This is a genomic window from Cellulosimicrobium sp. CpK407, from assembly GCF_051844275.1.
Classification (GTDB): domain Bacteria; phylum Actinomycetota; class Actinomycetes; order Actinomycetales; family Cellulomonadaceae; genus Cellulosimicrobium; species Cellulosimicrobium cellulans_G.
The window spans coordinates 1-57,056 of the sequence record NZ_JBGNYC010000031.1 but is presented as its reverse complement, the minus strand read 5'-3'; the positions used below and the strand labels follow the sequence as shown (position 1 = coordinate 57,056).

At 74.4% G+C, this 57,056-nt stretch carries 51 protein-coding genes (1 of these 51 running past the window's edge); 23 read left to right on the top strand and 28 right to left on the bottom strand.

The genetic code is table 11. From position 1 onward, the window contains the following. Together ABWU78_RS14045 and ABWU78_RS14040 are read left to right on the top strand one after the other, a co-directional pair. On the top strand, positions 1–296 hold the 3' portion of the coding sequence (locus tag ABWU78_RS14045) for a DUF2277 domain-containing protein (RefSeq protein ID WP_375823497.1). Its footprint begins 28 nt before the window's first position; 296 of the gene's 324 nt are visible here — the last part of the coding sequence; its start codon lies off the left edge, out of view; it ends in the stop codon at positions 294–296. 88 nt (positions 297–384) lie between these two features. Then, entirely contained in the window at positions 385–702 is a 318-nt protein-coding gene (locus ABWU78_RS14040; protein WP_375825668.1) for a hypothetical protein, read from the top strand. A 7-nt stretch (positions 703–709) separates the two neighbouring features. Here ABWU78_RS14040 and ABWU78_RS14035 read toward each other — a convergent pair whose 3' ends face one another. Next, positions 710–925 carry a hypothetical protein gene (locus ABWU78_RS14035; protein WP_439158718.1) on the bottom strand — a complete coding sequence of 72 codons (216 nt, stop codon included), beginning with the start codon at positions 923–925 and terminating at the stop codon, positions 710–712. A gap of 205 nt (positions 926–1,130) precedes the next feature. On the opposite strand from ABWU78_RS14035, the gene glgX reads away from it, so the two are divergent. The 4 genes from glgX (at position 1,131) to ABWU78_RS14015 (ending at position 8,795) form a co-directional block, all read left to right on the top strand. Continuing rightward, positions 1,131–3,326: a glycogen debranching protein GlgX gene (gene glgX, locus ABWU78_RS14030; protein WP_439158717.1), complete on the top strand. Its 2,196-nt coding sequence runs from the start codon at positions 1,131–1,133 to the stop codon at positions 3,324–3,326. Further along, the gene (gene treY / locus ABWU78_RS14025; RefSeq protein ID WP_439158716.1) at positions 3,323–5,959 is read left to right on the top strand and encodes a malto-oligosyltrehalose synthase; all 2,637 of its coding nucleotides are present in this window, start codon (positions 3,323–3,325) and stop codon (positions 5,957–5,959) included. The genes glgX and treY overlap by 4 nt, the downstream gene beginning before the upstream one ends. Before the next feature lie 68 nt (positions 5,960–6,027). Continuing rightward, positions 6,028–7,860 carry a malto-oligosyltrehalose trehalohydrolase gene (gene treZ, locus ABWU78_RS14020; protein ID WP_439158720.1) on the top strand — a complete coding sequence of 611 codons (1,833 nt, stop codon included), beginning with the start codon at positions 6,028–6,030 and terminating at the stop codon, positions 7,858–7,860. A gap of 14 nt (positions 7,861–7,874) precedes the next feature. Next, the gene (locus ABWU78_RS14015) at positions 7,875–8,795 is read left to right on the top strand and encodes a PPK2 family polyphosphate kinase (RefSeq protein WP_439158715.1); all 921 of its coding nucleotides are present in this window, start codon (positions 7,875–7,877) and stop codon (positions 8,793–8,795) included. A gap of 37 nt (positions 8,796–8,832) precedes the next feature. Here the strand turns inward: ABWU78_RS14015 and zapE are convergent, their stop codons facing one another. Then, a complete protein-coding gene (gene zapE / locus ABWU78_RS14010; protein ID WP_308202238.1) occupies positions 8,833–9,960 on the bottom strand; it encodes a cell division protein ZapE in 1,128 nt (375 codons plus the stop codon). Between the two features lie 37 nt (positions 9,961–9,997). Here zapE and ABWU78_RS14005 point away from each other — a divergent pair, with 37 nt between their 5' ends. After that, the gene (locus tag ABWU78_RS14005) at positions 9,998–10,876 is read left to right on the top strand and encodes a dihydrofolate reductase family protein (RefSeq protein WP_439158714.1); all 879 of its coding nucleotides are present in this window, start codon (positions 9,998–10,000) and stop codon (positions 10,874–10,876) included. Positions 10,877–10,881: 5 nt separating this feature from the next. Then, on the top strand, positions 10,882–11,367 hold the full coding sequence (locus tag ABWU78_RS14000) for a hypothetical protein (RefSeq protein ID WP_253049193.1): 486 nt from the start codon (positions 10,882–10,884) through the stop codon (positions 11,365–11,367). A gap of 60 nt (positions 11,368–11,427) precedes the next feature. On the opposite strand, the gene ABWU78_RS13995 is transcribed toward ABWU78_RS14000, so the two are convergent. After that, the gene (locus tag ABWU78_RS13995) at positions 11,428–12,168 is read right to left on the bottom strand and encodes an aspartate/glutamate racemase family protein (RefSeq protein WP_353709367.1); all 741 of its coding nucleotides are present in this window, start codon (positions 12,166–12,168) and stop codon (positions 11,428–11,430) included. An 83-nt stretch (positions 12,169–12,251) separates the two neighbouring features. Here ABWU78_RS13995 and ABWU78_RS13990 point away from each other — a divergent pair, with 83 nt between their 5' ends. Next, on the top strand, positions 12,252–12,938 hold the full coding sequence (locus ABWU78_RS13990; protein ID WP_353709368.1) for an HAD family hydrolase: 687 nt from the start codon (positions 12,252–12,254) through the stop codon (positions 12,936–12,938). 48 nt (positions 12,939–12,986) lie between these two features. Next, entirely contained in the window at positions 12,987–14,219 is a 1,233-nt protein-coding gene (locus ABWU78_RS13985) for a carboxylate--amine ligase (protein ID WP_353709369.1), read from the top strand. Between the two features lie 93 nt (positions 14,220–14,312). Here ABWU78_RS13985 and ABWU78_RS13980 read toward each other — a convergent pair whose 3' ends face one another. Both ABWU78_RS13980 and gndA read right to left on the bottom strand, forming a co-directional pair. Continuing rightward, positions 14,313–15,482, bottom strand: a complete 1,170-nt coding sequence (locus ABWU78_RS13980) for a DegT/DnrJ/EryC1/StrS family aminotransferase (protein ID WP_353709370.1) — start codon at positions 15,480–15,482, stop codon at positions 14,313–14,315. Positions 15,483–15,684: 202 nt separating this feature from the next. After that, the gene (gene gndA, locus ABWU78_RS13975; RefSeq protein ID WP_353709371.1) at positions 15,685–17,121 is read right to left on the bottom strand and encodes an NADP-dependent phosphogluconate dehydrogenase; all 1,437 of its coding nucleotides are present in this window, start codon (positions 17,119–17,121) and stop codon (positions 15,685–15,687) included. 264 nt (positions 17,122–17,385) lie between these two features. Between gndA and ABWU78_RS13970 the strand changes: the two genes are divergently transcribed. The 6 genes from ABWU78_RS13970 (at position 17,386) to ABWU78_RS13945 (ending at position 24,697) form a co-directional block, all read left to right on the top strand. Further along, a complete protein-coding gene (locus tag ABWU78_RS13970) occupies positions 17,386–18,009 on the top strand; it encodes a DUF3000 domain-containing protein (RefSeq protein ID WP_308202237.1) in 624 nt (207 codons plus the stop codon). Next, positions 18,006–19,292: a ribonuclease D gene (locus ABWU78_RS13965; protein WP_353709372.1), complete on the top strand. Its 1,287-nt coding sequence runs from the start codon at positions 18,006–18,008 to the stop codon at positions 19,290–19,292. The genes ABWU78_RS13970 and ABWU78_RS13965 overlap by 4 nt, the downstream gene beginning before the upstream one ends. A gap of 21 nt (positions 19,293–19,313) precedes the next feature. Continuing rightward, positions 19,314–20,357 carry a lipid II:glycine glycyltransferase FemX gene (locus ABWU78_RS13960; protein ID WP_353709373.1) on the top strand — a complete coding sequence of 348 codons (1,044 nt, stop codon included), beginning with the start codon at positions 19,314–19,316 and terminating at the stop codon, positions 20,355–20,357. A gap of 190 nt (positions 20,358–20,547) precedes the next feature. Then, positions 20,548–21,843: a thiolase family protein gene (locus ABWU78_RS13955; protein ID WP_353709374.1), complete on the top strand. Its 1,296-nt coding sequence runs from the start codon at positions 20,548–20,550 to the stop codon at positions 21,841–21,843. Between the two features lie 2 nt (positions 21,844–21,845). Next, positions 21,846–24,008, top strand: coding sequence for a 3-hydroxyacyl-CoA dehydrogenase NAD-binding domain-containing protein (locus ABWU78_RS13950; RefSeq protein WP_353709375.1), 2,163 nt, complete (start codon positions 21,846–21,848; stop codon positions 24,006–24,008). Positions 24,009–24,124: 116 nt separating this feature from the next. Beyond that, positions 24,125–24,697, top strand: a complete 573-nt coding sequence (locus tag ABWU78_RS13945; RefSeq protein ID WP_253049169.1) for a hypothetical protein — start codon at positions 24,125–24,127, stop codon at positions 24,695–24,697. Between the two features lies 1 nt (position 24,698). Here ABWU78_RS13945 and ABWU78_RS13940 read toward each other — a convergent pair whose 3' ends face one another. The 6 genes from ABWU78_RS13940 to pflB form a co-directional block, all read right to left on the bottom strand. Continuing rightward, positions 24,699–25,469, bottom strand: coding sequence for a PIG-L deacetylase family protein (locus ABWU78_RS13940; protein ID WP_439158713.1), 771 nt, complete (start codon positions 25,467–25,469; stop codon positions 24,699–24,701). A 48-nt stretch (positions 25,470–25,517) separates the two neighbouring features. Then, positions 25,518–27,740 (bottom strand): DEAD/DEAH box helicase, encoded by a 2,223-nt coding sequence (locus tag ABWU78_RS13935; RefSeq protein ID WP_439158712.1) that lies wholly within the window; start codon positions 27,738–27,740, stop codon positions 25,518–25,520. After that, positions 27,737–28,126 carry a type II toxin-antitoxin system death-on-curing family toxin gene (locus ABWU78_RS13930; RefSeq protein WP_253049160.1) on the bottom strand — a complete coding sequence of 130 codons (390 nt, stop codon included), beginning with the start codon at positions 28,124–28,126 and terminating at the stop codon, positions 27,737–27,739. Before ABWU78_RS13930 ends, ABWU78_RS13935 begins: the two co-directional genes overlap by 4 nt. 1 nt (position 28,127) lies before the next feature. Beyond that, entirely contained in the window at positions 28,128–28,331 is a 204-nt protein-coding gene (locus tag ABWU78_RS13925; protein ID WP_087471916.1) for a ribbon-helix-helix protein, CopG family, read from the bottom strand. Between the two features lie 170 nt (positions 28,332–28,501). Next, positions 28,502–29,494, bottom strand: coding sequence for a pyruvate formate-lyase-activating protein (gene pflA / locus ABWU78_RS13920; protein ID WP_253049157.1), 993 nt, complete (start codon positions 29,492–29,494; stop codon positions 28,502–28,504). A 20-nt stretch (positions 29,495–29,514) separates the two neighbouring features. Next, entirely contained in the window at positions 29,515–31,827 is a 2,313-nt protein-coding gene (gene pflB / locus ABWU78_RS13915) for a formate C-acetyltransferase (RefSeq protein WP_253049155.1), read from the bottom strand. A 380-nt stretch (positions 31,828–32,207) separates the two neighbouring features. Between pflB and ABWU78_RS13910 the strand changes: the two genes are divergently transcribed. Further along, positions 32,208–33,305, top strand: coding sequence for a carboxylate-amine ligase (locus ABWU78_RS13910; protein WP_253049152.1), 1,098 nt, complete (start codon positions 32,208–32,210; stop codon positions 33,303–33,305). Positions 33,306–33,346: 41 nt separating this feature from the next. Here the strand turns inward: ABWU78_RS13910 and ABWU78_RS13905 are convergent, their stop codons facing one another. Beyond that, complete coding sequence (locus tag ABWU78_RS13905) at positions 33,347–34,009, bottom strand: HAD family hydrolase (protein ID WP_253049146.1); 663 nt, start codon at positions 34,007–34,009, stop codon at positions 33,347–33,349. Positions 34,010–34,079: 70 nt separating this feature from the next. Then, positions 34,080–35,993, bottom strand: a complete 1,914-nt coding sequence (gene dxs / locus ABWU78_RS13900) for a 1-deoxy-D-xylulose-5-phosphate synthase (protein WP_253049143.1) — start codon at positions 35,991–35,993, stop codon at positions 34,080–34,082. A gap of 203 nt (positions 35,994–36,196) precedes the next feature. On the opposite strand from dxs, the gene ABWU78_RS13895 reads away from it, so the two are divergent. Together ABWU78_RS13895 and ABWU78_RS13890 are read left to right on the top strand one after the other, a co-directional pair. Beyond that, complete coding sequence (locus tag ABWU78_RS13895; protein WP_253049140.1) at positions 36,197–37,648, top strand: GuaB1 family IMP dehydrogenase-related protein; 1,452 nt, start codon at positions 36,197–36,199, stop codon at positions 37,646–37,648. Continuing rightward, a complete protein-coding gene (locus ABWU78_RS13890; protein WP_253049137.1) occupies positions 37,645–38,352 on the top strand; it encodes an NUDIX hydrolase in 708 nt (235 codons plus the stop codon). The genes ABWU78_RS13895 and ABWU78_RS13890 overlap by 4 nt, the downstream gene beginning before the upstream one ends. An 18-nt stretch (positions 38,353–38,370) precedes the next feature. Here the strand turns inward: ABWU78_RS13890 and ABWU78_RS13885 are convergent, their stop codons facing one another. The 5 genes from ABWU78_RS13885 to ABWU78_RS13865 form a co-directional block, all read right to left on the bottom strand. Further along, positions 38,371–38,850 (bottom strand): DUF1801 domain-containing protein, encoded by a 480-nt coding sequence (locus ABWU78_RS13885; RefSeq protein WP_439158711.1) that lies wholly within the window; start codon positions 38,848–38,850, stop codon positions 38,371–38,373. Between the two features lie 219 nt (positions 38,851–39,069). Beyond that, on the bottom strand, positions 39,070–41,823 hold the full coding sequence (acnA, locus tag ABWU78_RS13880; RefSeq protein ID WP_253049132.1) for an aconitate hydratase AcnA: 2,754 nt from the start codon (positions 41,821–41,823) through the stop codon (positions 39,070–39,072). 233 nt (positions 41,824–42,056) lie between these two features. After that, on the bottom strand, positions 42,057–42,290 hold the full coding sequence (locus ABWU78_RS13875) for a hypothetical protein (protein WP_353709387.1): 234 nt from the start codon (positions 42,288–42,290) through the stop codon (positions 42,057–42,059). A 97-nt stretch (positions 42,291–42,387) separates the two neighbouring features. Next, positions 42,388–43,749: a class I SAM-dependent RNA methyltransferase gene (locus tag ABWU78_RS13870; protein WP_439158710.1), complete on the bottom strand. Its 1,362-nt coding sequence runs from the start codon at positions 43,747–43,749 to the stop codon at positions 42,388–42,390. 143 nt (positions 43,750–43,892) lie between these two features. After that, positions 43,893–45,896 carry an APC family permease gene (locus tag ABWU78_RS13865; RefSeq protein WP_253049123.1) on the bottom strand — a complete coding sequence of 668 codons (2,004 nt, stop codon included), beginning with the start codon at positions 45,894–45,896 and terminating at the stop codon, positions 43,893–43,895. Between the two features lie 94 nt (positions 45,897–45,990). Here ABWU78_RS13865 and ABWU78_RS13860 point away from each other — a divergent pair, with 94 nt between their 5' ends. Both ABWU78_RS13860 and ABWU78_RS13855 read left to right on the top strand, forming a co-directional pair. Continuing rightward, positions 45,991–46,644, top strand: coding sequence for a potassium channel family protein (locus ABWU78_RS13860; protein WP_087472929.1), 654 nt, complete (start codon positions 45,991–45,993; stop codon positions 46,642–46,644). Next, positions 46,644–47,372: a potassium channel family protein gene (locus tag ABWU78_RS13855; protein WP_253049121.1), complete on the top strand. Its 729-nt coding sequence runs from the start codon at positions 46,644–46,646 to the stop codon at positions 47,370–47,372. The genes ABWU78_RS13860 and ABWU78_RS13855 overlap by 1 nt, the downstream gene beginning before the upstream one ends. 27 nt (positions 47,373–47,399) lie before the next feature. Here ABWU78_RS13855 and ABWU78_RS13850 read toward each other — a convergent pair whose 3' ends face one another. The 4 genes from ABWU78_RS13850 to dut all read right to left on the bottom strand — a co-directional run bounded on the left by ABWU78_RS13850 (position 47,400) and on the right by dut (position 50,215). Then, on the bottom strand, positions 47,400–48,338 hold the full coding sequence (locus ABWU78_RS13850) for a DUF3159 domain-containing protein (RefSeq protein ID WP_439158709.1): 939 nt from the start codon (positions 48,336–48,338) through the stop codon (positions 47,400–47,402). Between the two features lie 114 nt (positions 48,339–48,452). Next, positions 48,453–48,827: an OB-fold nucleic acid binding domain-containing protein gene (locus tag ABWU78_RS13845; protein ID WP_087471902.1), complete on the bottom strand. Its 375-nt coding sequence runs from the start codon at positions 48,825–48,827 to the stop codon at positions 48,453–48,455. A 1-nt stretch (position 48,828) separates the two neighbouring features. Beyond that, complete coding sequence (locus ABWU78_RS13840; protein ID WP_353709392.1) at positions 48,829–49,578, bottom strand: DUF3710 domain-containing protein; 750 nt, start codon at positions 49,576–49,578, stop codon at positions 48,829–48,831. 160 nt (positions 49,579–49,738) lie between these two features. After that, the gene (dut, locus tag ABWU78_RS13835) at positions 49,739–50,215 is read right to left on the bottom strand and encodes a dUTP diphosphatase (protein WP_253049112.1); all 477 of its coding nucleotides are present in this window, start codon (positions 50,213–50,215) and stop codon (positions 49,739–49,741) included. 76 nt (positions 50,216–50,291) lie between these two features. Here dut and ABWU78_RS13830 point away from each other — a divergent pair, with 76 nt between their 5' ends. Beyond that, entirely contained in the window at positions 50,292–50,807 is a 516-nt protein-coding gene (locus tag ABWU78_RS13830; RefSeq protein ID WP_253049110.1) for a DUF3093 domain-containing protein, read from the top strand. Between the two features lie 83 nt (positions 50,808–50,890). Here ABWU78_RS13830 and ABWU78_RS13825 read toward each other — a convergent pair whose 3' ends face one another. The 3 genes from ABWU78_RS13825 to ABWU78_RS13815 all read right to left on the bottom strand — a co-directional run bounded on the left by ABWU78_RS13825 (position 50,891) and on the right by ABWU78_RS13815 (position 53,021). Further along, a complete protein-coding gene (locus ABWU78_RS13825) occupies positions 50,891–51,190 on the bottom strand; it encodes a DUF4193 domain-containing protein (protein ID WP_047234722.1) in 300 nt (99 codons plus the stop codon). Positions 51,191–51,512: 322 nt separating this feature from the next. Continuing rightward, positions 51,513–52,364, bottom strand: coding sequence for an inositol monophosphatase family protein (locus ABWU78_RS13820; RefSeq protein WP_253049106.1), 852 nt, complete (start codon positions 52,362–52,364; stop codon positions 51,513–51,515). A gap of 3 nt (positions 52,365–52,367) precedes the next feature. Then, a complete protein-coding gene (locus ABWU78_RS13815; RefSeq protein WP_253049103.1) occupies positions 52,368–53,021 on the bottom strand; it encodes a trimeric intracellular cation channel family protein in 654 nt (217 codons plus the stop codon). A 256-nt stretch (positions 53,022–53,277) separates the two neighbouring features. On the opposite strand from ABWU78_RS13815, the gene sepH reads away from it, so the two are divergent. After that, the gene (gene sepH / locus ABWU78_RS13810; protein WP_253049101.1) at positions 53,278–54,408 is read left to right on the top strand and encodes a septation protein SepH; all 1,131 of its coding nucleotides are present in this window, start codon (positions 53,278–53,280) and stop codon (positions 54,406–54,408) included. Between the two features lie 41 nt (positions 54,409–54,449). On the opposite strand, the gene ABWU78_RS13805 is transcribed toward sepH, so the two are convergent. The 3 genes from ABWU78_RS13805 to ABWU78_RS13795 all read right to left on the bottom strand — a co-directional run bounded on the left by ABWU78_RS13805 (position 54,450) and on the right by ABWU78_RS13795 (position 56,974). After that, positions 54,450–55,091, bottom strand: a complete 642-nt coding sequence (locus tag ABWU78_RS13805) for a thymidine kinase (RefSeq protein WP_253049096.1) — start codon at positions 55,089–55,091, stop codon at positions 54,450–54,452. A gap of 96 nt (positions 55,092–55,187) precedes the next feature. Continuing rightward, positions 55,188–56,384, bottom strand: coding sequence for an alkaline phosphatase family protein (locus tag ABWU78_RS13800; RefSeq protein ID WP_253049093.1), 1,197 nt, complete (start codon positions 56,382–56,384; stop codon positions 55,188–55,190). Further along, positions 56,381–56,974, bottom strand: coding sequence for a DUF5998 family protein (locus ABWU78_RS13795; protein WP_253049090.1), 594 nt, complete (start codon positions 56,972–56,974; stop codon positions 56,381–56,383). The genes ABWU78_RS13800 and ABWU78_RS13795 overlap by 4 nt, the downstream gene beginning before the upstream one ends. Positions 56,975–57,056 lie beyond the last annotated feature (82 nt).

Below are 57,056 nucleotides of genomic sequence, written 5' to 3'. Positions count from 1 at the left end.
GCCTCGAGCCGCCCGCCACCGACGAGGAGATCGAGGCGGCCGCGCGTCAGTTCGTCCGCAAGGTCACCGGGATCCAGCGCACGAGCGCGGCGACCGAGGAGCCGTTCGAGCGCGCGGTCGACGAGGTCACGGCGATCGTCGCGCGGCTGCTCGACGAGCTGCCGGAACGCCGCAACCCGCCGTCGACCGTCCCCCCGCTCCGTCGCGAGGAGGTCCGGGCGCGCATCGCCGCGCGTGAGGCGGCCGAGCGCGAGCACGAGCGGGCGCACGCCCTGGGGATCGCGCACACCCACTGAGCGGGAGCAGGTCCGGCGCCCGCACGGTCGGCGCGCGGCGACCGTGGCGCGCGCGGCAGCGCGACGAGGCCGTCTAGGCTCGGGACCTGTGAGTGCCGCACCCGCCCCGAACCCGTCGCCAGAGGCCACGCGCCCCGAACCCGTCAGCGCGAGCATGCGCCGCGCGAAGGCGGACGCGCGCTCGGCGCACGTGACGATCGGGCAGGTCCGCGAGGAGGGGGCCGGGCGGGTGACGATCGACTGCTCGTGCGGCATGTCGCTCACGAACGGCCCGGACTGGACCGTCGACGAGCACATCCGCCTCCACCGGGCGGAGGCGCGCTACCTCGCGCTGAGCGCGGTCGCCCCGGCCGGGATGCCGCGGCTCATCCCGGTCGACGCCGACCGGCTGCCGCGCGTGGACTGACCGGCGCTCAGAGCTCGTCGGGGTCGTCCCAGGACGTGCCCGACGACGCGCCGTCGATCGGCCGGCGCTCGTTCTCCGACAGCGACTGCGGGGCCTTGGTCGCGTCCCCACCGGTCAGCACGTCACCGACCGACTCCCCCTCCTCCTCACGGCGCGGGGACAGTCGTGCGGAGGCGACGTCCGACTCGTTGAGGTCGTCGCGGTGGTCTGCGTGGGTGCTCATGGCACGGGTCTACCAGGTCCGACGCCGCCATGCACGACCGTCCGCGGCGCGGCGCGGTCGGGGCCCGACGCGGTGAGACGGCCGCGGGACCCGACCCACGATCGGCGCGCGCTTGGCACACTATTTGTACACGTGTCCCCCGTCACGCGAGGTCGGGCGCCTCCTGCGACGACAGCGACCCGGGGGGCGTGGAATCCTCGAGGGCATGCAGACCTGGCCCGGCCACCCCTACCCGTTGGGCGCCACCTATGACGGGACGGGGACGAACTTCGCCCTGTTCTCCGAGGTTGCGGAGCGCGTGGAGCTCTGCCTCCTCGGCGACGACGGCACCGAGACGCGCGTCGACCTCGAGGAGGTCGACGCGCACGTCTGGCACGTCTACCTGCCCGGGAAGGGGCCCGGCACGCGCTACGGCTACCGGGTGCACGGGCCGTACGACCCGGCGAACGGTCACCGGTGCAACCCGGCCAAGCTGCTCCTCGACCCGTACGCGAAGGCGATCGAGGGACACGTCGACGGCGACGAGTCGCTGTTCTCCTACCGCTTCGCCGACGCCGGCGACGCGGCACCGGCGGACGAGGCACCCGAGGGCGCCGACGCGGACGACGCGCCCCCGCCCGCTCCCCCGCTCAACGACGACGACTCGGCCGGGCACACGATGGTCTCGGTCGTCATCAACCCGTACTTCGACTGGGGTCACGACCGCCCGCCGAACCGGGACTACCACGACAGCGTGATCTACGAGGCGCACGTCAAGGGCATGACGATGCTCCACCCGGACGTGCCGGACGACCTGCGCGGCACGTACGCCGGCATGGCCCACCCGGCCGTCGTCGAGCACCTCGTGACGCTCGGCGTCACGGCGGTCGAGCTCATGCCGGTGCACCAGTTCGTCAACGACCCCACGCTCGTCGAGAAGGGCCTGTCGAACTACTGGGGCTACAACACGATCGGCTTCTTCGCGCCCCACAACGGGTACGCGGCGTACGGCACGCGCGGGCAGCAGGTCATGGAGTTCAAGACCATGGTCAAGGCCCTGCACGAGGCGGGCATCGAGGTCATCCTCGACGTCGTCTACAACCACACCGCGGAGGGCAACCACCTCGGCCCGACGCTGAGCTTCCGCGGCATCGACAACAAGGCGTACTACCGCCTGGTCGACGGCGACGAGGCGCACTACTTCGACACCACGGGCACGGGCAACTCGCTGCTCATGCGCTCGCCGCACGTGCTCCAGCTCATCATGGACTCGCTGCGGTACTGGGTGACCGAGATGCACGTGGACGGGTTCCGCTTCGACCTCGCGGCGACCCTGGCCCGGCAGTTCCACGAGGTCGACCGCCTCTCGGCCTTCTTCGACATCGTCCAGCAGGACCCGGTGATCTCCCAGGTCAAGCTCATCGCCGAGCCGTGGGACCTCGGCGACGGCGGCTACCAGGTGGGCGGCTTCCCGCCGCTGTGGACCGAGTGGAACGGGCAGTACCGGGACACCGTGCGCGACTTCTGGCGCGGCGAGCCCTCCACGCTGCCCGAGCTCGCGAGCCGCCTCACCGGCTCGTCCGACCTCTACGAGCACAGCGGTCGCAAGCCCATCGCGTCGATCAACTTCGTCACCGCGCACGACGGCTTCACGCTCAACGACCTCGTGTCCTACGACGAGAAGCACAACGACGCGAACGGCGAGGACAACAACGACGGCGAGAGCCACAACCGGTCCTGGAACTGCGGGGCGGAAGGGCCGACCGACGACCCCGAGGTGCGGGCGCTCCGCGCGCGCCAGCGCCGCAACTTCCTCGCGACCCTCCTGCTCTCCCAGGGCGTGCCCATGCTCGCGCACGGCGACGAGATCGCGCGCACGCAGGGCGGCAACAACAACGGCTACTGCCAGGACAACGCGATCACGTGGATGGACTGGGGCGGCGAGGAGGGCCTCGACGACGAGCGGGCCGCGCTGCTCGACTTCGCCCGCCGCGTGGTGTGGCTGCGGCGCGACCACCCCGTGCTGCACCGGCGGCGCTTCTTCCTGGGCCGCGGCGGCTCCGGGACCGTCGACGACGAGCTGCCGGACATCGAGTGGCTCGACATCACCGGCTCGCGCATGGACCAGCAGGACTGGGACCACGCCTACGCGCGCACCGTCATGGTGTTCCTCAACGGCGACGCGATCCCCGAGAAGGACCGGCGCGGCGAGCCGATCGTCGACGACTCGTTCCTCCTGCTGCTCAACGCCCACTCCGACGCGCTCGAGTTCACCGTGCCGCCCGCGCGGTACGGCGAGGGCTGGGACGTCGTGCTGGACACCGACGGCACGGTGGACGTCGGCGACGCCCTGCGCCCGGGCGACACGGTCTCCGTGACGGGCCGCAGCGTCATCGTCCTGACCCGGCCCCCGCTGCGATGACGGCCGCGCCCGACGTCCGCGCGCCCGGCGCGCCGCCCCGCGTCCCCGTCTCGACGTACCGCCTGCAGCTCGGCCCCGGCCTCACGTTCGACGACGCCGCGCGCCAGGTGCCGTACCTCGCGGCCCTCGGGGTCACGCACCTCTACCTCTCCCCCGTGCTCCAGGCCGCGCCCGGCTCGACCCACGGCTACGACGTCGTCGACCACACGCGCGTGAGCACGGAGCTCGGCGGGCACGAGGGCCTGGGGCGCCTCGCCGCGAGCGCCCGGGCGGCGGGCCTGGGCCTGGTGCTCGACGTCGTGCCGAACCACATGGCGGTGCCGACGCCCGCGTGGCACAACCACGCGCTGTGGTCGGTCCTCGAGGACGGCGCCGACTCGCCGTACGCCCGGTGGTTCGACGTCGACTGGTCGGCGGGCGAGGGCGCGGTGCTCATGCCGGTCCTCGGCGCGCGCCTGGGCGACGTGCTCGCGGCGGGCGAGATCACGGTCGACGAGGTCGAGGTCCCCGGGTCGCCGGAGCCGCGGCCCGTGCTGCGGTACTACGACCACGTCTTCCCGGTGCGGGCGGGCACGGAGGACCTGCCGCTCACCGAGCTGGTGGAGCGTCAGCACTACCGCCTCGCGTACTGGCGCGTGGGCGACGAGGAGCTCAACTACCGGCGCTTCTTCGACGTCGGGTCGCTCGTCGCGGTCCGGGTCGAGGACGAGGAGGTGTTCGACGCGACGCACGCGCTCGTGCTCGGCCTCGTCACGGACGGCACGGTCGACGGCCTGCGCATCGACCACCCGGACGGCCTCGCCGACCCGGCGCAGTACCTCCGGCGTCTCGCCGACCGTACCGACGGCGCGTGGGTCGTCGTGGAGAAGATCCTCGCGGGCGAGGAGCAGGTGCCCCCGGACTGGGCGACGGTGGGGACCACGGGCTACGACGTCGCGTGGCGGCTGCAGCAGCTCTTCGTCGACCCCGGCGGCCGGTCCGGTCTGGACGCGGTGATGACCCGCCTCACGGGCGCCGTGCCGGGCGGGCTGGGGGCGCTCGTCGAGGAGGCGAAGCGCGAGGTCGTCGCGGGCCCGCTCTACGCGGAGCTGCACCGCCTGACCGACCTCGCGGCCGCCGTCTGCCACGACGACCCGCGCCTGCGCGACCACACGTGGCGCGGACTGCACCAGTGCCTGCGCGAGCTGCTCGTCGCGTTCGACCGGTACCGGGCCTACGTGGTGCCGGGCACCCCGCCACGGCACGAGGCGGTCCGTGCGGTCGAGGACGCCGCCGCGCGCGCCCGGGCCCGCCTCGACCCGCAGCGCGCGGAGACGCTCGACGTGGTGGTCGACCTCGTGCTGGGCCGGGAGGTCGGGAGCGCGGGTCGGCGCCGCGAGGCGCGCCGCGACGAGCTCGTGGTGCGGTTCCAGCAGGTCTGCGGCGCGGTGACGGCGAAGGGGGTGGAGGACACCGCGTTCTACCGGTGGACCGAGCTCGTGAGCCTGTGCGAGGTGGGGGGCGAGCCGGACCGGTTCAGCCTCGGCGTGCACGACTGGCACGCGTTCGCGCAGCGGTTCGCCGCGCTCACGCCGCACGCCCTCACGGCGGGGTCGACGCACGACACCAAGCGCGGTGAGGACACGCGCGCGGCGCTCGGGGTGCTGTCCGAGGACGCGGCGGGCTGGTCGCGGCTCGTCGACGAGGTCCGCGCGGCGACGGCCCCGTACCGCGGGGCGCTCGTGGACGGCCTCGCGGAGAGCCTGCTGTGGCAGACGGTCGCGGGGACGTGGCTGCCCGACGCGGGCGCCGGGGCCGACCCGGCCGACGGCGCGTCGGACGGCCCGTCCGGCGCGTCGATCGCGCCCGACCGCCTCGTCGACTACCTGCGCAAGGCGCTGCGCGAGGCGAAGGTCGCGACGTCGTGGACGAGCCCGGACGACGCCTACGAGGAGGCCGTCGCGGACCTCGCGCGGCGCGCGCTCGCCGACCCCGCGGTGACCGGCGCGTTCGCCCGGTGGTCCCGCGACCACCGCGAGGAGCTGCGCGCCGCGAGCCTCGGGATCACGCTCGTGCGGCTCACGGCGCCCGGCGTCGCGGACGTGTACCAGGGCGCGGAGTCGTACGCGCCGACCCTCGTGGACCCCGACAACCGCCGCCCGGTGGACGTCGGCGCGCTGACCGAGCGGCTCGAGCGGCTCGACGGCGGGGCCCCCGCACGCACGCTCGCGGACGAGAAGCTGCTCGTCACGGCGCGCGCGCTGCGGCTGCGCCGCGCCCTGGCCGGCGCGTTCGTCGGCGACGGCGCCGGGTACGCGCCCGTCGCGTCGTCGACGCCGTGCGCGCTCGCGTTCGCGCGCACCGCGCGGGGCCGCGGTGAGGCGGACGTCGCGCGCGTCGTGACCGTCGCCACGCGGCTGGCCGGCACGGTCGACCGGCTGGGCGGGTGGCGCGACCACGTCGTCGCGCTCCCCCCGGACACGGGGGCATGGGTCGACGTGCTCACCGGGCGGGAGCACGCGTCCGGCACGGTGCGCGTGGCCGACCTGCTCGCCGACCTGCCGGTCGCGCTCCTCGTCGACCAGGACGACGCCGCGGCCGTCGCCGTCGCGAGCCCGGGCGAGGCCCGGGAGCCCGCGGGGGACGCGCCGTGACGACCGACCCGACGAGCCAGGCGCCCGGGATCCCGCCTCCCCGCGTCCCCCCGCCTCGGTCGACCCCCATGCTCTCGGTGCCCGGGCCGCGGCCGGTCGTGTGGGCGCCGACGGCGCGCAGCGTCGAGCTGCTCCTGCCCGAGCCGGGCTCCGGGACGTTCGACGGCGCGCAGCGGCTCCCGCTGCGCCTCGTGGGCGCGCACGTGCCCGGGTGGTGGGGCTACGACCACGAGCTGCCGTGGGGCACGGACTACGGTTACGCGGTCGACGGCGGACCAGGCCGGCCCGACCCCCGCAGCCCGTGGCAGCCGTACGGCGTGCACGGTCCGAGCCGCACGTTCGACGCTACGTACGCCTGGACCGACGACGCGTGGACGGGCCGCGACGTGCGGGGCGAGGTCGTCTACGAGCTGCACGTGGGCACGTTCACGCCGCAGGGCACGCTCGACGCCGCGATCGACCGGCTCGACCACCTCGTCGACCTGGGCGTCGGCGCGGTCGAGCTCCTGCCGGTCGCGGCGTTCGGCGGCGAGCGGGGCTGGGGCTACGACGGCGTGCACCTGTACGCGGTGCACGAGCCGTACGGGGGCCCCCGCGCCCTGCAGCGGTTCGTGGACGCCGCCCACGCCCGGGGCCTCGCGGTCGTGCTCGACGTCGTCTACAACCACCTCGGGCCGTCGGGGAACTACCTGCCGGAGTTCGGCCCGTACTTCACCGACGCGCACACGACCCCCTGGGGCGCGGCGGTGAACCTCGACCGGCCGGGAAGCCGGGAGGTGCGCGAGTGGGTGATCGACAACGCCGAGCGGTGGTTCGTCGAGTTCCACGTCGACGCGCTGCGCCTCGACGCGGTGCACGCCCTCGTCGACCACTCCCCCACGCACCTGCTCGCGGAGCTCGCGCGACGCGTGGACCGCGTGGAGCAGGAGCTGGGGCGCCCGCTCACGCTCGTCGCCGAGTCGGACGAGAACGACCCGGCCACGGTCACGGGCGTCGAGCAGGGCGGTCGCGGCATGCGCGCCCAGTGGGCCGACGACGTCCACCACGCCGTGCACGCGCTCCTCACGGGCGAGCGGCAGGGCTACTACGTGGACTTCGGCTCCGTCGCGGTGCTGCGCAAGGCGCTCACGGGCGTGTTCGTGCACGACGGCACGTTCTCCACCTTCCGCGGTCGCACCTGGGGCCACCCCGTCCCGGCGGGGACCGACGGGCACGCGTTCGTCGTGAGCTCCCAGAACCACGACCAGGTCGGCAACCGCGCGTTCGGGGACCGGACGTCGGCCACGCTCGACGGCGGCGGGCTCGCCGTGGCCGCGGCGCTCGTCCTGGTCTCGCCCTTCACCCCGCTGCTCTTCATGGGCGAGGAGTGGGGCGCGTCGACGCCGTGGCAGTTCTTCACCGACCACGCCGAGCCGGAGCTCGCCGAGGCGGTCCGGCGCGGGCGGGCCGCGGAGTTCGCCGACCACGGGTGGGGCGACGGCGCGCCCGTGCCCGACCCGCAGGACCCGGCGACCCGCGACGCGAGCGTCCTCGACTGGTCCGAGCGCGACCGCGGCGAGCACGCGCGCCTGCTCGCCTGGTACCGGACGCTGGTGGCACTGCGGGCGCGGCCGGACGTCCGCTCGGGCGACCTCTCGGTCGTGCGTGTGCACGGCCCCGGGGGCGTGGACGACGACGCCTCGGGCGAGGAGACGGCGTCGGCGCCGCGCGGCGGTCCCGCGTTCGTCGTGGACCGTCGGACCGTCGCGGTCGCGGTCAACCTCGGCGAGGAGCGCCGTCGGCTCCGGCTCGCGCTCGGCGGCACGCCGCGCCTGCTCGCGGCGTGGGACCCGGAGACGACCGTGCACCGGCGCCACGTGGACCTGCCCGCGCGTTCGGTCGCCGTCCTGTCCTGGGTGTGACTACGCTCACGCCCATGTCGACGACGAAGAAGCCGAAGAAGAAGCACGGCAAGGGCGCTCGGTCCGGCTCAGGATCCGTGCCGGCGCTCGACGCCGACTGGGAGGTCGCCCCCACGAAGTCGTTGCGCGTGCCCGCCGGCTTCGACCTCGCGGCGTTCGACCGCGGGTCCACGCCGGGGTTCGCCGGCGACAAGGCGGCCGGCAAGGCGCTCGTCGCGCGGCACGCGGACGAGCTCTCCGAGCTGCAGGAGCGCCTGTTCGCCGAGGGCCGCTCGGGCGGGTCGCGCTCGGTCCTGCTCGTGCTGCAGGGCATGGACACCGCGGGCAAGGGCGGCATCGTGCGGCACGTCGTCGGGCTCGTCGACCCGCAGGGCGTCGCCCACCGGTCGTTCGGCGTCCCGACGCCCGAGGAGCGCGAGCACGACTACCTGTGGCGGATCCGCAGGGCGCTGCCCGCGCCCGGGTACATCGGCGTCTTCGACCGCTCGCACTACGAGGACGTGCTCGTCGCGCGCGTCGACGAGCTCGTGCCCCCGGTGGTCTGGGAGGCGCGGTACGACGAGATCAACCGGTTCGAGGAGGAGATCGTCGCGGCGGGCACGACCATCGTCAAGGTCGCGCTGCTCGTGTCCTACGAGGAGCAGCGGGCGCGGCTCATGGAGCGCCTCGAGCGGCCGGACAAGTACTGGAAGTACAACCCGAACGACGTCGACTCGCGCCAGAAGTGGCCCGCGTACCAGGAGGCCTACCAGGCCGTCCTCGACCGGACGAGCACCGAGGTCGCGCCGTGGCACGTCGTCCCGGCCGACCACAAGTGGTTCGCGCGCCTCGCGGTGAGCGAGCTCCTGCTCGACGCGCTGCGCCGCCTCGACCTCGGCTGGCCCCCGGCCGACTTCGACATCGAGGTCGAGAAGAAGCGCCTCGCCGCGACATGAGCCGCCCGGGCGGCGACGTGCCCGCTCGGGCCGGCCGTCAGGCGGAGGCGCGCGCGACCGCGCGGCCGTCCTCGGCGAGCGCGCCGAGGCGCGAGAGCGCGCGGTAGTACTTCTTGCGGTACCCGCCGCGCAGCATCTCCTCCGTGAACAGGCTCCGCTCCCCCGTGTAGTCGCCCGACCCGGCGAGCAGCACGGGCACGTCGCGATCGTAGAGGCGGTCGACGAGGACGACGAGGCGCAGGGCGGCGGACTGCTCGGTCACGGTGTGCACGCCGGTGAGCGCGACGACCTCGACGCCGTCGAGCAGCGCGCGGTAACGGCTGGGGTGCACGTGCGAGAGGTGCGCCAGCAGGTCGTCGAACGCGTCGAGCGTCGTGCCGGTGCGGCCCACGGCCGCGGCCCGCACCGCGTCCTCGGGCAGCGGGGCGGAGTCGGTGACGACCGCGCGGTGGCGGTAGTCCTCGCCGTCGACGCGCAGCACCTCGAACCGGGCCGCGAGCGCCTGGATCTCGCGCAGGAAGTCCTCCGCCGCGAAGCGGCCCTCGCCGAGCGCCTCGGGCAGCGTGTTCGACGTCGCCGCGAGCGCGACGCCGCGGTCGGCGAGCTCGCGCAGGAGGCGCGACATGAGCACGGTGTCGCCCGGGTCGTCGAGCTCGAACTCGTCGATGCACACGAGCTTCTTCGTCGCGAGCGCGTCCACCGTCGCCTGGAACCCGAGCGCGCCCACCAGGTTCGTGTACTCGACGAACGTGCCGTAGGCGCTCACGTCGAGGCCCACGGCGTGCGCGAGCGACGTGAGGAGGTGGGTCTTGCCGACGCCGAAGCCGCCGTCCATGTAGACCGCGGGCGCGGTCTGCTTCCGGGTGCCGAAGAGCCCCTTGCGCGCGGGCTTGGCGACGGCGGCCGCGACCTCCTCGAGCCGCGCGACGGTGCGCGCCTGGCTCGGGTACGCGGGGTTCGCGCGGTAGGTCGAGAAGCGGGCGTCGGCGAAGTGCCGCGGCGGCAGCAGGTCGGCCAGGAGTCGCGCGGGCGGGACGGACGGTCGAACGTCCGCGAGGGCGCGCGTGCGTCCGGGCGCGTCGGGAGTCGCGTCGGGGGCCGACGCGCGGGCGGTGCCGGGGAGGGCTGCCGGGGCCGAGGCGCCACCGGCGACGGGCGCAGTCACGAGGATCCAGCCTACGCCTGCGGCTAGCCTGGCCGCTGTGACCTCCACCACGGCGCCCTCCGACGAGCCCCCTGCGGCACCCGCGGGACGCACGGACCTGCCCCCGCTCGACGTGCTCCTGCCCGCCGCGGAGCACCTGCCGCCCGACCCGCGCGAGGAACGCCTCGCGGCGCTCTACGCGTACGGCCCGCCCGCGCGGGGGGCGCACGTCGTGCGCGCCAACATGGTCACGAGCGTCGACGGCGCGGCGTGGGGTCCGGACCACCGCTCGGGGTCGATCAACGACGACGCGGACTGGCGCGTCTTCCGGGTGCTGCGCGCGCTCGCCGACGTCGTGCTCGTCGGCGCAGGGACGGCCCGTGCCGAGGGGTACACCGCGCTCGACCGGCCGCGCAGGCTGCGGCACCTGCACGACGCGCCGCTCGAGCTCGCGATCGTGACGCGGACCGGCCGCGTCCCCGAGGCCCTCGCCCGCGGCGACCGGCCGCCCCTCGTGCTGACCGGCCCCGCCGGGGCGGCCACGGCGACGGGCGACGTGCCCGCGGACCGGGTGCTCGTCGTCGGGCAGGACACCGCGGGCACGCGGGACGGGCACGCGCCGGGAGCCGCCGTCGACCTCGCCGCGGGGCTCGCCGCGCTCGCCGAGCGCGGGCTGGCCCGCGTGCTCACCGAGGGCGGGCCGACGCTGCTGGGCGACCTGCTCGCGGCGGACCTCGTCGACGAGCTGTGCGTCACCACGACGCCGAGCGTCGTCGGGCAGGGCCCGGGCCGCATCGTGGCCGGGGCGGCGCCGTCGGGCACGACGGCGCTCCCGCCCCGGGGCGCCCGCCTCGCGCACCTGCTGCACAGCCCCGAGGACCGGCCCGGCTCCCCCGCCGGTACGACCGCCGCGCGCTGGCTCCTGCCGATAGGCTGACCCGCGTGACCGACACGATCCTCGTCCTGACCGAAGACACGCTGAACCCGGCCGACGTGCAGCACATCCTGTCGCTGCACGAGGGCGAGCAGCTCGCCTACCGGGTGCTCGTGCCCGCGGACACGGAGCGCAACGTGATCTCCGGGATCATCGACCACCTCAGCGTGGGCGAGCTCAAGGAGGCATGGGACGAGGTCCTCGGTCGCGAGCCCTCGCCGGTCCAGGCCACGGCGACGGCGGGCGAGCAGCTCGAGCGCAGCGTCGCGGAGCTGCGCGCGGCGGGCCGCGAGGCCGACGGCGCCGTCGTCGACGACGACCCGCTGCCCGCGCTGCACAAGGCCGTCGCCGCGGACGGCGTGCGCGAGATCGTCGTCGTGACCTACCCGCACGCGGTCGAGGACACGTTCCACACCGACTGGGCGTCCCGCGCGCGCGAGGAGCTCCACGTCCCGGTGCTGCACCTGTACTCGGGCACGAGCGAGCTCGGCTGACCCGGCTCCGAACCCCTCTGCCGAGGGAGAGACCCGGTCCGCCGAGGGAGAGAGGCCTGGTCAGCCCTCGCGCACGCGGTGCCCCGCGCGACGGATGGTCGCGCGGGCGAGCTGGTCGGTCGAGTCGAGGTAGAGCGGGTCGGCGAGCAGGTCGTGGTCGACGGCGACGACCGACAGCTCCGTGCAACCCAGCACGATCACCTGGGCACCCCGCTCGACGAGCCGCCCCGCGACGGCGCGGAACGTCTCGATGTCGACCGGCCGGCCGGCCTTGACCTGCTCGTAGATGATCTGCGAGACGAGCGCCTGGTCGGCCTCGTCCGGGACGAGCGCGTCGACGCCGTGACGCGCGAAGGCGTCCTGGTAGACGCCCGACGCCGCGGTCCCCGCCGTCGCGAGCAGCCCCACCGCGCGCAGGTCCGCGACCCGCGCCCGGGCGGCGTCGACCGTCGTGTCGATGATGGACACGAACGGGACGCTGATCGCGTCGAGCACCTGCTGGGTGAAGTAGTGCGCCGTGTTGCAGGGCATGACGAGGAAGTCCGCCCCGAAGCGCTCGAGCCGTCCCGCGTCGCGCGCGAGCACCGGACCCGGGTCCGCGTCCGAGCGGCCGAGGATGAACGCCGTGCGGTCGGGGATCGTCGCGTGGTTGAGCACGACGGCGTCCACGTGGTCCTGGTCGCGGTCCGCCTCCGTGAGCTCGACGAGGAGCTGGAGGAAGTACGCCGTGGCGAGGGGCCCGACCCCTCCGAGCACTCCGACGAGGGGCTGGGCGTGGTCCTGGTCCGGTCGCGACGTCACCCGTGGATCCTACGGCGACCCGCCCCACCGGCCGCCACGGTCACAGGTCCCGGCCTGACGACCCCGCCGCTAGGGTGGCGGCCATGACCGTACGCCACGTCCTGTTCGACGCCGACGGCGTGCTCCAGCACATCCCCGACGGCTGGTACGCGGCGGTCGAGCGCTACCTCGGGGACCGGACCCGGGAGTTCCTGCTCGAGACCTGGAGCGAGGAGCTGCCCATGCTCGTCGGCGAGGGCGACTATCTCCCTGTGCTGGCTGCCGGGCTCGAGCGCTACGGCGTGACGGAGCCGGCGGAGGACGTGTACCGCGCGATCTGGTTCGACGCGCTCGAGGTCGTGGACGCGTCGTTCGACCTCGTGCGGGCGCTGCGCGCGAGCGGCTACGGCGTGCACCTCGGCACCAACCAGGAGAGCCGTCGCGTGCCGTTCATGCGCCGGACCCTCGGCTACGACGCGGAGTTCGACACGAGCTGGTACTCGTGCGAGCTCGGGATCGCCAAGCCCGACCCGCGGTTCTTCGCCGAGGCCGCCCGCCGCATCGGCGCGGACCCGGACGAGGTGCTGTTCGTCGACGACACCGCGCGCAACGTCGAGGGCGCGCGCGCCGCCGGCATGGTGGGCGTGCACTGGGACGTCTCACGGGGCCACGACGAGCTCGTGCGCGTGCTGGCCGGGCACGGCGTCGTCGTCCGCGCCGGTCAGGACCCCACGGGCGTGGGTGTCGCAGGCGAGGGCCTCGGCCCGGGCGCGGCCGTACCCGGCCCGTAGGATGGCGGACGCCCGCCGACCACACAGAGAAACGGACGACCCTCCGCGATGACGTACGGCAACGCCGAGTTCCTCCCCATCGTCCTGGGGACCAACCTCAACACCTACAACATCGCGAGGTCGTTGCACGAGGCGTACGGCGTCCGCACGCTGGCCCTGGGCCGCTTCCCGCTGCGCGAGACGGCGGACTCCCGCATCGTCGACGTGCGCACCTACCGCGACTTCGACGACCCGGAGCGCATCGTCGCGGTCCTGCGCGAGCTCGCCGAGGAGTTCCCGGGCCGCAAGCGCCTGCTCATCGCGAACATCGAGTTCTACACGAACGTCGTGATCGCGCACCGCGCCGAGCTCCAGGACCTGTACGTCATCCCGCTCGTCGGCCAGGAGCTGGCCGCGCGCCTCATGAACAAGACGGACTTCTACCGCACCTGCGCGGAGCTGGGCGTGCCGCACCCGGAGACGGTGATCGCGACGGCGGCGGACGTCGACGCGCCGGGCTTCGGCGAGGACCTGCCGTTCCCGTACCCGCTCATCCTCAAGCCGTCGGACACGGACACGTACCCGCGCCTGCGGTTCGAGGGCAAGAAGAAGGTCTACCTCGTCCAGGACGCCGCCGAGCTGCGCGACGTCGCGCGCCGCATCTACGCCGCGGGGTACGCGGACGACCTCATCGTCCAGGAGTACCTCGCGGGCGACGAGTCGGTCATGCGCGTGGTCAACACGTACTCCGACCGGCACGGCCGCCTGCGCTTCCTCTCCGCGGCGCAGATCGTGCTCGGTGAGTACGACCCGAAGCTCGTCGGGAACTACAACGCCGTCGTCACGATGAAGGACGACAGGCTCACCGAGTCGGTCCGGCACCTGCTCGACAGCCTCGGCTACGTGGGCGCGGCGAACCTCGACGTCATGTACGACCGCCGCACGGGCACGAGCAAGATCCTCGAGGTGAACCTGCGCCAGGGCGCGGCGAGCTTCTACACGATGGCCGCGGGCGGCAACCTCGCGCGCTGCTACGTCGAGGACCTGGTCCACGGGCGCGAGCTGCCCGAGCAGATCACGTCGGAGGCGCGCCTGTGGGTCAACGTGCCCTACCCGGTCGTCCGGGCGCTCGTGCCGGTGTCGCTGCGCCACCGCGTGAAGAAGGCCCGCAAGCACGGCGTCTGGCACACGCTGCGCTACGCGCCCGACCGCAGCCTGCGCCGCCGCCTCGACGTGTGGCGCGTCGACCTGCGCCACACGGTCGACTACGTGAAGTTCGCGCGCTCCCGCCCGTCGGCATGACCCTCCCGCCGACCAGGCGGTCTCGGCGCGTCCAGCATCGCTGACGCGCAGGGATCGCCTGGTCGGCCCGCGGGGATCGCCTGGTCGAGAGGCTCAGGCGCCCAGTGCCGACCGCACGGCCTCGACGATGCGGCGCGCCGTCGCGACCCCGACCGTCGTCGGCAGGTTGACGACGCGGGCCACGAGGTCCTCCGTCGTCGCGAGCGCGGGGTCGCCCGGCGTGTACCCGTAGACCGCCGGGTCGTCCGGGCCGGGGAACAGCGCGGGGCGGTACCACTTGCCGACGTAGAACCCGGCCGCCGTGAGCTCCCGCACGAGCCGGTCGGCGGTCGGCGCGTCGGGCGCGAAGAAGGGGAACCGCACCAGCGGCGCGCGCCCGCCGACCCCCGCCGGCACCTCGACGACGTCGGACAGCCCGCGCACGTACTCCGCCACGGTGTCCGCGCGACGCGCCTCGACGTCGCCGCTCGACCGCAGCGCGTCGACCATCCGGCCCGTGACCCACGACGACGGGCGCTGCGGCGGGTGCGCGAGGCCGCCTCGGTTCTCCACGGGGGCGATCGCCGGCTCGTACGCGCCGACGGCGGTGAGCGCGCCGCGCACCTTTCCCGCGGCGCCGCCCGGGAGTCGGTTGAGCACCCGCACCTGCGTCCGGAAGCTGCGCGCGGCGAGGTCGAGCCGGGCCCCGACGACCGGCAGCGCATCGAGCGCCGACACGATCGCGGCGCGCAGCGCCGGGTCGAGCGCGGGGCTCACCCACACGGCACCGCCGAACCGCGTCGGCAGCATCTTCTCCACGCCGAACGAGTGGAACGAGACGTCCGCGACCGGCGACCCGTCGGCGTCGCGCGCGAGGCGCGTGACGCAGTGCGCGCTGTCCTCCACGAGGAGCGCCCCGACCGAGCGCGCCGCGGCGCGCAGCCGGAGCGCGGCCGCGTCGTCGACGATGCCGAACGTGTTCTGCAGCACGACGGCGCGCGTGGCCGGCCCGACCGCGAGCCGGTCGGGGTCGATCGCGACGGTCGCCGGGGAGACCTCGGCGTAGACGGGCCGCAGGCCCGCGACGAGGACGGGGTCGACGGCCGTCGAGCACGTGAACACCTGGGTGACCACGTCGCCCGCGCCGCGCACCTCGGCGAGCGCCCGGAACACGACCTCCATCCCGTAGCGGGCCTTGAAGACGAGGAACCAGTCGGCCGGGTCGGTGCCCGTCCGGTCGGCGAGCATCCTCGTCGCGGTCGCGTCCTGGGGGTGGCGGCTCATCGTTCTCCGTGTCGTCCGGCGTCAGAGGGGGTCAGACAGGTCGAGCCGACGCAGCGGCCCGCCGGGCCTAGCCTGCCACGTCACCCGACGGGCCCGGTCCGCGCGTGCGGCGTCGGGCCCCGACCCGGGAGGGGCGGACACGCGACGGCGGCCGCCGCGCCGGAGCGCGACGACCGCCGTCGGTGCGTGCGGTGGTGAGCCGTCAGGCGTCGGACTCGGTCCGGTCGCCCGACCACTCGGTGTGGAACGTGCCCGGCTTGTCGACGCGGCGGTAGGTGTGCGCGCCGAAGAAGTCGCGCTGCGCCTGGATGAGCGCGGCGGGCAGGCGCTCGGCCCGGACGCCGTCGTAGTAGGCGAGCGACGACGAGAACGCCGGCGTCGGGACGCCGTTGAGGGCGGCCTGCGAGACCACGCGGCGCCAGGCCGCGAGGCCGTTGCCCACCGCGGCGGTGAAGTACTCGTCCGCGAGGAGCAGCGGGAGCTGCGCGTCGCGCTCGTACGCCTCGGTGATGCGGTTGAGGAAGCGCGCACGGATGATGCAGCCGCCGCGCCAGATGCGGGCCATCGCGCCGCGGTCGATGTCCCAGCCGTACTCGGCGGACGCCGCCGCGATCTGGTCGAAGCCCTGCGAGTACGCGACGACCTTCGACGCGTAGAGCGCGAGGCGCACGTCCTCGACGAACGCGTCGCGGTCCTGCACGTCCCACGCCGCGGCGTCGGCGGGCAGCGCGGCGCGACCCGCCTCGCGCTGCGGGACCGAGCCGGACAGCGCGCGGGCGAACGTCGCCTCCGCGATGCCGGTGATCGGCACGCCCAGGTCGAGGCCGTTCTGCACCGTCCAGCGGCCGGTGCCCTTCTGCTCCGCCTGGTCGAGCACGACGTCGACGAACGCCTTGCCGGTCTCCGCGTCCACGTGCTGGAGCACGTCCGCGGTGATCTCGATGAGGAACGACTCGAGGTCGCCCGTGTTCCACTGCGCGAAGATCTCGCCGATCTCCTGCGCGGACGCGCCGAGGCCCTGCTTGAGCAGGTCGTACGCCTCGGCGATGAGCTGCATGTCGGCGTACTCGATGCCGTTGTGCACCATCTTGACGAAGTGGCCGGCGCCGTCGGGGCCGACGTAGGTGCAGCACGGCGTGCCGTCGACCTTCGCCGAGATGTCCTCGAGGATCGGGCCGAGGCTCTGGTAGGACTCGCGCGTGCCGCCCGGCATGATCGACGGACCGTTGAGCGCGCCCTCCTCGCCGCCCGAGACGCCGGTGCCGACGAAGTGCAGGCCCTGGGCCGCGAGCGCCTTCTCCCGGCGGATCGTGTCGGGGAAGTGCGCGTTGCCGGCGTCGACGACGATGTCGCCCTCCTCCAGCAGCGGCACGAGCTCGTCGATGACGGCGTCGGTGGCCGCGCCCGCCTTGACCATGACGACGACCTTGCGCGGGCGCTCGAGCGACGCCACGAAGTCGGCCATCGACTCGGACGGGACGAAGTCGCCCTCGCTGCCCGCCTCGGCGATCAGGGACTCGGTCTTGGCGTACGAGCGGTTGTGCACCGCGACCGTGTAGCCGTGCCGGGCGAAGTTGCGGGCCAGGTTGCGACCCATGACGGCGAGTCCGGTCACACCGATCTGTGCGCGTGCTGACATCTGCTTCCCTGCTCCTCGAGGGTCGGTCCCGGCGCACGACGGCCGCGCGCGGGAGGGCGCGGAGCCGTTCCGGGCCGGGCGCGGGCGCGCGGCCGGGTGCACCGGTGATGGATACGGCGCCAGCCTAGTCCTCGTGCGCCGCACCGCTCCCGAGGGGCCACGATCCGGTCACCCGCAGCGTTCTTGACGAAGTCGGGATCACGATTCGATGACAGCCGCGCGGCGCGCGTCCGGTTCGTCCGGTCGGCTCGTAGTGTGCCGAGAGTGATCACCGCTCACGGGACCGACGCTCCCCCGGCGTTCCGTGCCGTCCTCGACGCCCTCGGCGCGCGGCGGCTCCGACCCGAGGTGACGTTGCGCGAGGTCCCCGCCCCCCGCCGGATCGCGCCGTGGTCGGTCGCGCTCACGGGCGAGGTCGAGGCGGCACGGTCCGAGGACCCCGACCTCGCGTCGGGGCGGTTCATCGTGCTCCACGACCCCGAGGGCCAGGAGGCGTGGCAGGGCAGCTTCCGCGTGGTGACGATGGTGCGCGCGACGCTGGAGCCGGAGATGGCGTCCGAGGAGATGCTCGCCGAGGTCGCGTGGACCTGGCTCGAGGACGCGCTCCACGACACGGGCGCGGCCGTGCGCGCGGAGGGCGGCACGGTGACGCGCGTCCTGTCCCAGAGCTTCGGCGCCCTCGCCGGCAAGCACAACGACGTGGAGCTCGAGATGCGCGCGTCGTGGACCCCCGTGGCCGCGGGACCCGCGGGCGCCGCGGACCTCGGCGACCACCTCGCCGCCTGGGCGCAGCTGCTGTGCACGGCCGCCGGGCTGCCGCCCCTGCCCGACGGCGTGACGCCCCTCGGTGCTCGACCGGCCACCCGACGCAATACCGTGAACCCATGAGCTCGACCGCAGCACCCGCACCCCCGCCGCTCGACCCGACCCCTGCGACCGGAGTGGCCGGCGACGGGCCCGGGCCCGTCGTCACCCCGCTGACGGAGCCGTCCGACGGGCTCGGGCCCGTCGTCGACACCCCCGCCGCGTTCGCGTGCGTCGTCGAGGCGTTCGCCGCCGCGACCGGCCCGGTCGCCGCCGACGCGGAGCGCGCGTCGGGCTACCGCTACGGGCAGCGCACCTACCTCGTCCAGGTCCGCCGCGAGGGCGCGGGGACCGCGCTCGTCGACCCCGTCGCGGTGCCCGACCTGTCACCGCTGCGCGAGGCGGTCGGGGACGCGGAGTGGGTTCTGCACGCCGCGTCGCAGGACCTGCCGGGCCTCGCCGAGCACGGCGTGGTCCCGGCGAGCGTGTTCGACACCGAGCTCGCGGCGCGCTTGCTCGGCATGGAGCGCGTCGGCCTCGCGGCCGTCGTCGCCGACGTGCTCGGCCTGGGCCTCGCGAAGGAGCACTCCGCCGTCGACTGGTCGACCCGACCGCTCCCGGACGACTGGCTGCGGTACGCCGCGCTCGACGTCGAGGTGCTCGTCCCGCTGCGCCGCGTGCTCGGCGAGCGGCTCGAGGAGGCGGGGAAGGCCGGCTGGGCGGCGGAGGAGTTCGAGGCGGTGCGGACCGCGGGCCCGCCCGCGCCGCGCCCCGAACCGTGGCGGCGCACGTCCGGCACGCACACGCTCCGGGACCCGCGGCGCCTGGCCGTCGTGCGGAGCCTGTGGGAGGCCCGCGACGCGACTGCCCGCGCGCGGGACATCGCGCCGGGCCGGGTGCTGCCCGACCGTGCGATCGTCGCCGCGGCGGAGGCCCTGCCCCGGACGGCCGGGCAGCTCGTCGACCTGCCGCCCTTCGCGGGCAAGGGCACGCGCCGCCGGGCGGCGTACTGGCAGCGCGCCATCGACTCCGCGCTCGCGCTGCCCGCGAGCGCGCTGCCGACCACCCGCGGTCCACGCACGGACGCCCCGCCGCCGCCGCGCGCGTGGGCCGATCGCGACCCCGGCGCGGCCGCCCGTCTCGACGCGGCGCGCGCGGTCGTCCAGGGCCTCTCCGAGCGCTACGCGGTCCCGGTGGAGAACGTGCTCCAGCCGGACGCGCTGCGCCGTCTGTGCTGGACGCCGCCGGACCCGTTGGACGCGGCGGCGATCTCCGCGTTCCTCCACGGGCGGGGTGCTCGCGACTGGCAGGTGGCGCTGGTCGCCCAGCCCCTCGCTGAGGCGTTCGCGAGCATCGCCGGGGCGTAGCGAGCGGGTAGGGTCGTCCGCGTGCACGACGCGAACCTGACGATCCGGACAGTCACCGACCGCGCCTCCTGGGACGCCCGGGTGAACGAGCTCGGCGGCCACCCCCTCCAGCTCTGGGGCTGGGGCGAGGTCAAGGCCACCGGGGCGTGGACCCCGCACCGCGTGGAGGCGGTGGACGCCGACGGCCGCGTCCGCGGTCTGGCGCAGGTGCTCGTGCGCTCGCTGCCCGCGCAGTTCAAGGCGCTGTGCCACGTGCCCCGCGGGCCCGTGATCGCGCCGGCGGGAGACGGCTGGGGCGTCGGCCCGGGCGTGGGCGACGACGCGACGCGCGACGCCGTGACCCGTGCGGTCGTCGCGTGGTGCAAGTCGAGCGTGGGCGGCGTGGGCGTCACGATCGAGCCCGACTGGCCGGTCGGGACGCACCTCGCGCTGCCCGACGCCCGCCCCGCGGCGAACCCGATCCTCTACCCGGTCACGCTGATCCTCGACCTCACGAAGTCCGAGGACGAGCTGACGAAGGCCATGGGCAAGTCGACGCGGTACGACATCCGCAAGGCGGCGCGCACCGGGCTCGAGGTGCGGCGCGTGACGGACGAGGGCGAGGTCCGCCAGGTTCTCGACGTCTACCACGAGACGGCGGAGCGCGCGGGCTTCGCGCTGCACGACGACGAGTACTACCTCGCGATCCACCGCGAGCTCGGCGAGCACTCGGTGCTCGTCGCCGCGTTCTCCGAGGGCGCCCCGGTGTCGTTCGTGTGGTGCGTGTCGTCGGCGACGACGTCGTTCGAGCTCTACGGCGGCATCAACGACGCGGGCCGCAAGCTCCGCGCGAACGCGCCGGTGAAGTGGCACGCGATCACGCTCGCGCAGCAGGCCGGTCTGGTCCGGTACGACATGAACGGGCTGCTCAACGACGGCATCAGCGAGTTCAAGCGCAGCTTCGCGCAGCACGACGACGAGCTCGTGCACAGCGTCGACGTGCCGTTCTCGATGTGGTACTCCGCCTGGAACAAGGGCCTGCCCACCGCGAAGAAGGTCGTGCGCAAGCTCCGCGGGAGCCGCTGACGCGGGCTCCCGACCGCCCCGAACCCCGGAGAGACCCGGTATCGCGCGATGCGATACCGGGTCTCTTCATGTCGTAGCATCGGTCTCGTGCTTTCCCGATACCCGCGGTAGCGTGTATCGCACGTACGACCCCCGAGCGGTGCCGCTCCGGACACCGCCGTCCCGACCATCTGCATCGGATGGAGATGCCATGACCGTGGCCAACGAGGCCCCCTCTCCCACCTCGGCACCCACCCAGGCGGCTACCCAGCGCTCGCGCCGACGCCCCGTGCGCGACGTCGTCTTCGTCGAGGGCGTCCGCAGCCCGTTCGGCAAGGCGCGCCCCGACGGGATCTACGCCGAGACCCGCGCGGACGACCTCGCCGTGAAGACGGTCCGCGAGCTCCTGCGCCGCCGCCCCGAGCTGCCCGCCGAGCGCATCGACGAGCTCGCGCTCGCCGCGACCACGCAGACGGGTGACCAGGGCCTCACCCTCGGCCGCAGCGTCGCCGTGCTCGCGGGGCTGCCCAAGTCGGTGCCCGGCTTCGCGATCGACCGCATGTGCGCGGGCGCGATGACCGCGGTCACGACCACGGCGGCGAACGTCGCCGTGGGCGCGCAGGACGTCGTCGTCGCGGGCGGCGTCGAGCACATGGGCCACCACCCCATGGGCGAGGGGTCGGACCCGAACCCGCGGTTCGTCGCCGAGCGCCTCGTCGACTCCTCCGCGCTCGTCATGGGCGCGACGGCCGAGAACCTGCACGACCGGTACCCGCACCTCACCAAGGAGCGTGCCGACGCGTACGCCGTCGCGAGCCAGGCCAAGTACGCCAAGGCCCTCGCGAACGGCGACATCTCCCCCGACCTCGTGCCGATCGCGACCCGGTCGACCGAGCTCGGCTGGGGCCTGGCCACGGCCGACGAGCTGCCCCGCCCCGGCACCACGGTCGACTCGATCCGCGACCTCAAGACGCCGTTCCGCCCCGGCGGGAAGGTCACCGCGGGCAACGCCTCGCCGCTGACCGACGGCGCGACGGCGTGCCTGCTCGCCGCGGGCGACGTCGCCGACGAGCTCGGGCTCCCGGCGCGCATGCGCCTCGTCGCGTACGCGTACGCGGGCGTCGACCCCGAGGTCATGGGCATTGGGCCGGTCCCCGCGACCGAGCGCGCGCTCGCGTCCGCGGGCCTGACGATCGACGACATCGGCCTGTTCGAGATCAACGAGGCGTTCGCGGTCCAGGTGCTCGCGTTCCTCGACCACTTCGGCATCGCGGACGACGACGAGCGCGTCAACCAGTACGGCGGCGCCATCGCCATGGGCCACCCGCTCGCGTCGTCGGGCGTGCGCCTCATGACGCAGCTCGCGCGCCAGTTCGAGCAGCACCCCGAGGTGCGCTACGGCCTGACGACCATGTGCGTCGGCCTCGGCATGGGCGGCACCGTGATCTGGGAGAACCCGCACCACGCCGACTACTCCGGCCACACCTTCGAGACCGCGGAGAACTGACGATGAGCGCACCGACCGACACCACGCCCACCATCTCCGCGGACGCGACGAAGGACGCCGCGCGCGGGGAGCGCGTCACGCACTCGCTCGTGCGCGACGTCGCGCTCCCCGGCGGGACGGGCACGCTCGCCCTCGTCACGCTCGACAACGGGCTCGACCACACCAAGCCGACGACGCTCGGCCCCGAGGGCCTCGCCGAGCTGCACGCGGCCCTCGAGACGCTGCGGCGCCGGGCCGCGGACGGCGAGATCGTCGCCGTCGCGATCACCGGCAAGCCCTACTTCCTTGCCGCGGGCGCGGACCTCACGCAGGCCGCGGCCGTCCAGGTGCGCGACGACGCGCTCGCCCTCGGGCGCGCCGGGCACGCCGCGTACACGCTGCTCCAGGACATGGGCGTGCCGACGTTCGCGTTCGTCAACGGCGTCGCGCTCGGCGGCGGCCTCGAGGTCGCGCTGAACTGCACGTACCGGACCGTCGCGTCCGACGCCGGCGCGCTCGCGCTGCCCGAGGTCGGCCTGGGCCTGGTCCCCGGCTGGGGCGGCGCCTACCTCGTGCCGCGCCTGCTCGGCGTCGAGAAGGCGATGGACGTCATCCTCGCCCGCCCGGCCGCGAACAAGCCGTTCAAGGCCAAGGAGGCGTACGAGATCGGGCTCGTCGACGCGCTCTTCGAGGCGCCCGACTTCCTCGAGTCCTCGCTGCGCTGGGCCGAGGCCGTGCTGCGCGGCGAGATCGTCGTCGAGCGGCGCGAGCTCGACCCGCAGCCCGTGTGGGACGCCGTCGTCGCCGGGACGCGCCAGCGCCTGGACGCCGTGGTCGCGGGCTCGCGCCCCGCCCCGTACCGCGCGCTCGACCTCGTCGCCGCCGCGCGCACCGCGTCGCGCGAGGAGGCGTTCGCCGCCGAGGACGAGGCCCTGGCCGACCTCATCATGAGCGACGAGATGCGCGCGAGCGTCTACGCGTTCCAGCTCGTCTCGAAGGGCAAGCGACCCCAGGGCGCGCCCGACGCCAAGCTCGCCCGCCCCGTCACCCGCGTCGGGATCGTCGGCGCGGGCCTCATGGCCGCGCAGATCGCGCTGCTGTTCGCCCAGCGCCTCCAGGTGCCGGTCGTCATGCGCGACCTCGACCAGGAGCGCGTCGACAAGGGCCTCGGCTACGTCCGCTCCACCGTGGAGAAGCTCGTGCGCTCGGGCCGCATGTCCGCGGACACCGGCGCGCGCATCGTCGGCTCCGTGCACGGCACGACCGAGCTCGGCGACTTCGCGGGCTGCGACGTCGTCATCGAGGCGGTCACGGAGATCCTCGGGCTCAAGAAGAAGGTCTTCGCCGAGCTCGAGGGCGTCCTGTCGCCCGAGGCCGTGCTGCTGACGAACACGTCCGCGCTGTCGATCACGGAGATGGCGGCCGACCTGCAGCACCCCGAGCGCGTCGTCGGGATGCACTTCTTCAACCCCGTCGCCCAGATGCCTCTCGTCGAGATCATCCAGGCGGCGAAGACCGACGACGCGGCCCTCGCGACGGCGTTCGCCATGACGAAGAAGCTCCGCAAGACGGCCGTGCTCGTCGCCGACCGGCCCGGGTTCGTCGTGAACCGACTGCTCATCCTGCTCATGGGCAAGATCGTCGAGGCGGTCGAGAACGGCACGTCGGTCGAGGTCGCGGACCGCGCCGTCGCGCCGCTCGGCCTGCCGATGCCGCCGTTCGCGCTGTTCGACCTCGTCGGCCCGGCCGTCGGCCTGCACGTCCTCACGTCGCTGCGCGAGGACCTGGGCGACCGGTTCCCCGAGTCGCCCGGCCTGCAGCGCATCGTGGACGAGCAGATCCCCGTCGTCCTCGACGCGCCGAAGGGCCTGCCCAAGCCCGTCGACCCGGCGATCCAGCGGGTCTTCGGCACGGGTGAGGCAGGCGGCGACGGGGCGCTGGACGAGGCCGGCGTCCTCGACTCCGTGCTCACGGCGCTCACGCAGGAGATCGGGCTCATGCTCGACGAGGGCGTGGTCGCGAGCCCGTCGCAGATCGACCTGTGCATGATCCTCGGCGCGGGGTGGGGCTTCCACCTGGGCGGCATCACGCCGTACCTCGACCGCACGGGGTACAGCGAGAAGGTCCTGGGCCGCCGCTTCCTGCCCGACGGCGTCGCGAACGTCCCGGCGGCGTCGCGCGCCTGACCGACCGGGGTCGGACGCCGGGCCGCGAGCGCCCTCCCGTGGTCGTACGACGACCGCGCGGAGGTTCCGCTCGCGGCCCGATCCGCCGACGCCACGCGCTCCGTAGCGTCGTGGCCATGACGAACCGCACCCCCGCCCAGCCCGCCACCGACCTCCCTCTGACCACCACACCCCGCGGCACGACCGAGCGCCGGATGCTCGGCGCCCTCACGCTCGCCGCCGGCGCTGCGCTCCTGCTCTCCGCGTGCGGCAGCATCGGCGAGGCCGTCGCGGAGAACCGTGCGGGCCACACCAAGACCTACGAGTTCGCGACGGGCGAGGCCGGCAAGGCGGACGGCGTCCTGCCCGACTGGGTGCCCGACTCGGCCACGGACGTGCGCGAGGTGGTCCGCACCACGGGCGACGAGCGGATCCTCTCGATGACCGCCGACCTGGGGGCGCTGCCCGCGAGCTGCACCGCAGTCTCGTCGGAGCACCCCCTGGAGCCCCGGCCCGAGCGCGGCGACCTGACCGCGGACGACTACCGCACCGCTGCGACGCTCGAGGCCTCCTGGTGGGAGGCGGGCACCGAGCAGGGCGCGACCGCGATGTGCGGGAAGTGGTGGGTCGGCGCGCAGGACGGCAGGCTCTACGGGTTCGCGCCCGAGCTCAAGGTCGTCACGATCGAGGAGCAGCCCGACCGGGCGTGAGTCAGTCCTCCCAGCCCATGCGCAGCACCTCGAACGCGACCGCGTGCGCGACCCCCATGCGCTCCCCCGTGGGCGCGCTCATGGACGCGAGGAACGCCGCGGGGTCGAAGTCCTCCCACCCCAGCCCGTCGAGGTAGGCGGCGTGCGCGCGCAGCGACGCGACCCCCGCGTCGAAGGTCGCGCTGACGTCGACGCCGTGCGCGGCGTCGGGCGAGCCCGCGACCCAGACCTGGCGCACGCCGCCCCAGGGCTCGACCCCGTCGGTCTCGACCTGCTCGCGGAACACCCACCTGTTCCCCGCGTCGCGCACGGCGTCGACGACGGCCCGTCCCGTCGCGATGTGGTCCGCCTGGTTGAGCATCCCGCCGGGGAACGTCTCGCGGTAGTTCCCGGTGATCACGACGTCGGGCCGGTGGCGCCGGATCGCGCCCGCGATCGCCCGCCGCAGCGGCAGGCCGTACTCGAGCACGCCGTCGGGCAGCCCGAGGAACTCGACCTCCTCGACGCCGACGACCCGACCGGACTCGACCTCCTCCGCCTCGCGCACGCGTCGCGCCTCGTCCGGGTCCATGCCGTCGATGCCGGCTTCGCCGCTCGTGACCATGCAGTACACGACCCGCTTGCCCTGCCCCGTCCATCGCGCGACGGCGGCGGCCCCGCCGAACTCCATGTCGTCGGGATGGGCGACCACGGCGAGCGCCGTGGACCAGTCCTCGGGCAGCGGGGTCAGGGGCGGGGCGGGGTTCGCGGACGTGCCGGTGTCGTCGGTCATACGACAGACGCTAGGCCGTCAGGCGCACCGGCGCGTCCGGACCGTCGCTCAGTCGTCGGTGACCGCGTCCTCGACCGACGTGACGGCGGGGTCGACGAAGAGCCGCGCCCGCTCGGCGTCGACCACGGCGCGCGCGAGCGACGCCTCGGACACGTCGACCGCGCCCGCGACCTCCTCGGCGAGCGCGCTGCGCCGCGCGTACGCGTCGAACAGCCGCGCCTTCGTCCCGAGCAGGCGCACGAGGTGCTCGTCGACGCTGTCGACCGTGAGCAGGCGGTGCACCTGGACGGTCTCGACCTGCCCCATGCGGTGGGCGCGCGCGACGGCCTGCGCCTCGGTCGTGGGCTTGGTCTGGGGCTCGCACAGGACGACCACGGAGGCCGCCTGGAGGTTGAGGCCCACTCCCCCGACGTCGATCTGGCTCACGAGCACGCGCGGGACCTCGGCCACCGTGAAGTCGTCGACGATCGTCTGGCGCGTCCGGGCGGGCACGGAGCCGGTCAGCGGAGCGAGCGCGAGGTCGCCGAGCGCGCGCACGACCGTGTCCACCACGTCGCGGAAGTACGAGAACACCACGACCTTGCGTCCGTTCTCGGCCGCCTCGCGCGCAAGCTCCACGAGTCGGCGGAGCTTCGCCGAGTCCTCCGGGTGGTCGACCGCGAACGCCGCTCGTCGCATCGCCATGAACGACCCCGCCGCGACCGCCTCGCGGTACGCCGCGCCGTCGACCGCCCCGAGCCGTTCCCACTCGTCGACCTGCACGAGCTCCGGCAGCTCCTCGAGCACGTCCTCGGCGTTGCGCCGCAGGTAGGCGGGCGCGACGGCGTGCCGGAACGCGTCGGGGCCCGCCGCGCCGTGGGCCGCGTCGAGGCGTGCGGCGAGCGCGGGCTGGAGGTAGCCCAGCAGGGTGCGGAACTCCTCGACCCGGTTCTCCATGGGCGTGCCCGTGAGCAGGAGCACGTGCTCGGTCCCCCGCGCGAGGGCCGCGACGGCCACGGACCGCTTCGCGAGCGGGTTCTTCACGTAGTGGGCCTCGTCCACGACGAGCACGGCGGGGGCGCTGGACCCCGCTGGCACGAGGATCTCGGTCCCCGCGCGGCGCAGGCCCGCGAACGTCACGACGGCGACGCCGCCGGACGCACGCCACGCCTCCGCCGCGTCGTCCCGGTCCTCGCCGTGGACGACGTGCACGGCGACGTCCGCGTGCGTCCGCAGCTCGCGCACCCAGTTCTCCAGGACGCTCGCGGGGCACACGACGAGCGCGTGCGTCGCGCCGCGCGCGAGGAGGTGCGCGACGACGGCGATCGCCTGCACGGTCTTGCCGAGCCCCATCTCGTCGCCGAGGACGACGCGCCGCTGGGCGAGCGCGAAGCGCGCCCCGAACGCCTGGTACCCGCGCAACGACACCCGCAGCAGGGTCTCGTCGAGCGCCTGCGTCTGCACGCGGTCGACGAGCTCCGCGGGCAGGTGGCCGGCGGCAGCGACGACGTCGCGCCCGGTGGGGGCCACGCCGTCGAGCAGCGCGTAGTACGCCGCGGACCGGCGCCGGAAGTCCGCCCAGGCGTCGTAGGGGCGCGCGGGCTCCGCGAGCAGCGCGGTGACGCGCCGGGCCTCCTCGTCCAGCCCCGTCTCCCGCGCCCGCTCCGCGACCCCGGCGAGCGTCGTCACCGCCGCGAACGCCCGACGCCGGCGCTCGCCCCAGGCGAGGAGGCGACGCGCTCCGCTCGCGGCGACCCGCGCGTCGTCGCGCACGCGCTCGTGCTCGGCGAGCGCGGCGCGCACCTGGTCGCCGTACCGCGCGACGGCGGCGTCGGCCTGGTCGAGCGTGTGCAGCGCCTGGACGAGCGCGGTCGCGACGGGGTCGGTCGGCGTGAGGTCGATCCGGAAGCGCAGGCTCTCGCGCACGGCGCGCGCCACCTGCTCGGCGGCCGCGAGCAGATGCGTCGCCGTCTGCGGGCCGATGTCCGGGACCCGCTCCAGACCGTCGCGCCCGAGCCGCGCGACCGCCCCGACCGTCCGCACGCTCGCGTCCGCGAGGGCCCCGAGCCGTAGGCGCTCGCGCGTGACGTCGCGCAGCGACGCGACGTCGACGGTGTCGAGGCGCGCCAGGACCTTCTCCTCGCGGCTGTCGCCGAACGCGGCGCGCACCTGGTCGCGTGCCGTCCCGGGCGCGGCAGAGAGGGTCGCGAGCTGCGCGGCGAGGGCGTCCGCGTCCGCGACGACCGCCCGAGCGGTGGCGACGTCGGGCAGCGTCGCGCGCGGCGCGGTCACGCGTGCCAGCGAGCGAGGCACTCCGCGACGTACGTCACCTCGTGCGTCGAACCGTCGGCGATCGACATCGTCAGCTCGTACACGTCGTCGTGGGGAGCACGCAGCGCGACGCCGTTCATGCCGTAGAACACGACGACGGCGACCAGGCCGAGCCGCTTGTTGCCGTCGACGAGCGCGTGGTTCTGGACGACGGAGAGCATCAGCGCGGCCGCCTTCAGGTCGAGCGACGGGTACGCCTCCTCACCAAACATCGAGGCGCGAGGACGATGCTCGGCCGAGTCGAGCGCACCCCAGTCACGGACGACCGGCTCCGCCCGGAGCAGCGCGCGCGCCGCCGCGAGCAGGTCCCCGACCTCGAGGTACTCGACCTCTCGCGACGCGACCACCTCAGGCGAGCTTGTCGAGCACGGGTCCGTACTCGCGGATCGCGTCCGCGATCAGCCGGTCACGCAGTGCGTCGCGTTCAGCGCCGTACCGCCGCACGGCGTCACGAACGATCTCGTTCTGGGACCGTCCCTCGCGCTCCGCGGCCGCCTCGAGAACCCGCTTCTCGTCCTCGGTGAAACGCACGACCATCTGCTTGCCGCTCATCCCCGCACCTCCCGTCGTGGTATCACCACAGTATCGCTCCCGGGAGCCTAGGTCCCGCCGTCGCGGGCACCGAGATCCGCCTCGGGGGCAGTCCCGTCGAGACGTGAGAAGTGGCCCCAGGAACACGTCGGTCCGGGGCCACTTCTCACGTCTCGGCGCGCGGTCGCCCGTCAGTACGTCGTCAGGCCGTGGGCGCGGAACTGGTCGCGCACGCGCTCCGTGAGCTCCGGGGACGGCGCGGGCGTGTCGTCGAGCTCGTAGGTGCGCCCGAGGGCGTCCCACTTGTCGCGACCCATCTGATGGAAGGGCAGCACCTCGACGCGTGTCACCGTGCCGGGGCGGATCGCGTTGAGCGAGGCCGCGTACTCCGCGACCTTCTCCACGTTGTCCACGTCGTCGGTGAGGCCCGGGACGAGGACGAAGCGCACCCACACCTCGGGCGCGTGGCCGGTGAGACCGCGCTCGGCGATCCGCCGCCCGAACCGCAGCGTCGGCTCGAGGTCGCGGCTCGTGACCTTCGTGTACGTGTCGGGGTCGCCCGACTTCACGTCGAGCAGCACGAGGTCCGTGTCGTCGAGCATCGCGTCGGTGGCGTTCGCGCCGAGGAAGCCCGACGTGTCGAGCGCGGTGTGCACGTCCATCGCCTTGGCCCCGCGCAGCACGCGGGCGGCGAACGCAGGCTGCATGAGCACCTCGCCGCCGGAGAGCGTGAGCCCGCCGTGGGTGGCCCGGAAGACGGGCAGGTAGCGCCGGACGCGCCCGAGCAGCTCGTCCGCCGTGACGGGCCTGCCGTCCTTCATCGCGAACGTGTCGGGGTTGTGGCAGTACAGGCACCGCAGCGGGCAGCCGTTGAGGAACACCGTGAGCCGGGTCCCCGGGCCGTCCACGGCGGTGACGAGCTCCCAAGAGTGGACCGAGCCGAGCTCGCCCGCGCGCATCGCCGCGAGCTTGTCGGCCCGGTCCACGTCCGCGACCGTCAGCCCGTCCAGGCCCGCGCCCGCCCGGCGGGCGTGGCCCACGGGCGTGCCCGACGCCGCGGGCTCGGCCGCCGAGGTCGGGGCGCCCGGGACGTCGAGGCGCGTGGCGTCGTCGGGCAGGGTGCCCCCGACGACGGCGCACCCGCGCGACGGGCGGACGGCGGGGCCGGGAAGGGTGACGGTCATGGCTGGCTCCTCAGCGCTCGTCAGAGCGCGCCGTGGAAGGTGCGCGAGAGCACGTCGAGCTGCTGCTCGCGCGTGAGGCGGACGAAGTTCACCGCGTACCCGGACACGCGGATCGTCAGCTGCGGGTAGTTCTCCGGGTGGTCCATGGCGTCCAGGAGCGTCTCGCGGTTCAGCACGTTGACGTTCATGTGGTACCCCTCGGACCCGATGTAGGCGTCCAGGAGGCCGGCGAGGTTGGTCACCTGCTCCTCCTGGGTGCGCCCGAGGCCGCTCGGCACGACCGTGTTGGTCAGCGAGATGCCGTCCTGCGCCTCGTCGTACGGCAGCTTGGCCACCGACAGCGCCGAGGCGAGCATGCCGTGCGTGTCGCGCCCGTTCATCGGGTTGGCGCCCGGGGCGAACGGCTCGCCGGCGCGGCGGCCGTCGGGCGTGTTGCCCGTCGCCTTCCCGTACACGACGTTCGACGTGATCGTCAGGACCGACTGCGTCGGCACGGCGTCGCGGTACGTCGGGTGCGTGCGCACCTTCGCCATGAACCGCTCGACGAGGTCGACGGCGATCGCGTCGGCCCGGTCGTCGTCGTTGCCGTACGTGGGGTACTCGCCCTCGGTCACGTAGTCGACGACGAGGCCGCGCTCGTCGCGGACGACGGAGACCTTCGCGTGCTTGATCGCCGACAGCGAGTCCGCCGCGACGGACAGGCCCGCGATGCCGCACGCCATGGTCCGCAGCACGTCCTTGTCGTGCAGCGCCATCTCGATGCGCTCGTACGCGTACTTGTCGTGCGACCAGTGGATGCAGTTGAGCGCCTCGACGTACGTCTCGGCGAGCCAGTCCATCGTCGCGTCGAACCTCGCCATGACGTCGTCGAAGTCGAGCACGTCGCCCTCGACGGGAGCCGCCACCGGCGAGACCTGCTTGCCGGAGATCTCGTCGCGCCCGCCGTTGATCGCGTAGAGCAGCGTCTTGGCGAGGTTCACGCGAGCGCCGAAGAACTGCATCTGCTTGCCGACGCGCATCGGGGACACGCAGCACGCGATCGCCGCGTCGTCGCCCCAGTGCTGGCGGATGAGCTCGTCCGACTCGTACTGCACGGCCGAGGTGTCGATCGAGACCTGCGCGCAGTAGTCCTTGAAGCCCTGCGGCAGCGCCGGGCTCCAGAACACCGTCATGTTCGGCTCGGGGGCCGGGCCGAGGTTGTAGAGCGTCTGGAGGAACCGGAACGAGTTCTTCGTGACGAGCGGGCGCCCGTCCTCGCCCATGCCGCCGATCGTCTCGGTGACCCACGTCGGGTCGCCGGAGAACAGGGAGTCGTACTCGGGCGTGCGCAGGAACCGCACGATGCGCAGCTTGATGACGAAGTCGTCGATGATCTCCTGCGCCTCGGACTCCGTGATGCGTCCGGCCTCGAGGTCGCGGTCGATGAACACGTCGAGGAAGGTCGACGTGCGGCCGAGCGACATCGCGGCGCCGTTCTGCTCCTTCACCGCGGCGAGGTAGGCGAAGTAGAGCCACTGGACGGCCTCGCGCGCCGACGTCGCGGGGCCGGAGATGTCGTAGCCGTACTCGGCCGCCATCTCCTTGAGCTCGCCCAGCGCACGGATCTGCTCCGCGTGCTCCTCGCGCTCGCGCACGACCTGCTCGCTGAACGGCTGCGTGTCGAGACCGAGCTTGTCGAGCTTCTTCGCGGCGGTCAGGGCGTCGACGCCGTAGAGCGCGACGCGGCGGTAGTCGCCGATGATCCGGCCGCGGCCGTAGGCGTCGGGCAGGCCCGTGATGATGTGCGAGCTGCGGGCCGCGCGCACGTTCGGCGGGTAGACGTCGAACACGCCCTGGTTGTGGGTCTTGCGGTACTCGGTGAAGACCTTCTTCAGGGTCTCGTCGACCTCGTAGCCGTAGGTCTGCAGCGCGCCCTCGACCATGCGCCAGCCGCCGTTCGGCATGATCGCGCGCTTGAGCGGGGCGTCGGTCTGCAGGCCGACGATCACCTCGTGCGCCTTGTCGATGTAGCCCGGGGCGTGCGCCGTGATCCCCGCGGGCGTGTGGGGGTCGACGTCGTAGATCCCCATCTCGCGCTCCTCGGGGAACATCGCGGACAGCGTGTCCCAGATCCCCGTCGTGCGCTCCGTGGGCCCGGCGAGGAACGACGCGTCGCCCGTGTACGGGCGGTAGTTGCGCTGGATGAAGTCGCGCACGTCGACCGTGTCGCGCCACGGGCCGTCGGTGAAGCCCTCCCACGCGGGGACGTGCGCGGTGTCGTGCTGCGCGTCGACGCCGCCCTCCACCGCGCGGCCGCCGCTCGTCGTGCCGGGTGCCTCGGAAACGCTGGTCATCTGGACCTCCCTCGTGCCTGACGCGCGGGTCCGCGCGCCGGCCGGACCCGCCGGCCTCGCGGGGGCCTCGGGTGGAGGCCCTCGGTCGAGGTTCCGACGGGCTCCTTCGCCACCTCCAGGCTAGGTTCGCGCGGCGTCGCGCGGAGGGGTTTCGGGCCGTCCGGGGACCTAGGTCCCGAGCCGGGCGGGACCCCGCAGGAACCGCGGGATCTCGCGGTTCCCTCGCCCCTCGCACCCTGTCGGGACCACCCCTTGTGATGACCTTCACAAGCCCTCGGGACCCGGGCACGACCGCGGCGGCACGCGCCCGTGACGCACGACACGGACGCACGTCACACGCCCGCCCGACGTGCTCGCGGCTTCCGTGTGAGACTGCCCGGGTGAAGCGCACCGTAGGGGTCGAGGAAGAGTTCCTGCTCGTCGGCGACGACGGCCATCCGGTCGCCCGGGCCGCGGAGGCCCTGGAGGCGTCGGGCACCGACGAGAAGGGCGGCGGGACCGGCTCGCTCGAGTCGGAGTTCATGGAGGAGCAGCTCGAGACCGCGACCCACCCGCGTCGCGAGCTCGACGACCTCGCGACGGAGATCCGCGCGGGACGGCAGCGCGCCCAGGAGGCCGCGGACCGCGTCGGCGCCCGGGTCGCCGCGCTCTCCACCTCGCCCCTGCCCTTCGAGGGCACCACCGTCTCCCGCCTGCGCTATCTCGAGGCCCGCGCCGCGTTCGGCCTCACGGCGCGCGAGCAGCTCACGAGCGGGTGCCACGTGCACGTCGCCGTCGCGGACGACGCCGAGGGGGTCACCGTCCTCGACCGCATCGGGCCGTGGCTCTCCACGCTCCTCGCGCTGAGCACCAACTCCCCGTTCTGGCAGGGCCAGGACAGCGGGTACGCGAGCTTCCGGTCCCAGGTCTGGTCCCGCTGGCCGACGTCGGGCCCGACCCGCGCGTTCGGGACGCCCGAGGCGTACCGCGCGGCGGTCGACGGCCTCGTCGCGACCGGGACGATCCTCGACGAGAACATGGTCTACTTCGACGCGCGGCTCTCGTCGCGCTACCCGACCGTCGAGATCCGCGTCGCCGACGTGTGCCTCGACCCCGACACGGCGACGCTCCTCGCGGCCCTCAGCCGCGGCCTCGTCGAGACCGCGGCGCGCGAGGCCGCGGACGGCGTCGCGCCCCCGGAGCTCCGCCCCGAGATCCTGCGGACCGCGTCGTGGCGCGCCGGGCGCTCGGGCCTCGAGGAGGACCTCGTTTCGCCGCTCACCTGGCGTCCCGCCCCGGCGCACGACGTCGTCGGACAGCTCGTCGCGCACGTGCGGGACGCCCTCGTCGACGCGGGCGACCTCGACGCCGTGACGGAGCTCCTCGGACGCCTCTGGTCCGGCGGGAACGGCGCCCAGCGCCAGCGCGCGTGGCACGCGGCGTCCGGCGGGGACCTGCGTGCGGTCGTCGAGCAGGCGGTCGAGGTCACGCACTCCTGACGCCCCGCCGGGGCGCCCGTGGCCGGGTGCCCCGGCGCTCGCTACGGCGCGGTGAGGGCCGCCGCGCGGGCGCGGGCGACGACGTCGTGCACCGTCGCCCCCAGGACGTCCGGCAGCGGCCCGTCCGTCCATGGGCGCCCGTGGGAGACCCAGCCGGTGCGCGTGCCGGCGGCCCGGCCGGCGGCGACGTCGGCGTGCGCCGCGTCCCCGACCATCCAGACCTGTGCGCGGTCCGCATCGGCCGCACCGACGCGGTCCAGCGCGATCTCGAGGAGCCGCGGGTCGGGCTTGTCGACGCCCTCCTCGCCGGACACGACGACGGCGTCGACGTGCGCCCCGACCCCGCAGCGGGCGAGCTTGCCGCGCTGCTGGGGGGACGTCCCGTTCGTCACCACGACCACCAGGTCGCCGTCGACGCGCAGGGCGTCGAGCAGGTCGAGCACGCCGTCGTACGCGCGCACGTGGTCGAGGATGCCGGCGCGGAAGCGGTCGACCGCGGCGGGCAGGTCCTCGTCCCAGCCGAGGCGGTCGACGATGACGCGCGCCACGTCGGTCTTGACGGCGAACCCGCCCTGGTCGGCCGCGACGATCGCCGCGAGGTCGGACGCGTCGCGACCGGCGTGGGCGACGGCGTCGGCCGCCCAGGCGGCGAACGCGTCGTCGCGGCCGACGAGCGTGTTGTCGAGGTCGAGGAGCCAGATCACGCCTGGACCCTAGCCCGGACGACCCCCGCACCGCCGAGACGTCCGCGACGATCGCCCTCGCTCCGACGACTCAGCCGCGGGTGAGTGCCGCGAGCGCGTCCAGCACGTCGCGCGCGACGTCGGCCGGCGTGAGCCGGTACGCCGAGGCCACCTGGTCCCGGGTCGCGTGGTCGAGGAACTGCGCGGGCAGGCCGAGCGCGTGCACGGGCGTGCGGACGCCGCCCTCGAGCGAGCGCTGCGCGAGGAGCGCGCCCACGCCGCCGTCGGCGACGCCGTCCTCGACGCTCACGACGAGGTCGTGCTCGCCGGCGAGCTTGACGAGCGCGCTCGGCATCGGCAGGACCCACGTGGGGGACGCGACGGTGACGTCGACGCCGTGGGCCGTGAGCGTCTGCGCCGCGTCGAGCGCGACACGCGCCATGGACCCGGGGCCGACGATCAGGACCCGGGCGCGGGGGGCCGCACCCTGCGGAGCGATCTTCGGCGCGTCGTCCGGCACGGCGAGCAGGTCCACGCCGTCCACCGTGTCGACGGCGGGCAGCGCGTCCCCGAGCGCCCCCTTCGGGTAGCGCACGACCGTCGGGGCGTCGTCCACGTCCACGGCCTCGCGCAGCGCCGTCCGCAGCGTCTCCTCGTCGCGCGGCGCGGCGAGCCGCAGGCCCGGCACGATGCGCAGCATCGCCATGTCCCACATGCCGTTGTGGCTCGCGCCGTCGTCGCCCGTGATCCCGGCGCGGTCGAGCACGAACGTCACGCCGGCCTTGTGCAGCGCCACGTCCATGAGGACCTGGTCGAACGCGCGGTTGAGGAACGTCGCGTAGACGGCGACGACGGGGTGCAGGCCCGCGAACGCCATGCCCGCGGCGGACGTGGCGGCGTGCTGCTCGGCGATCCCGACGTCGAACGTGCGCTCGGGGAAGGCCTGAGCGAACGGCTTGAGGCCCACCGGCTCGAGCATCGCCGCCGTGATCGCGACGACGTCGGAGCGGCGGCGGCCGATCTGGACGATCTCGTCCGCGAAGACGCTCGTCCAGCCGAAGCGCGATGGCGCGACCGGGAGCCCGGTCTCGGGGTGGATCTTCCCGACGGCGTGGAAGCGGTCGGCGACGTCCTGCTCGGCGGGCGTGTAGCCGCGGCCCTTCTCGGTGATCGCGTGCACGATGACGGGCGCCCCGTACGCCTTGGCCCGCCGCAGCGCGTGCTCCATCGCCTCGACGTCGTGCCCGTCGACGGGCCCGACGTACTTGATGCCGAGGTCCTCGAACATGCCCTGCGGGGCGACGACGTCCTTGAGGCCCTTCTTCAGGCCGTGCAGCCACTCGTACGCGAACCGCCCCGGCGCGCCGGACCGGTTGAGGGTGCGCTTGCCCCACTGGAGGAAGCTCTCGTAGCCGTGCGTGGTGCGCAGCGTCGACAGGTGGTGCGCGAGCCCGCCGATGGTCGGCGAGTAGGAGCGACCGTTGTCGTTCACCACGACGACGAGGCGCCGGTCCTGGCTCTCGGCGATGTTGTTCAGCGCCTCCCAGGCCATGCCGCCCGTGAGGGCGCCGTCGCCGATGACCGCGACGACGTGCCGGTCGGTAAGACCGCGCACGACGTTCGCCTTCGCGATGCCGTCGCCCCACGAGAGCGCGGTCGACGCGTGCGAGTTCTCGACGACGTCGTGGTCGGACTCGGCGCGCGACGGGTAGCCGGACAGGCCGCCCTGCTTGCGCAGCGCGGAGAAGTCCTGGCGCCCGGTGAGGAGCTTGTGCACGTAGGACTGGTGGCCCGTGTCGAACACGAACGTGTCGGTCGGCGACGAGAACACGCGGTGCATCGCGATCGTGAGCTCGACGACCCCGAGGTTCGGACCGAGGTGCCCGCCGGTGCGCGAGACCGAGTCGACGAGGAACGCACGGATCTCGCCGGCGAGCTCCCGCGTCTGCTCGAGGGTCAGCCGTTGCACGTCCTCGGGCGAGGTGATCGTGCCAAGCAGGCTCATGCAGATGCTCCGTTCCGTTCCCGTGCGACCAGCCCGACAACTCTAGGCCGTCCGGGCAGGTGACCTGCGCAGCGGTGCGCGGGGCGACGGGACCTTCACGCCATTGACGCACACTCCGGCGCCCGGCGCACGGACCACCCGTTCGTGGAATCTCACTTCCGCACTGCGGACAACGACGAGCTCCGACCTCGTAGGATGGGGGCATGCGCTTCCTGCCCGGCCAGTCCCCCGCGACCGACCTCACGTACGGCGACGTCTTCCTCGTCCCGTCGCGTTCCGAGGTCGCCTCGCGCTTCGACGTCGACCTCTCCTCCGCCGACGGGACGGGGACCACGATCCCCGTCGTCGTCGCGAACATGACCGCCGTCGCGGGCCGCCGCATGGCGGAGACGGTCTCGCGCCGCGGAGGCGTCGCGATCATCCCGCAGGACGTGCCGACCGACGTCGTCGCCGACGTGGTCGCCGACGTGAAGTCCAAGGACCCCGTCATCGAGACGCCCGTGGTCGTGGGCCCGCACGACACCGTGCACACGGCGCTCACCCTCATCGGCAAGCGCTCGCACGGCGCGGCGGTCGTCGTGGACGACGGCCGGCCCGTGGGCGTGGTGACGGAGGCCGACTGCGCCGACGTCGACCGCTTCACCCAGGTCCACCAGGTCATGACCACCGACCCCCTCGTCCTCGACGCGTCCGTCCTCGACGGCGGTCGCGCCGGGCTCGAGGCGGCCTACGAGCAGCTCCACAGCGCGCGCCTCAAGGTCGCGCCCGTGACGCGCGACGGGGCGCTCGTCGGCGTCCTCACGCGCAAGGGCGCGCTGCGCTCGTCCGTCTACGCACCCGCGCTCGACGCAGCGGGCCGCCTGCGGGTCGGAGCCGCCGTCGGGATCAACGGCGACGTCGCCGCCAAGGCCAAGGAGCTCCTGGCGGCCGGCGTCGACGTGCTCGTCGTCGACACGGCGCACGGCCACCAGGCCAAGATGCTCCAGGCGCTCGACGCCGTGCGCTCCGTCGGCCCGGACGTCCCCGTGGTCGCGGGCAACGTCGTGACCGCGGACGGCGTGCGCGACCTCGTCGCCGCGGGTGCCGACATCGTCAAGGTGGGCGTCGGCCCGGGCGCGATGTGCACGACGCGCATGATGACCGCCGTGGGGCGCCCGCAGTTCTCCGCCGTCCTGGAGTGCGCCGCCGCGGCGCGCGAGCTCGGCAAGCACGTCTGGGCCGACGGCGGCGTGCGCCACCCGCGCGACGTCGCCCTCGCGCTCGCCGCGGGCGCCTCGCAGGTGATGATCGGCTCGTGGTTCGCGGGGACGTACGAGTCCCCCGGCGACCTGCACGACGACGGGACAGGTCGGCTCTACAAGGAGAGCTTCGGCATGGCGTCGGCACGGGCGGTCGCGGCGCGCACCGCGGGCGGGTCGCCGTTCGAGCGTGCGCGCAAGGCGCTCTACGAGGAGGGCATCAGCTCGGGACGCATGTTCCTCGACCCGCAGCGCCCGGGCGTCGAGGACCTCCTCGACCAGATCACGTCGGGGCTGCGCAGCTCCGCGACCTACGCGGGCGCGTCGAGCCTCGCGGAGTTCGCCGACCGCGCCGTCGTCGGGATCCAATCCGCCGCGGGCTACGAGGAGGGCCGCCCGCTCCCGGTGAGCTGGTGACCACCGACCCGGCGGGCTCGCGCCCCGCCGCGCGCGAGCAGCTCGCCGCGCTCGCGCGCGACGGGGGCGCCTGGCCCGAGCCGTGGCGGCACGCCGTCGGCGCCCTGCGCGCCGACGCCCGTGGGGCCGCCGTCCTCCTGCTGTTCGGCGCGCTCGACCGCGTCCCCGCGGAGCACGCCGCGGCCTCGGTGCCCCGCGACCTCGACGTGCTCCTGCTCGCGCGCGCCGCGACGCTCGGCCACCACCCCGGCCAGGTCGCCTTCCCCGGCGGCCGCCTCGAGCCCGAGGACGCGGGCCCGGTCGGCGCCGCGCTGCGCGAGGCCCAGGAGGAGACGGGGCTCGAGCCCGACGGCGTCGACGTGCTCGGGACGCTCGGCGAGCTGCCCGTGCCGGTGAGCAACCACCTCGTCACCCCGGTCCTGGCGTGGTGGTCGCGCCCCACGCCCGTCCGCGCGGTGGACGCCGCCGAGTCCGCGCACGTGTTCCGCGTCCCCGTCGCCGACCTGCTCGACCCCGAGCGGCGCCGCACGGTGACGGTGCGGCGCGACCGCCGGGTGCACAAGAGCCCCGGCTTCCTCGTCGAGGCCGACGGGCGCGAGCACCTCGTCTGGGGGTTCACGGGCGGGATCCTCGACGCGCTGTTCGACCGGCTCGGCTGGACGGAGCCCTGGGACCGGACCCGCACGCTCGACGCCCCGCTCTGACCCGGCAGCGCGGTCGCGTCAGGAGGAGGGCCCCTGCGCCGTCAGACCCTGCGCCGTCGGACCGGAGAGCCGCCTGCCGAACGCGGGGCCGCCCGTGAGCGTCGCCGAGGAGCGGCGCACGACCTCCTCGAGCACGCCGAGGTCGACGGCGTCGAGGTCCTTGACGTAGACGCAGCCCTTGCCGACGGTGTGCGGGCCGAGCCGCTCCAGGAGCGCGGCGTGGGCGTCGACGCCGTCCATGAGGTACACGGTCGTCGCGGCCTTGCGCGGCGAGAAGCCCGCCGCTGCCATGTCGCCCTCGCGACCGCTCGCGTAGCGGTAGTGGTAGGTGCCGAACCCGACGATCGACGAGCCCCACATCCGCGCGGGCTCCCCCGTGACCCGTCCCATCAGCTCGACGAGCCGGTACGCGTCGCGACGCCGGACGGGGTGCTCCACCGCCGCGAGGAACGCCTCGACGTCCGCGCCGCTCGGCCGGGTCATGTTCTCGGTACCCATGCCCCAGTCTCTCGCCGCAAGGCGGCGACGCGCGAGATCGGCACTCCGGTGACGGTTCGGCGATCGTGGCCGCCGATGTCGGCCGGACGTGCCGACCTCGACCGAGCATGTCGATCTCAAGGCGAGATCGGTGCGCCGTCCGGAGACGACGACGGGGCGCCCACCTCGAGAGGTGAGCGCCCCGCCGGGGTGCGCGTGCGCCGTCGGGCCGGACCGGGGTCAGGCGACGAGCGACCGGAGCACGTACTGCAGGATGCCGCCGTTGCGGTAGTAGTCCGCCTCGCCGGGGGTGTCGATGCGCACGACCGCGTCGAACTCGACCGTCGTGCCGTCGGCCTTGGTCGCGGTGACCTTCACGGTCGAGGGCGTGGAGCCGTCGTTCAGCGCCGTGATGCCGGCGATGTCGAACGTCTCCGTGCCGTCGAGGCCGAGCGACCCGGCGTTCTCGCCCGCCGGGAATTGCAGCGGCAGGACGCCCATGCCGATGAGGTTCGAGCGGTGGATGCGCTCGAAGCTCTCGGTGATGACGGCCTTGACACCCAGGAGCGCCGTGCCCTTGGCCGCCCAGTCGCGCGACGAGCCGGAGCCGTACTCCTTGCCGCCCAGGATGACGAGCGGGGTGCCCTGCGCGGCGTAGTCCTGCGCGGCGTCGTAGATCGTGTCCTGCGCGCCCTTGACGAAGTTGAAGGTGTACCCGCCCTCGACGTCGTCGAGGAGCTGGTTGCGCAGGCGGATGTTCGCGAACGTGCCGCGGATCATGACCTCGTGGTTCCCGCGGCGCGAGCCGTAGGAGTTGAAGTCGCGACGCGCGACGCCGTGCTCGGCGAGGTACTTCCCGGCCGGCGAGTCCACCTTGATGGCGCCCGCGGGGCTGATGTGGTCGGTCGTGACCGAGTCACCGAGCTTCGCGAGGACTCGCGCGCCGGAGATGTCCGTGACCGGCGACGGCTCCATGCCCATGCCCTCGAAGTACGGGGGCTTGCGCACGTAGGTCGACTCGGCGTCCCACGCGAACGTGTCGCCCTCGGGCGTCTCGAGCGCGCGCCACCGGTCGTCGCCGGTGAAGACGTCCGCGTAGTCCTTGGTGAACATGTCGCGGTCGATCGACGCGTCGATCGTCGCCTGGACCTCGTCCGGCGTCGGCCAGATGTCGCGCAGGAAGATGGGGTGGCCCGCCTCGTCCCGGCCCAGCGGGTCGTGGTCGAAGTCGAACTCCATGGTGCCCGCGAGCGCGTACGCGATGACCAGCGGCGGCGACGCGAGGTAGTTCATCTTCACGTCGGGGTTGATGCGGCCCTCGAAGTTGCGGTTGCCGGAGAGGACCGACACCACGGCGAGGTCGTGCTCGTTGACCGCCTCCGAGATCTTCTCGTCGAGCGGGCCCGAGTTGCCGATGCACGTCGCGCACCCGTAGCCGACGAGGTGGAAACCGAGCTTCTCGAGGTACGGCCACAGGCCGGCCTTCTCGTAGTAGTTCGTCACGACCTGCGAGCCCGGGGCCATGGACGTCTTGACCCACGGCTTGGCCTCGAGGCCCTTCTCGACCGCCTTCTTCGCGAGGAGCGCGGCGGCGAGCATGACCGACGGGTTCGAGGTGTTGGTGCAGCTCGTGATCGACGCGATCGCGACGGCGCCGTGGAACAGGTCGAACGTCTTGCCGTCCGTGTCCGTGACGCTCACGGTCTTGCGGCCGTTGGGCGTGATGGCGGGCGAGTCGGACGCCGGGAACGACTCCTTCTCCGCCTCGTCGACGAGGTCGCGGACCTCGGGCGCGTAGGTGGGCAGGTCGCGCTCGAACGCCGACTTCGCGTTCGACAGCTCGATGCGGTCCTGCGGGCGCTTCGGCCCGGCGATCGACGGCACGACCGTCGAGAGGTCGAGCTCGAGGTACTCGGAGAACACCGGCTCGACGTAGCTGTCGGAGGCGGGGTCCAGCCACAGGCCCTGCTCCTTGGCGTACGCCTCGACGAGCGCGAGCTGCTCGTCGCTGCGGCCCGTGAGGCGCAGGTAGTCGATCGTCACGCCGTCGATCGGGAAGATCGCCGCCGTCGAGCCGAACTCGGGGCTCATGTTGCCGATCGTGGCGCGGTTCGCGAGCGGCACCTGGGCCACGCCGGCGCCGTAGAACTCGACGAACTTCCCGACGACGCCGTGCTGGCGCAGCATCTGGGTGATGGTGAGCACGACGTCGGTCGCGGTCACGCCCGCCGGGATGGAGCCGTTGAGCTTGAAGCCCACGACGCGCGGGATGAGCATCGAGACGGGCTGGCCGAGCATGGCCGCCTCGGCCTCGATGCCGCCGACGCCCCAGCCGAGCACGCCGAGGCCGTTGACCATCGTCGTGTGCGAGTCGGTGCCGACGCACGTGTCCGGGTAGGCGCGCAGCACGCCGCCCACCTCACGGGTCATGACCGTGCGCGCGAGGTACTCGATGTTCACCTGGTGCACGATGCCGGTGCCCGGGGGGACGACCTTGAAGTCGTCGAACGCCGTCTGGCCCCAGCGCAGGAACTGGTAGCGCTCGTGGTTGCGCTGGTACTCGAACTCGACGTTGCGCTCGAACGCGTCCGAGCGGCCCGCGACGTCGATCTGCACCGAGTGGTCGATGACCATCTCGGCCGGTGCCAGCGGGTTGATGCGCGACGGATCGCCGCCGAGCTCCGCGACGGCCTCGCGCATGGTGGCGAGGTCGACGACGCAGGGCACGCCGGTGAAGTCCTGCATGATCACGCGCGCGGGCGTGAACTGGATCTCGGTGTCGGGCTGCGCGTCCGGGTCCCACGACGCGAGCGCGCGCACGTGGTCGGCCGTGATGTTGGCGCCGTCCTCCGTGCGCAGGAGGTTCTCGGCAAGGATCTTCAGGCTGTACGGGAGGCGCTCGACACCCTCGACGGCGGACAGGCGGAAGATCTCGTACGAGTTCTCACCGACCTCCAGCGTTCCCTTCGACCCGAACGTGTCGACGCTGCTCACTCGTAGCTCCTTCGTGGCGAGACGGTGGCACGGATGCCATGGTTCAGGGGGCTTCGCCCAGCCTACGCCGGGCCGGCGCGCCGCTCAGGCCGGGCCCGGAGGACCGCCCTGGCGGTGGTCGGCGGCTCGTCCACGACCCGCTGCGACCTGCACCGCGACCAGCATACCCCATATATCTTGACGTCAAGATATATGCCCGGCGCGCCCTCTCCCCGCGCCCTCACGGCTCGCGCTCAGAGGTCGCAGTCGCACAGCAGGTTGAGCTCGACGACCTGCTCTCCCTCGTCGGGGCGCGCCCACGCCTCCGCCTCGGCGCGCGACGCGAAGCTCCGGCCGGCGAGCCGCCCGTTCGGCATCAGGACGCCGACGCCGACGACGTCGCGCACGTCGTCGGGCACGGGGACCGCCTGATCCGGCGCGCGACCCGCCACCGGCGTCGCCCCGCTCGTCGTGCTGGTGCTCGTCACGTCACTCACCGTCCCGCTCGTCCGACCGTCTCCCCATCGTCCTCCCGGCACGCGCCTCGGCGCACCCGTTCGCGGAGGCCCGAGCGCGCCGGTGGCATCAGCGCGTCAGGACCGCGACGGCCTCGAGGTGGTGCGTGTGCGGGAAGAGATCGAACGCCCGCAGGGACGCGAGCCCGTAGCCGTGGCCGGCGAGGTAGGCGACGTCGCGCGCGAGCGCGGCCGGGTCGCACGCGACGTACACGACCCGGGACGGCTGCCGGGAGGCGATCGCCTCGACCACGGCGCGGCCGGCGCCGACGCGCGGCGGGTCGAGCACGACGACGTCGGCGCCGGTCTCGTCGCCCGCGAGCACCTGCTCGACGGGGCCGTGGTGCAGCTCCACCCGGTCGAGCCCGTGCGCGTTGCGGCGCGCGTCGCGCACGGCCCGCTCGTCGCCCTCGACCGCGACCACCGAGCCGGTCGCCCCGACGGCCGCCGCCAGGGGCGCGGTGAACAGCCCGGCACCCGCGTAGAGGTCCAGCACGCGCGCGCCCTCGACGTCCCCCGCACCGTCGAGCACCGCGCGCGCCAGCGTGGCCGGTGCCTCGCGGTGCACCTGCCAGAACCCGCCCGCCGCGACCCGGTACTCGTGCTGCCGGTCGCCGAGCACGACACGCTCGGTCACGCTGCGGCGCGCGTTCGGGCGCTGGTCGGGCGAGCCCGACCGCCACGGCTCGCCGTCCACGAGGAGGACCGGCGCCGAGCCGGCCGGAGCGACGAGCTCGATCCGCGTGCCCGGACGCCAGGTGCGCGTGAAGACCTTCTCGCGCGCCGCGAGCTCCGCGACGTCCTCGGTGGCGAGCGGCATGCCGTCCAGCGCGACGACGTCGTGCGACCGGAAGCGGTGCATGCCCGCGCGGCCCGTGCCGTCGGCCACGAGATCCACGCGCGTCCGGTAGCCGAGGCCGCCGCGCGCGGCGTCGCCGGGCAGACCCTCGACCTCTACCTGAGGGTCAACCTCGTCGAGGTCGACCTTCCCGAGCCGACGGAGCTGCTCCGCCAGCACGTCCCGCTTCCAGCGGCGCTGCGCGTCGAGCGCGACGTGCGCCAGCTCGCCGCCCCCGACGCCCCCGGGGCCGGCCTCCGGCCACACCGACGGGACGCGGTCGGGCGACGCCTCGAGGATCTCGACGGCGTCGGCGCGCCAGAACTTCGCGGCGTCCCCGCCCTCCGTGACGCGGGCGCGCACGCGCTCCCCGGGCAGGGTGTGACGGACGAAGACGACGCGACCCTCGTACCGCGCGACGCAGTGTCCGCCGTGCGCGACGGGGCCGACCTCGAGCTCGACCTCGACCTCAGGTCGAGGGTCGACCCGTGCCGACTGTCGCGTCGCCCGCCCCGCCGCGCGACGGGTCGTGCGTCGGCCACCCCGCGCGGCACGGCGGTCGGCGAAGGGGTCGGACGGTCGGTCGGAGGGCACGGCAGGACCACGCGAGGAGGACGGCATGCCCCCAGTATCCCGGACCCGGCCCGACGCACCCGCCGGGACGCCGTTCCGCGCGCGCCGAGGGCCCGCTCCCCCCTCGGGAACGGGCCCGGGTCACGACCGTGGCCGCGCGGGGATCAGTACCCGGTGAAGCGCTGGCGGAACCCCTCGCCCTCGAGCCCGGTCTGCCCCTCGGTCGAGGCGAGCTGCCACGGCACGGACGCCACGACGACGCCCGGCGTGAAGAGCAGGCGGCCCTTGAGGCGCAGCGCGCTCTGGTTGTGCAGGAGCTGCTCCCACCAGTGGCCCACGACGTACTCGGGGATGTAGACGACCACGAGGTCGCGCGGCGACTCTCTGCGGACCGAGCGCACGTACGACAGCACCGGGCGCGTGATCTCGCGGAACGGCGAGTCCAGGACGCGCAGCGGGACCGGGAGGTCGAGCGCCTCCCACTGCCGCATGAGGTCCTCGACGTCCTCCGAGTCCACCCCGACGGTGACGGCCTCTAGCACGGACGGGCGCGACGCCCGTGCGTACGCGAGCGCCCGCATCGTGGGGCGGTGGATCTTGGACACGAGGACGATCGCGTGCACGCGGCTGGGCAGGGCGCGGGCCGCGGCGGCCTCGTCGCCGAGCGCGAGCTCGTCGCGCACCCTGTCGTAGTGCTTGCGGATCGACTTCATGAGCACGAACACGAGCGCCATCGCGAGGATCGCGATCCAGGCGCCGTGGGTGAACTTCGTGATGAGGACGATGACGAGGACCGTCCCGGTCATCGCCAGACCCACCGTGTTGACCACGCGCGAGCGCCGCATGCGTGCCCGCTCGCGGGGCTGGTGCTCGGTGCGCAGCGCGCGCGTCCAGTGCCGCACCATGCCGAGCTGGGACAGGGTGAACGACACGAACACGCCGACGATGTAGAGCTGGATGAGGCGCGTGACCTGCGCGTCGAACGCCCAGATGAGCACGATCGCCGCGACGGCCAGCGTGATGATGCCGTTGGAGAACGCGAGCCGGTCGCCGCGCGTGTGGAGCTGGCGCGGCAGGTAGCCGTCCTTCGCGAGGATCGAGCCGAGGACGGGGAAGCCGTTGAACGCCGTGTTCGCCGCGAGCACGAGGATGAGCCCCGTCACCGCGGACACGACGTAGAAGAGCACGGGCGCCCCGCTGAACACGGTCTCGGCGAGCTGCCCGATCACCGGGTGCTGCACGTAGTCCACGGGCAGCGGCTCCCCGTTCAGCGAGAGCTGCGTGTGCGGGTCCTCGGCGTAGTGCACGCCGGTCGCGCGCGCGAGGAAGAGGATCGACATCATCATCACGGCGGAGATGCCACCCAGCAGGGCCAGCGTCGTGGCGGCGTTGCGCGACTTGGGCTTGCGGAACGCCGGGACGCCGTTGCTGATGGCCTCGACGCCGGTCAGGGCGGCGCAGCCGGAGGCGAACGCCCGGGCCACGAGGAACGCGCCCGCGATGCCGATCAGACCCTGGTCGAACCCGCTCTCCGCCGTGAGCTCGAACTCCGCGCTCTCCGCCGGGCCGAGGTTGCCGGTGACGTACTGGAAGAACCCGACGATCGCCGTCGTGCCGATGGCCAGCATGAAGAGGTAGACCGGGATCGCGAAGAACGTCCCGGACTCCTTGACCCCGCGCAGGTTGACGAGCGTGAGGACGACGACGAGCCCGATCGCGAAGGCCGCCTCGTGGTCGCGCAGCGCCGGGATGGCGCTGGCCGCGTACTGCGCCCCCGACGAGATCGAGACGGCGACGGTGAGGACGTAGTCGACCATGAGCGCCGACGCGACGCCGACTCCCGCCGTCGGGCCGAGGTTGACCGTGGCGACCTCGTAGTCGCCGCCGCCCGAGGGGTAGGCGCGCACGTTCTGGCGGTACGACGCCACGACGGTCAGCAGCACGACCACGACCGCGAGGCCCACCCACGGCGAGATCATCGTCGCGCTGAGGCCCGCGAGGGCGAGCGTCAGGAGGATCTCGTCCGGGGCGTACGCGACCGACGACAGGGCGTCGGACGCGAACACGGGCAGGGCCACACGCTTGGGCAGCAGCGTGTGCCCCAGGTGCTCGCTGCGGACCGGCCGCCCGAGCAGCAGCCGCTTCGCGGCATCAGCGATCTCCGACACGAGGCCACATGCTATGCCCGACGGCGCCCGGTCGCGCTGGTGCGCGCCCGACCGCCCCGCGAGCGGTAGCGTTCGGTGCGTGCACTTCGTCATCATGGGCTGCGGGCGCGTGGGCGCGACGCTCGCCCAGTCTCTCGAGTCGAGCGGCCACTCCGTCGCCGTCGTCGACCAGAACCCCGACGCGTTCCGGCGCCTCCCGGCCGAGTTCACCGGCAAGAAGGTGACCGGGGTCGGGTTCGACCGCGACACGCTCGTGCAGGCCGGGATCGAGGAGGCCTACGCGTTCGCCGCGGTCTCCGACGGCGACAACTCGAACATCCTCTCCGCGCGCGTCGTGCGGGAGACGTTCGGCGTCGAGAAGGTCGTGGCCCGCATCTACGACCCCCAGCGCGCGGAGATCTACCAGCGCCTCGGCATCCCCACGGTCGCGACCGTGCGCTGGACCGCGGACCAGGTGCTGCGCCGCATGCTCCCGTTCGGCGCGACCGACGAGTACCGCGACCCGTCCGGGCGCGTGCGGCTCGCGCAGGTCGACTTCCACCCCGACTGGGTCGGGCGCACCGTCCGCGCCATCGAGGACGCCACCGGCGCTCGCGTGGCGTTCGTCAGCCGCTTCGGCGACGGGGTCCTCGTCACCGACCGCACCGTCCTGCAGGAGAACGACGTGCTGCACGTGCTCATGGACGACGAGCAGGCCGCCGTCGTCGAACGCAAGCTCACCCACGCTCCGAAGGTCGAGGCCGAGTGATGCGCGTCGTCATCGCCGGGGCGGGCTCGGTCGGCCGCTCGATCGCCCGCGAGCTCCTCAGCCACGAGCACGAGGTCATGCTGATCGACAAGCAGCCGGCGGCCATGCGGGTCGCCCAGGTCGCGGAGGCCGACTGGCTGCTCGCCGACGCGTGCGAGCTCTCGACGCTCGCCGAGGCCAAGGTCGAGGAGTGCGACGTCATCGTGGCGGCCACGGGCGACGACAAGGTGAACCTCGTCGTGTCGCTCCTCGCCAAGACCGAGTTCGGGGTGCCCCGCACGGTCGCCCGCGTGAACAACCCGAAGAACGAGTGGATGTTCGACGAGTCGTGGGGCGTGGACGTCGCCGTCTCGACGCCCCGCATCATGACCGCGATGGTCGAGGAGGCCGTCGCCGTCGGCGACCTCGTCCGCATCTTCACGTTCCACCAGTCCGGCGCGGACATCCTCGAGGTCACGCTGCCGCCGACCTCGCCGCTCGTCGGTCACCGGGTCGGCGAGGTGAGCTGGCCCGCGGACACGGTGCTCGCGGCGATCGTCCGCGGCACGCGGCCGATCGCGCCCAGCCAGGACGACACGCTCGAGGCCGGGGACGAGCTGCTGCTCGTCACGGGCGACGAGGCGGACGAGGGTGCCCTCGGCCGGCTCCTCGCCGGCCGGACCGAGGTCGAGCCGACCGCTCCGGACGCGCCCGTCGAGGCGCCCGAGGCCGACGACACCCTCCTCTGACGGGGCGCGCCCCCGCGGTCCCCGGCGCTACGCCGACGGCCGCGTGGCCGCCGCGCCGTGCGGCCGGCGCACCAGGATCCATGTGAGCCACAGGACCAGGGCCCACAGCGGGATGCCCATGACCAGGCGCGCGGTGCCGAGCCAGCCGACGTCGCCGTCGAGGTAGAGCGGGACCTGGACCGCGAGCCGGGCGGCGAACAGGCCGATCCAGAGCCACGTCGCGGCGGTGTACCGGCGCATCAGGGCCCGGTCGGACCGCCAGGCGCGGGCCCAGCGGGCGAACGCGCCGGGCTCGGCGCCGTTCGCGTCAGCAGGTGCTGCGGCCGACGTCGCGGCCCCCACGGGCTGCTCGGCCGAGGCGTCCGGGGCGTCGGCCGCGTCGGGCGACCCCTCCGCCGTCGTCCCGGCCGACCCCGACGCGCCGCCCGCGCCGAAGCCGCTGCGGAAGCCCTCGACCACGAGCCCGACGACCGGCCAGCGCGCCAGGACGGAGACGAGGAGCGCGACGAGGTAGGCGGCGTTCGTCCACAGGCCCCACGCGAAGTAGTCCTGCGCCTCGCCCGAGCGCCACGCCCAGACCACGCCGATGCCGACGCCCAGGAGACCGCCGAACGCCTGCGTGACGGGAGTGCGCTGGACCAGTCGCGCCGCGACGGCGATCAGCGCCGCCGCGACCGAGGTCACGAGCGCCCACCGCAGGTTCGTCGTGGCGACGTAGACGACGACGAAGACGAGGCCCGGGGCGACCGACTCGACGAGCCCGCGCACGCCCCCGATGGCGTCGGCCACGGAGAAGTCCTGCCCGGCGAGCGCGCGGACGCCCCGGGCGCGACCGTCCTCGGGCGCGGCGACGTCGTCGACGACCGTCTCCGCGACCTCGGCGTCGTGAGCGATCCCCTCCGGAGCCTGCCCGGGGCCGGGACGGCCGTCCGCGGGACCGCCGCTCGCGTCGCTGCTGCTCGTCATCTGGTGGCGTCCTCGGTGGCTCGGGATCGGTCGGTCACGGTCCGGGCATGCGGCCCGATCGGCCACCGCACGTCCGCAGGATCGTACGGCACCGCCGCGCGGGCGGGCGCGAGGTCACTCCCCCGGCTTGGCGAGGAGCTCGTAGCGCGGGTTGAAGATGGTGCGGCGACCGTCGACGTCGCACACCAGGCCCTCGACGAGGGCGCGACGGCCGGGCTCGATCCCCGCGATGCGACGACGGCCCAGCCACACGAGGTCCACGACGCCGGAGCCGTCGAACAGCTCCACCTCGACCGTCGGGACGCCCTCGCGCGGACGCAGCACGACCGACCGGAGGACGCCCGAGATCTTGGCCCGGCGGCGGTTGGGGAGCTCGGACACGGCGCGGCAGCCCTTCTGCCGTGCGGCCTCGGAGCGCTCCTCGTCGGCGGCGAGCTCCTCCTGGGAGGCGAGAGCGGTGCGCCAGGCGTCCCGCAGGGTGGGGGCCATGTCAGCGGATCTCCGTGATCTCCGGCCCACGCGTCAGCGGGTCGAACGAGGGCGTCTCCGGCGCGCCGGCGGGTGCCGGTGCCGCCGCGGCCGGCCCCTTGCCCGGCAGGTGCAGGGCGAGGAGGTCGCGCGGCGGGCGCGGGCTCTGGTCGCGCACGACGACGATGTTGGCGAACACGGACTCGAGCAGCCGGGCCTCGGCAGGGTCGACCGCCGCCTTGCCCGTGAGGACGCCGCGGAGAAACCAGCGGGGGCCGTCGAAGCCCACGAACCGCGCGGGGCGCACGCCCGGGCGCCCGTCCGGCGTCTGCGCGGGGATGCGGGCGAGCAGCTCGCGGCCGAACGGGCCGGGGAGGTCGTCGACCGTGCCGCCCTGCTTGGTCACCGACGCGGCGATCTCGCCGCGGATCTCGTCCCAGATGCCCTCCGTGCGCGGCGCCGCGAAGGCCTGCACCTGCAGCCCGGAGCCCGCCACGGCGCACGCGACGCCGGTGATGCGCTGGGTCTTCTTGTCGACCTCCATGCGCAGCTCCATGCCGGGCACGCCGGGCAGCCACACGGCGCCCAGGTCGAGGCGGGGCCCGCGCTCGGGCACCTGGGAGGAGTCGTACGGGCCGCGGGCCGGCTTCGCGTCGGTCGGGTCGGCGACGGGAGCGCCGTCGTCGACCTGCTCGGACGTCGCGCCCGACGGCGCCGACGGCTCGGGCGACTCGGTCGGCTCGGACGACCTGGAGCGACGGAACAGACCCACGGAGGAACTCCTTCACCTGCCCGGCCCTCGGCCGGGACTCCTCGCGGGGCGCTCGCCCCGCGCTGCTTCCACACTAGCCCGCGCAGCGACGGTCGTGGTGCGACGTTCGCTGTGCGACGACGGGCGTGCGGCTCCCGCGCCGGCGCCCGTCCGCGACCTGTCAGGTCGCCGCGCCCCACCCGCCGCTCGACCCGAAGCCGCCCTCGCCGCGGTGCGAACCGGGCAGCCGCTCGGCCTGCACGAACCGCGCGCGCTCGACCTTCTGCACCACGAGCTGCGCGACGCGGTCGCCGCGGCGCAGGGCGACGGCCTCCCGCGCGTCGGTGTTGAGCAGCGTCACCTTGATCTCGCCGCGGTAGCCGGCGTCGACGGTGCCCGGCGCGTTGACGACCGTCAGGCCGTGCTTCGCGGCGAGACCGGAGCGCGGGTGCACGAACGCCGCGTAGCCGTCGGGCAGCGCGATCGAGACGCCCGTCGGGACGACGACGCGCTCCCCCGGTGCCAGCTCGACGTCGACGGTCGTCACGAGGTCGGCGCCGGCGTCGCCCGGGTGGGCGTAGGACGGCACCGGGACGTCGTCGAGGAGCGTGATGAGGACGTCGACGTCCCCGGTCTCGGGCTGGTGGTGGTTCGGCACCCGGCAGAGCCTAATGGTCCGGGGCGGGCCGGGCGAGCACGTCGGGCGAGGCCCCGACTGCTGGGATGATGGACCCATGACGGACCCCGCCGACCGCAGCACGCCCTCCTCGACCCCGGGAACCGCCGGGGCACCCCGCGCCGAGGGCCTGACGTCGTACCGCGAGCGGCTCGTCCCGGGCGTCGGCGGCTGGGCCGCGGCCCTCGGGTTCGCCCTGGTGCTCGGGATCGCGCTGTGGCCCGCGAGCCACGCGATCGCGCTCGGCGTCGGCGCGCTCGCCGCGGTGGCGGGCGTCGTCGCGCTCTGGTGGACCTCCCCGGTCGTCGCGGTGGCGGACGGCGAGCTCCGCGCCGGGCGTGCGCACGTCCCGGCGTCGCTGCTCGGTCAGGTCACGACCCTGGACGCGGAGGCGATGCGCGTCCAGCTCGGGCCCCGGCTCGACGCCCGCGCCTACGTGTGCCTGCGCGCGTGGGCCCGCACCGGCGTGCACGTGGTGCTCGACGACCCGCAGGACCCGACGCCGTACTGGCTCGTCTCCACACGCCACCCGCAGCGCCTCGCGGACGCGGTCCGGGCCGCACGCGCGTCCTGACGGGTGCGGCGCGAGGCGCCGCCAGGAACGGCGAAGGCCGCCGCCCCGGGGGAGGGGGCGGCGGCCTTCGGGCGTCGTGCAGGTCAGGCGGCGCACTCCGAGCAGATCTGCTGCCCGTTCTTCTCGTACGCGAGCTGGCTGCGGTGGTGCACGAGGAAGCAGCTCGAGCACGTGAACTCGTCGGCCTGACGAGGCAGGACCCGGACGGAGAGCTCCTCGCCGGACAGGTCGGCACCGGGCAGCTCGAAACCTTCCGCCGCCTCGGTCTCGTCCTCGTCAACGACGCCCGAGCTCTTGTCGGAGCGACGAGCCTGGAGCTCCTGGAGCGAGTCCTCGCTGAGCTCCTCTTCACTCTTGCGGGGGGCGTCGTAGTCTGTTGCCATCTGTGGGGTCACTCTCCGGAGTATTCGTCGATCGCGACAGTGCTCGCCCGGGACCACCGGCGATGGCCGGTCGTGCCGGGCGGCACAGGTGCGGGGCGCGGGGGCACCCCGTGACGTGTCGTGCCCCGAGGTCGTCGAGGCGTTGCACGCTGGTCAATGCACGGCGCACCGGAATTGTTCCCGGCGGGCCACCGGATTCTGCACCATTTCCGGGAGGGATGCACCCTGTGGCACCCCGCCCGCCCGGTGTCGTTCGTCACGGGCGAACACGGGGTCGTCCGGGCCGGCCGGGCGGGAACGCTTCCAGTCCGCCCGGTCGCGCTCAGGAGTCCGAGTCGGCGTCCACGTCCTCGAGGATCCGGACGAGCCGGGCGACCGCCTCGGGCGGCCCCGCGACGGTCATCTCGCGGTCCGCGGCACGGCCTCGCAGACCCGTCACGCGCGCGCCCGCCTCGTGCGCGACGAGGGCGCCCGCAGCCATGTCCCACGGGTTGAGGCCGCGCTCGTAGTAGAGGTCGAGCTCGCCCGAGGCGACGAGGCACAGGTCGATCGCCGCGGAGCCGAGGCGACGGATGTCCCGCACCCGGGGCAGCACGTCGACCAGCACGCGCGCCTGCGCGCGGCGCCGCCCCGCGTCGTACCCGAAGCCCGTGCCGACCAGGCACTGCCCCAGGTCGGTCTCGGCGTTCACGCGGACCGGGCGCCCGTCCACCGTCGCCCCGGCCCCGAGGCCCGCGGTCCAGGTGCGGCCGTCGACGACGGAGTGCACCGCACCGGCGAGGACGGTCCACTCGAGCGGGTCCGGCGGGCCCACCACGGCGGCGACGGACACCGCGTACGACGCGATCCCGTAGAGGTAGTTGACCGTGCCGTCGACGGGGTCGATGACCCAGGTGATGCCGGACGTGCCCGCCGACGCGCCCTCCTCCTCGCCGAGGATCGCGTCGTCCGGGCGGGCCGCCGCGATGCCGCGTCGCAGGAGCGCCTCGGAGTCGGCGTCCATGCGCGTCACGACGTCCGTGGCCGTCGACTTCGTGGCGGCCACCTCGACGCGGTCGGGGCGGCCGGAGCGGACGAGGTCCCCGGCCTCGCGCGCGAGGCGCTCGGCGAGGTCGCGCAGGTCGGCCACGGTCACGTCGTCGGGCTGTCGGGGGTCGTCGATGAAGAGGCGCACGGGTCACATCCTGCCCGACCCGCGGCGTGCGGTGCGACCCTCCCAGGGGCCCGGGGCGGACCAGCCCAGACGGAGGGAGACGAGGCGGAAGCCGAACACGAGCGCGAGGACCGCCGCCTGGGAGAGCAGGCCGAGCGCGCCGGCCTCCGCGAGCGCGGCGGTCAGCGCGGCGCCCGCGAGCGCCGGGATCGCGTAGAGCTGCTTGTCCTGGAACAGGAGCGGCGCCTCGTTGGTCAGCAGGTCGCGCAGGATCCCGCCGCCGACGCCGGTGATGACGCCCGCGAAGACCGCCGCGAGCGGGCCCACCCCGTACTCGAGGCCCTTCATCGTGCCGGAGAGCACGAAGAGCGCGAGCGCGCCCGCGTCGAGCACGATGATGCTCCGCCGCAGCCGTTCCAGACGTGGGTGCCAGAAGAACGTCACGACGCCCGCGAGCACCGCGACGGCGACGAGCCGCCAGTCCGAGATCCCGACCGGGGGGATCGCGCCGATCAGGACGTCGCGCAGCAGACCGCCGCCGAGGCCGGCGACCCAGGCGAGGACCAGGACGCCCACGAGGTCGAACCGCTTGCGCACGGCGGCGAGCCCGCCCGAGAGCGCCGCGAAGAAGACGCCGCCGAGCTCGAGGGCGTCGCCGGGCACGAGGTCGAGGATCACACCCGGCATCATCCCAGCCGCCCGCACCCGGGGCGCGGACGAGCGCGCGCCGAGTCCGCGGCACACCGCGCGTGCTGCGCGGCTCGCGGGTGGGACGATGGCACCCTCGAGGGAGCGGTGACGCGGTCGTCGCGGTCCGCCGGCCCGGGAGACGGGGTCGCGGCACGGCACCGGCGACCGGGGCGGCATCGGGCGACCGGGCGGCTCCGGGAGCGGCACCGCGAGCGCCACCGGGCGCGGCGACACGGGAGGGTCCATGGACGAGCTGGAGCTGGTGAGACTGCACGAGGACGGGGAGCACCTCGTCCTGCGCGCGCGGGGCGGCGCGGAGTTCACGCTGCCGATCACCGAGGCGCTGCGCGCGGCCGTGCGCCGCGACCGCCCGCACCTGGAGCACCTGCGCGCGGAGGGCGAGCGCAACCTCGCCCCGCGCGAGATCCAGGCCCGGTTGCGCGCCGGGGAGTCCGTGGAGGCGGTCGCCGAGGCCGCGGGCCTCGGGGTGGAGCACGTGCGCCGCTTCGCGGGCCCGGTCGTCGCCGAGCAGGAGTACGTCGTCGACCGGGTCCGCGCGTCCCGCCAGGGGCACGAGGAGGACTCGCCGACGGTCGGGGAGCTCGTCGCGCAGCGACTCGCCGCGCGCGACGTCGAGCCCGACGCCGTGGAGTGGAGCGCCGCTCGCCAGCCCGGGGCGTCGTGGGTCGTGACCGCGGCGTTCGAGGTCGGGACGGGCAGCCGGACGGCCCGCTGGGAGTACGACGCGGCGACGCGCGCGCTCCAGGCGCTCGACGACGAGGCCCGCTGGCTCTCGGGCACCGACGCCCCGCGCGACCCGACGCCCGGCGCCGTCGCGGTGTTCGACGTCGACGCGACGGGGCGCGGCCGGGGGCTCCGTGCCGCTCCCCCGACCCCGCCCGACGACGGGACGGCCGAGCTCCTCGACGACCTGAGCCAGCGCCGGGGCGTGCGCCCCCGCAAGGCCCCGGCCGGCCCCGTCGAGGTCGAGGGTCAGGAGCCGTTCGAGGGGTTCGGGCCGCAGGTGGGGGCCCGGCACGACGAGGACGCGTCGCAGGACGCTCCGGACGACACGGCCGCACCCGCGGGGGCGACCGTGGTCCACCTCCCGACCGTCCGTCCGCTCGACGCGGTGCGCCTCCCGGACCCGGTGCCCGACGACGCCCCGGACGACCCCTCCTCGGGCCCGCAGGACGGCGCGGGCGGCCCTCCTCCGCGCGAGGAGCGCTCGGGCGGCACGGTCTCGGTGGACGCGGACGAGCCGCAGCGCGCGGCGCGGCCCCAGACCGCGCGCGAGCCCCGCAAGGGCAAGAACCGCTCGCGCGCGACGGTCCCGAGCTGGGACGAGATCGTGTTCGGGGCGCGCCCCGAGTAGGCGCAGCGCGCCGGCCGAGGGCACCGTCGCCGGGCGCCTGCTCAGTGCGGCAGGTCGAACGGCAGCCCGTCGGCCGCGGCCTGGCGGCGCGCGACGGCCGTGGTCATGCGGCGCATGTGGTGCCGACGGCACAGCACCTCGTAGCCGATCTCCCCCGAGCCCGCCCCGACGTCCCCGACGACGACCTGGTCGCCCTCGATGACCATGCTCCCGTCGACCGTGCGGGCGTTGTGCGTCGCGCGTCGGCCGCACCAGCACAGCGACTCGACCTGCAGCACCTCGACCCGGTCGGCGAGCTCGATGAGCCGGGCCGAGCCGGGGAAGAGCCGCGTACGGAAGTCGGCCGTGATGCCGAACGCGAAGACGTCGATCTCCGTCTCGTCGACGAGCCGCGCGAGCTGCTCCACCTGCGCCGGAGAGTAGAACTGCGCCTCGTCGCAGACCAGGTAGTCCACCGGGTCCAGCTCGGCCGTGACGAGCGACCAGAAGTCCGTGTCGTCGCGCACCTCGCGCGCGACGACCTCGAGCCCGAGCCGCGACGAGAGCCGGTCGGAGCCGGCCCGGTCGTTGCGGGAGAAGATGAGCCCCCGGCGGCCGCGCGCGGCGTGGTTGTGGTCGAGCTGCAGGGCGAGGGTGGACTTGCCGCAGTCCATGGTCCCGGAGAAGAAGACGAGCTCGGCCATCGGGCGTTCCTTCGCGAGGTCGGTGCGGGTCGGTGCGGGTCGGTCGGTGCGGTCGCGGGCGGCCGCGTCGTGGCGTGGCGCGGGGCGTCGCCGGGGTCAGGTCCCCGCGACGAGCAGCGGGACGCGCATCTCGCGCTCGGTGAGCGAGCCGTGCACGCCGACGAGCGCGAGCGACGCAGGCGTCTGGGTGCGCGAGTCGACCACCGTGGCGCGGCCGCGCAGCGCGACGATCACGTCGCCCGCCGCCGCGACCGCCTCCGGCCGCGGGTCGGGCCCGAGGAGACCCAGGGCGAGCACCTCCTCGCGCTCGAGGACGAGCGCGTCGTCGCCCAGGACGTCGCGCCAGCGCGCCGCGACGGCGGTCGTCTCCCCCGGCTCCGTGTAGACGTGCACCGCGCGCGGCTCGCCGCCGACGAGCGCGACGCCCCGCGCGAGCACCGGGTCCGTGGCGACGTCGCGACGCAGGGCCGGGTCGACGTCGACCATCCCGTGGTCCGCGGTGACGAGCACGAGGGTGCCGCGCGGGACCGACCGGGCGAGGCGGGCGAGCTCGCGGTCGAGCGCCTCGAGCTCGTCGCCCCACTGCCAGGACGTGCTGCCGTGGTGGTGCCCCGCCTTGTCCACCTCGCCCCAGTACAGATAGACGAGGCCCGGCCGGGACAGGGCCCGCACCGCGGCGTCGACGCGCGCCCCGAGTCCCTCGGCGGCCGCGTACGCCCCTCCCCGCAGGGCGGCGACCGTCATGCCGGACCCGGCGAACCGCGCGGGGCCGGTCGAGGTCACGGCGAGGTCCGCCGCGGCGAGCCGCTCGAGCACGGGCGTCTCGCGCTGGAGCTCCGCGGGCGGCGGGGCGCCGTCCCACGACACCATGTTGGCGAGCCCGCCCGTCGCCGGGTTGCGCTGCGTGTACCCGAGCATGCCGGTGCGGCCGGGTGCCGTGCCGGTGCCGAACGCGCCGATCGCGGCGGCCGTCGTGCTGGGGAAGGTCGAGGTGAGCGCCCGCGCGTCGGGCAGGAGCGAGCGGAGGAACGGCGCGTGCCCGGCGCGCTCCGCGAGGTTGACGTGCCCCAGCCCGTCGACGAGGACGACGCACACCCGCTCGGCGCGCGGCAGGTCGAGCGCCGAGCGCGCTTCCTCGCTCCCGAGTCCCGTGGCGGTCGCGAACCGGACGCCGAGCGCGCCCGCCGCCCCGGGGAGCACGGCGGCGAGGCCGCCGAGCCCGAGGTCGGGCGCGAGCAGGCCCGCGGGGAGCGCGGGGGTGGCAGGGGCCTCGTCCGTGCGTGCCTCGCTCACCGGGCGCTGTGCCTCGCGGTGGCGCGCGAGAGGGCGCGCGCGAAGTCGACCGCGGCGCGCACGGCGTCACGACCCTCCGCCTCGGCGCTCACGCGGACGACGACGTCGTCCGGCGTGATCTGCCCCGTGAGCCCGTGGTCGGCGTCGCAGCTCGGGTCCGCGCACCCTGCGGGCTCGAGGTCGACGCGCGAGACCGCGCCCCAGCCGAGCGCGAGCGTCACCTCGAGCGGGGCGGCGCCCGCGCGGTGCTCGTGCGGCTCGGCCACGACGTGCGTGAGCGACACGGACCGCACCTCGGCCAGCGGCACCGACTCGGTCGTGGCGGCGGCGGACGCGGACGGGTTCTCGCTGTCGGCCGGGTGGTCGTCGACGTGCGCCGTGACGAGCCGCGTGGGGGTCAGGACGAGCACGGTGAGGTGCCGGCGCACCTCGGACGCGTCGAACGTCGTCTCCGGGAGCACGAGGTGCGAGACGATCTCCTCCCCCGCGACCGCGAGGTCGAGGACGTCCGCGACGAGCTCCGGGTAGTAGCCGGCGCGGTGGAGCTGGGTCGTCAGGTCGGTCCAGGGGTTCGAGGTTGCTGAGGGCACCCGCGCATTCTCCCATCCGGCGAGCGGCCGCGGCCACCCGCTCGTACCGCCTGGGGACGGACGACCGGACGTCAGCCCGGCA

Bases quoted from the DNA above. Each gene is read 5' to 3' on its own strand.
- ABWU78_RS13985 (WP_353709369.1), top strand. From the start codon at position 12,987: ATGACGTACGGCAACGCCGAGTTCCTCCCCATCGTCCTGGGGACCAAC.
- treZ (WP_439158720.1), top strand. From the start codon at position 6,028: ATGCTCTCGGTGCCCGGGCCGCGGCCGGTCGTGTGGGCGCCGACGGCG.
- ABWU78_RS13965 (WP_353709372.1), top strand. From the start codon at position 18,006: ATGAGCTCGACCGCAGCACCCGCACCCCCGCCGCTCGACCCGACCCCT.
- ABWU78_RS13825 (WP_047234722.1), bottom strand. From the start codon at position 51,190: ATGGCAACAGACTACGACGCCCCCCGCAAGAGTGAAGAGGAGCTCAGC.
- ABWU78_RS14015 (WP_439158715.1), top strand. From the start codon at position 7,875: ATGTCGACGACGAAGAAGCCGAAGAAGAAGCACGGCAAGGGCGCTCGG.
- dxs (WP_253049143.1), bottom strand. From the start codon at position 35,993: ATGAGCCTGCTTGGCACGATCACCTCGCCCGAGGACGTGCAACGGCTG.
- treY (WP_439158716.1), top strand. From the start codon at position 3,323: ATGACGGCCGCGCCCGACGTCCGCGCGCCCGGCGCGCCGCCCCGCGTC.
- gndA (WP_353709371.1), bottom strand. From the start codon at position 17,121: ATGTCAGCACGCGCACAGATCGGTGTGACCGGACTCGCCGTCATGGGT.
- pflA (WP_253049157.1), bottom strand. From the start codon at position 29,494: ATGACCGTCACCCTTCCCGGCCCCGCCGTCCGCCCGTCGCGCGGGTGC.
- ABWU78_RS13860 (WP_087472929.1), top strand. From the start codon at position 45,991: ATGGGCTGCGGGCGCGTGGGCGCGACGCTCGCCCAGTCTCTCGAGTCG.
- ABWU78_RS13895 (WP_253049140.1), top strand. From the start codon at position 36,197: ATGCGCTTCCTGCCCGGCCAGTCCCCCGCGACCGACCTCACGTACGGC.
- ABWU78_RS13955 (WP_353709374.1), top strand. From the start codon at position 20,548: ATGACCGTGGCCAACGAGGCCCCCTCTCCCACCTCGGCACCCACCCAG.
- ABWU78_RS13885 (WP_439158711.1), bottom strand. From the start codon at position 38,850: ATGGGTACCGAGAACATGACCCGGCCGAGCGGCGCGGACGTCGAGGCG.
- ABWU78_RS13850 (WP_439158709.1), bottom strand. From the start codon at position 48,338: ATGACGAGCAGCAGCGACGCGAGCGGCGGTCCCGCGGACGGCCGTCCC.
- ABWU78_RS13950 (WP_353709375.1), top strand. From the start codon at position 21,846: ATGAGCGCACCGACCGACACCACGCCCACCATCTCCGCGGACGCGACG.
- ABWU78_RS14035 (WP_439158718.1), bottom strand. From the start codon at position 925: ATGAGCACCCACGCAGACCACCGCGACGACCTCAACGAGTCGGACGTC.
- ABWU78_RS13805 (WP_253049096.1), bottom strand. From the start codon at position 55,091: ATGGCCGAGCTCGTCTTCTTCTCCGGGACCATGGACTGCGGCAAGTCC.
- ABWU78_RS13945 (WP_253049169.1), top strand. From the start codon at position 24,125: ATGACGAACCGCACCCCCGCCCAGCCCGCCACCGACCTCCCTCTGACC.
- ABWU78_RS13925 (WP_087471916.1), bottom strand. From the start codon at position 28,331: ATGAGCGGCAAGCAGATGGTCGTGCGTTTCACCGAGGACGAGAAGCGG.
- ABWU78_RS13980 (WP_353709370.1), bottom strand. From the start codon at position 15,482: ATGAGCCGCCACCCCCAGGACGCGACCGCGACGAGGATGCTCGCCGAC.
- sepH (WP_253049101.1), top strand. From the start codon at position 53,278: ATGGACGAGCTGGAGCTGGTGAGACTGCACGAGGACGGGGAGCACCTC.
- ABWU78_RS13940 (WP_439158713.1), bottom strand. From the start codon at position 25,469: ATGACCGACGACACCGGCACGTCCGCGAACCCCGCCCCGCCCCTGACC.
- ABWU78_RS13855 (WP_253049121.1), top strand. From the start codon at position 46,644: ATGCGCGTCGTCATCGCCGGGGCGGGCTCGGTCGGCCGCTCGATCGCC.
- ABWU78_RS13845 (WP_087471902.1), bottom strand. From the start codon at position 48,827: ATGGCCCCCACCCTGCGGGACGCCTGGCGCACCGCTCTCGCCTCCCAG.
- pflB (WP_253049155.1), bottom strand. From the start codon at position 31,827: ATGACCAGCGTTTCCGAGGCACCCGGCACGACGAGCGGCGGCCGCGCG.
- glgX (WP_439158717.1), top strand. From the start codon at position 1,131: ATGCAGACCTGGCCCGGCCACCCCTACCCGTTGGGCGCCACCTATGAC.
- ABWU78_RS13990 (WP_353709368.1), top strand. From the start codon at position 12,252: ATGACCGTACGCCACGTCCTGTTCGACGCCGACGGCGTGCTCCAGCAC.
- ABWU78_RS13830 (WP_253049110.1), top strand. From the start codon at position 50,292: ATGACGGACCCCGCCGACCGCAGCACGCCCTCCTCGACCCCGGGAACC.